This is a genomic window from Clostridium facile (assembly GCF_014297275.1).
GTDB lineage: Bacteria > Bacillota > Clostridia > Oscillospirales > Ruminococcaceae > Massilioclostridium > Massilioclostridium facile.
Genome location: NZ_JACOQK010000001.1, coordinates 288,358 through 346,028, shown reverse-complemented (window position 1 = coordinate 346,028; position 57,671 = coordinate 288,358). Strand labels below are relative to the sequence as shown.

The 57,671-nt window shown below is 37.8% G+C and carries 37 protein-coding genes, 1 pseudogene and 1 riboswitch (2 of these 39 only partly in view); of the genes and pseudogenes, 20 read left to right on the top strand and 18 right to left on the bottom strand.

Translation table 11 applies throughout. The annotated features are described in order from the left end of the window. Positions 1–2,041: the 3' portion of a glycosyl hydrolase gene (locus tag H8Z77_RS01310; RefSeq protein WP_286165630.1), read on the top strand. It extends 845 nt beyond the left edge of the window; only the last 2,041 of its 2,886 coding nucleotides appear in the window; its start codon lies beyond the left edge, outside the window; the stop codon is at positions 2,039–2,041. Between the two features lie 438 nt (positions 2,042–2,479). Here H8Z77_RS01310 and tnpA (H8Z77_RS01305) read toward each other — a convergent pair. The 4 genes and pseudogenes from tnpA (H8Z77_RS01305) to H8Z77_RS01290 form a co-directional block, all read right to left on the bottom strand. Next, positions 2,480–2,941 (bottom strand): annotated as a pseudogene (gene tnpA / locus H8Z77_RS01305) (IS200/IS605 family transposase). 156 nt (positions 2,942–3,097) lie between these two features. Beyond that, complete coding sequence (gene glmS / locus H8Z77_RS01300; protein WP_186995922.1) at positions 3,098–4,918, bottom strand: glutamine--fructose-6-phosphate transaminase (isomerizing); 1,821 nt, start codon at positions 4,916–4,918, stop codon at positions 3,098–3,100. 299 nt (positions 4,919–5,217) lie between these two features. Further along, on the bottom strand, positions 5,218–5,886 hold the full coding sequence (gene trmB / locus H8Z77_RS01295; RefSeq protein WP_186995921.1) for a tRNA (guanosine(46)-N7)-methyltransferase TrmB: 669 nt from the start codon (positions 5,884–5,886) through the stop codon (positions 5,218–5,220). A 13-nt stretch (positions 5,887–5,899) separates the two neighbouring features. Further along, positions 5,900–6,217 (bottom strand): cupin domain-containing protein, encoded by a 318-nt coding sequence (locus H8Z77_RS01290; RefSeq protein ID WP_186995920.1) that lies wholly within the window; start codon positions 6,215–6,217, stop codon positions 5,900–5,902. 214 nt (positions 6,218–6,431) lie between these two features. Between H8Z77_RS01290 and adhE the strand changes: the two genes are divergently transcribed. The 6 genes from adhE to H8Z77_RS01260 all read left to right on the top strand — a co-directional run bounded on the left by adhE (position 6,432) and on the right by H8Z77_RS01260 (position 15,431). Further along, on the top strand, positions 6,432–9,047 hold the full coding sequence (adhE, locus tag H8Z77_RS01285; protein ID WP_069989276.1) for a bifunctional acetaldehyde-CoA/alcohol dehydrogenase: 2,616 nt from the start codon (positions 6,432–6,434) through the stop codon (positions 9,045–9,047). A gap of 698 nt (positions 9,048–9,745) precedes the next feature. After that, positions 9,746–10,876 carry a tRNA guanosine(34) transglycosylase Tgt gene (gene tgt / locus H8Z77_RS01280; protein ID WP_186995919.1) on the top strand — a complete coding sequence of 377 codons (1,131 nt, stop codon included), beginning with the start codon at positions 9,746–9,748 and terminating at the stop codon, positions 10,874–10,876. Between the two features lie 79 nt (positions 10,877–10,955). Beyond that, positions 10,956–11,519 carry a manganese efflux pump MntP gene (locus tag H8Z77_RS01275; RefSeq protein ID WP_069989278.1) on the top strand — a complete coding sequence of 188 codons (564 nt, stop codon included), beginning with the start codon at positions 10,956–10,958 and terminating at the stop codon, positions 11,517–11,519. A gap of 415 nt (positions 11,520–11,934) precedes the next feature. Beyond that, complete coding sequence (gene pyrE / locus H8Z77_RS01270; protein WP_186995918.1) at positions 11,935–12,597, top strand: orotate phosphoribosyltransferase; 663 nt, start codon at positions 11,935–11,937, stop codon at positions 12,595–12,597. Positions 12,598–12,875: 278 nt separating this feature from the next. Further along, positions 12,876–14,138, top strand: a complete 1,263-nt coding sequence (locus H8Z77_RS01265; RefSeq protein ID WP_186995917.1) for an aspartate aminotransferase type Ic — start codon at positions 12,876–12,878, stop codon at positions 14,136–14,138. 216 nt (positions 14,139–14,354) lie between these two features. Continuing rightward, complete coding sequence (locus H8Z77_RS01260) at positions 14,355–15,431, top strand: zinc-ribbon domain-containing protein (RefSeq protein WP_186995916.1); 1,077 nt, start codon at positions 14,355–14,357, stop codon at positions 15,429–15,431. 212 nt (positions 15,432–15,643) lie between these two features. On the opposite strand, the gene H8Z77_RS01255 is transcribed toward H8Z77_RS01260, so the two are convergent. Then, positions 15,644–19,606, bottom strand: coding sequence for an alpha-L-rhamnosidase-related protein (locus H8Z77_RS01255; protein ID WP_186995915.1), 3,963 nt, complete (start codon positions 19,604–19,606; stop codon positions 15,644–15,646). A gap of 171 nt (positions 19,607–19,777) precedes the next feature. Between H8Z77_RS01255 and H8Z77_RS01250 the strand changes: the two genes are divergently transcribed. Beyond that, on the top strand, positions 19,778–20,836 hold the full coding sequence (locus H8Z77_RS01250; protein ID WP_186995914.1) for an AraC family transcriptional regulator: 1,059 nt from the start codon (positions 19,778–19,780) through the stop codon (positions 20,834–20,836). A 46-nt stretch (positions 20,837–20,882) separates the two neighbouring features. On the opposite strand, the gene H8Z77_RS01245 is transcribed toward H8Z77_RS01250, so the two are convergent. Continuing rightward, a complete protein-coding gene (locus H8Z77_RS01245) occupies positions 20,883–21,680 on the bottom strand; it encodes an AraC family transcriptional regulator (RefSeq protein ID WP_186995913.1) in 798 nt (265 codons plus the stop codon). Positions 21,681–22,064: 384 nt separating this feature from the next. Between H8Z77_RS01245 and H8Z77_RS01240 the strand changes: the two genes are divergently transcribed. Continuing rightward, positions 22,065–25,886 carry a glycosyl hydrolase gene (locus H8Z77_RS01240; RefSeq protein WP_286165362.1) on the top strand — a complete coding sequence of 1,274 codons (3,822 nt, stop codon included), beginning with the start codon at positions 22,065–22,067 and terminating at the stop codon, positions 25,884–25,886. Between the two features lie 74 nt (positions 25,887–25,960). Here H8Z77_RS01240 and H8Z77_RS01235 read toward each other — a convergent pair whose 3' ends face one another. Further along, on the bottom strand, positions 25,961–26,344 hold the full coding sequence (locus tag H8Z77_RS01235; RefSeq protein ID WP_186995912.1) for a helix-turn-helix transcriptional regulator: 384 nt from the start codon (positions 26,342–26,344) through the stop codon (positions 25,961–25,963). A 169-nt stretch (positions 26,345–26,513) separates the two neighbouring features. Beyond that, entirely contained in the window at positions 26,514–30,335 is a 3,822-nt protein-coding gene (locus H8Z77_RS01230) for a glycosyl hydrolase (protein WP_286165361.1), read from the bottom strand. A gap of 415 nt (positions 30,336–30,750) precedes the next feature. On the opposite strand from H8Z77_RS01230, the gene H8Z77_RS01225 reads away from it, so the two are divergent. Further along, on the top strand, positions 30,751–31,539 hold the full coding sequence (locus H8Z77_RS01225; RefSeq protein WP_186995911.1) for an AraC family transcriptional regulator: 789 nt from the start codon (positions 30,751–30,753) through the stop codon (positions 31,537–31,539). Positions 31,540–31,613: 74 nt separating this feature from the next. On the opposite strand, the gene H8Z77_RS01220 is transcribed toward H8Z77_RS01225, so the two are convergent. Beyond that, the gene (locus tag H8Z77_RS01220; RefSeq protein WP_186995910.1) at positions 31,614–36,650 is read right to left on the bottom strand and encodes a family 78 glycoside hydrolase catalytic domain; all 5,037 of its coding nucleotides are present in this window, start codon (positions 36,648–36,650) and stop codon (positions 31,614–31,616) included. 355 nt (positions 36,651–37,005) lie between these two features. Here H8Z77_RS01220 and H8Z77_RS01215 point away from each other — a divergent pair, with 355 nt between their 5' ends. Continuing rightward, positions 37,006–38,046 (top strand): AraC family transcriptional regulator, encoded by a 1,041-nt coding sequence (locus H8Z77_RS01215; protein WP_186995909.1) that lies wholly within the window; start codon positions 37,006–37,008, stop codon positions 38,044–38,046. 228 nt (positions 38,047–38,274) lie between these two features. Here H8Z77_RS01215 and H8Z77_RS01210 read toward each other — a convergent pair whose 3' ends face one another. The 5 genes from H8Z77_RS01210 to H8Z77_RS01190 form a co-directional block, all read right to left on the bottom strand. Then, positions 38,275–41,424, bottom strand: coding sequence for a glycosyl hydrolase (locus tag H8Z77_RS01210; protein WP_186995908.1), 3,150 nt, complete (start codon positions 41,422–41,424; stop codon positions 38,275–38,277). 79 nt (positions 41,425–41,503) lie between these two features. After that, the gene (locus H8Z77_RS11665; protein ID WP_186995907.1) at positions 41,504–41,716 is read right to left on the bottom strand and encodes a helix-turn-helix domain-containing protein; all 213 of its coding nucleotides are present in this window, start codon (positions 41,714–41,716) and stop codon (positions 41,504–41,506) included. Next, complete coding sequence (locus H8Z77_RS01200) at positions 41,644–42,549, bottom strand: cupin domain-containing protein (RefSeq protein ID WP_186995906.1); 906 nt, start codon at positions 42,547–42,549, stop codon at positions 41,644–41,646. Before H8Z77_RS01200 ends, H8Z77_RS11665 begins: the two co-directional genes overlap by 73 nt. A gap of 403 nt (positions 42,550–42,952) precedes the next feature. Continuing rightward, complete coding sequence (gene tnpA, locus H8Z77_RS01195) at positions 42,953–43,360, bottom strand: IS200/IS605 family transposase (RefSeq protein ID WP_186995905.1); 408 nt, start codon at positions 43,358–43,360, stop codon at positions 42,953–42,955. 183 nt (positions 43,361–43,543) lie between these two features. After that, complete coding sequence (locus H8Z77_RS01190) at positions 43,544–44,320, bottom strand: DeoR/GlpR family DNA-binding transcription regulator (RefSeq protein ID WP_186995904.1); 777 nt, start codon at positions 44,318–44,320, stop codon at positions 43,544–43,546. A gap of 394 nt (positions 44,321–44,714) precedes the next feature. Here H8Z77_RS01190 and spoIIID point away from each other — a divergent pair, with 394 nt between their 5' ends. Next, complete coding sequence (gene spoIIID, locus H8Z77_RS01185; RefSeq protein ID WP_069988344.1) at positions 44,715–44,963, top strand: sporulation transcriptional regulator SpoIIID; 249 nt, start codon at positions 44,715–44,717, stop codon at positions 44,961–44,963. A gap of 111 nt (positions 44,964–45,074) precedes the next feature. On the opposite strand, the gene H8Z77_RS01180 is transcribed toward spoIIID, so the two are convergent. Next, on the bottom strand, positions 45,075–46,424 hold the full coding sequence (locus H8Z77_RS01180; protein WP_186997073.1) for an MATE family efflux transporter: 1,350 nt from the start codon (positions 46,422–46,424) through the stop codon (positions 45,075–45,077). Between the two features lie 290 nt (positions 46,425–46,714). On the opposite strand from H8Z77_RS01180, the gene H8Z77_RS01175 reads away from it, so the two are divergent. The 4 genes from H8Z77_RS01175 (at position 46,715) to H8Z77_RS01160 (ending at position 49,866) form a co-directional block, all read left to right on the top strand. Next, entirely contained in the window at positions 46,715–47,533 is an 819-nt protein-coding gene (locus tag H8Z77_RS01175; RefSeq protein WP_366471719.1) for a M15 family metallopeptidase, read from the top strand. Positions 47,534–47,575: 42 nt separating this feature from the next. Then, positions 47,576–48,193: a GNAT family N-acetyltransferase gene (locus tag H8Z77_RS01170; protein ID WP_186995903.1), complete on the top strand. Its 618-nt coding sequence runs from the start codon at positions 47,576–47,578 to the stop codon at positions 48,191–48,193. Between the two features lie 332 nt (positions 48,194–48,525). Further along, positions 48,526–49,038, top strand: coding sequence for a ferritin (locus tag H8Z77_RS01165; RefSeq protein WP_069988343.1), 513 nt, complete (start codon positions 48,526–48,528; stop codon positions 49,036–49,038). Between the two features lie 36 nt (positions 49,039–49,074). Then, positions 49,075–49,866 (top strand): ZIP family metal transporter, encoded by a 792-nt coding sequence (locus H8Z77_RS01160; RefSeq protein ID WP_069988342.1) that lies wholly within the window; start codon positions 49,075–49,077, stop codon positions 49,864–49,866. A 64-nt stretch (positions 49,867–49,930) separates the two neighbouring features. On the opposite strand, the gene H8Z77_RS01155 is transcribed toward H8Z77_RS01160, so the two are convergent. Then, the gene (locus tag H8Z77_RS01155; RefSeq protein WP_186995902.1) at positions 49,931–51,412 is read right to left on the bottom strand and encodes an N-6 DNA methylase; all 1,482 of its coding nucleotides are present in this window, start codon (positions 51,410–51,412) and stop codon (positions 49,931–49,933) included. 201 nt (positions 51,413–51,613) lie between these two features. Between H8Z77_RS01155 and H8Z77_RS11525 the strand changes: the two genes are divergently transcribed. Together H8Z77_RS11525 and H8Z77_RS01145 are read left to right on the top strand one after the other, a co-directional pair. Further along, positions 51,614–52,255, top strand: coding sequence for a hypothetical protein (locus tag H8Z77_RS11525; RefSeq protein WP_069988340.1), 642 nt, complete (start codon positions 51,614–51,616; stop codon positions 52,253–52,255). Between the two features lie 84 nt (positions 52,256–52,339). Then, positions 52,340–53,305 carry an alpha/beta hydrolase gene (locus H8Z77_RS01145; protein ID WP_186995901.1) on the top strand — a complete coding sequence of 322 codons (966 nt, stop codon included), beginning with the start codon at positions 52,340–52,342 and terminating at the stop codon, positions 53,303–53,305. Between the two features lie 1,135 nt (positions 53,306–54,440). Here H8Z77_RS01145 and H8Z77_RS01140 read toward each other — a convergent pair. After that, positions 54,441–54,983, bottom strand: a complete 543-nt coding sequence (locus tag H8Z77_RS01140; protein ID WP_069988338.1) for a GNAT family N-acetyltransferase — start codon at positions 54,981–54,983, stop codon at positions 54,441–54,443. Positions 54,984–55,100: 117 nt separating this feature from the next. Then, the gene (gene trxB, locus H8Z77_RS01135) at positions 55,101–56,018 is read right to left on the bottom strand and encodes a thioredoxin-disulfide reductase (RefSeq protein WP_186995900.1); all 918 of its coding nucleotides are present in this window, start codon (positions 56,016–56,018) and stop codon (positions 55,101–55,103) included. A 379-nt stretch (positions 56,019–56,397) separates the two neighbouring features. Between trxB and nth the strand changes: the two genes are divergently transcribed. Both nth and H8Z77_RS01125 read left to right on the top strand, forming a co-directional pair. Next, positions 56,398–57,033 (top strand): endonuclease III, encoded by a 636-nt coding sequence (nth, locus tag H8Z77_RS01130; protein ID WP_069988336.1) that lies wholly within the window; start codon positions 56,398–56,400, stop codon positions 57,031–57,033. Between the two features lie 35 nt (positions 57,034–57,068). Continuing rightward, positions 57,069–57,168: riboswitch (TPP riboswitch) on the top strand. 39 nt (positions 57,169–57,207) lie between these two features. Then, a protein-coding gene (locus H8Z77_RS01125; RefSeq protein ID WP_207725988.1) for an energy-coupled thiamine transporter ThiT crosses the window boundary here: on the top strand, positions 57,208–57,671 show its 5' portion. The gene runs 154 nt beyond the window's last position; the window shows 464 of its 618 coding nt (coding positions 1–464); it begins with the start codon at positions 57,208–57,210; its stop codon lies off the right edge, out of view.

Here is a 57,671-nt window from a genome sequence, read left to right as displayed (position 1 = left end):
ATCCCTTGAATTTAACGGAGAGATTGAAAGTTTCCGCAGCCAAGCTGGTGGGGCGCATTTGTATGATAAAGTGTATTCCTCCGAAACCGCAGCAGTTACAGGTGGAAACTACTGGGATAACAATAACACCTATCGGCAACTGTTTTATACCCAATTTGCATCTGGAATTCAAAAGACAATGACACACGGTTATGCTGCTGCTTATGGTCCAGAAGAACACTGTTCCTGGCCTGGATTTGAAGGTATGTCGGATTTATTTGGAAACCGTTTTAACAAACGGCAGCCCGCTTCTACAGATTACAATGAACTTTGGGCTCATATTAACCGAATTCAAACTGTTTTACGCCAGGGTGTTCCACAGATGGATTTAGGAATTTTAAGGACGGATTATAATTTTGAGTGTTCCCTGATCCGTAGAGGATTCCGTAGTGGAGATCAATATTCCGAAGTAGTCAAAGAATACGCCAATAACGATATGAGAAACCAGACTGCATATTACTGGAAAGACCTAACATTACAAAATGCAGGGTATACTTATGATTATTTCTCTCCATATCTTTTACAAGATGAAGCGATTACCTGTAAAAATGGATTGGTTCAGGCAGATGGAGTCGCTTATCAGGCACTGTTAATCTATCAGGAAGAAATGCCGCTGGATAGCGCAAAAGTCTTACTGGATTGGGCCAAAAAAGGCATGCCGCTTGTGATTGTCACTGGTTCTACAGAAGAACGCACCCGTTATGATGTTACAAAATACAACAAAAGTGCTGCCATTACAACCGGCTCTTTGGATGGAAAAGATGGAGAGTTAGCAGAAGTTATGGCTCAGATAAAAGCTCAGCCAACCGTTGCTTGTGTTGATTCGGAAGCAAAAGCATACACAGCACTCCAGAATATGGGCATTCAACCACGCGCTGCCTTTGCAGAATCCAACCAAACCTTGTTAACCGCAATGAGAAAATCAGCAGAAGCCACCTATTTATATGTATATAATTATATGTATCAGGATACTGAAAGCTATCAAGGGCAGATTTCATTGGATGGAATTTACACCCCTTATTGTGTCAACACGTGGTCTGGGGAAGTAGATGAAATTGGAAATTATTCTTATCAGGATGGAAGGACAGTAATAGATATTGCCATCCAGCCTGGTGAAGTAATGGTGTTCGCATTAAATCCATATCAATCTTCCAACCCAGTAGTAGAAAAACAAAATGTAGAAAAAGTAACTGTAAAAAACGGAAATACCATTTTATATGTGCCTCAATCTGGAAAAACACAAATAACATATGCTGATAATACCACATATTCTACGGAAGTAACAGTACCGGAGGATATTCAGTTGGAAAATTGGAATTTAACTGTAGAATCCTGGACCCCTGGCGACAAGGTTACCCGAACAGAAGACAAAGGCTATGGCTATATTACCACAGAAGCAACTTATCATACCCAAAAAACAAATATTGAAGTGGGAACGACTGAGCTGCTTCCATGGAGTAAACTGGAACAGGTAGGTGAAACAGTATCCGGCGTAGGCAATTATACAAACACATTTTATCTGCCAGAAGACTGGGACAACGACAAACAGGCAATTGAATTTCGCGCGGATTCTTTTAATGGGGGCACTGCGGCAGTTTGGATTAACGGAACTCAAGTACCAATTGATATGAACACAGGTAAAGCAGATCTTTCGGGTTATGTAACAGCAGGTGATAATACAATTCAAGTACGGGTAACCTCCTCATTGCGGAATATTATGCTGGAATTAGGATATGCTGAAAAAGGAAACTGGAAACTTTTAGGGGAAAATGCGCTTTATCCAGATGAATACGGTATGGTAGGAAATACTTTTTTAAAATTATACACAAAGGTAGCATCACAAGATATTGATCACCCTATATCATCTGACGTTTCAGAAAATTCCCCTCCTATTCATGACAATGTAAATTCTCCTCAAACAGGAGATATTGCTCTAACAACGGCGTTGTCCATTGTTGCTTTGGCAGGAGCAGCGCTATTGTTTACCCACAGAAAAAAATAACTTATTATAACCTTTTTCTCTTTCTCTCAATATAAAATGATCCCATCCTTTCTAACATAAAAAGGATGGGATTTCTGTTTGTCATGACCTCCGGCTTATCCGGAGGCTTGATTGAGCCCTAGAAGGGCATTTTACTGGCGGGCATCTAAAGACGCACTACTGAACATTCTTTCACTGCTCCGCCGCCCGTAAACGGGCACTTATGCTTCTTTCCGAGCTTGATAAACTTGCTAGATTGCTTGTTAGTAGCTCGCTTCGCTTGATACTTGAATCGAAAGCTTTTTTACGAAGCACCTCCACCGGCATAGATGATGGTTTCCCTAATCAGTCATGACCACCCCTAAGAGGGGTGGCATGAACAAGGCCTAGAAGGCCTTAAAACAAGCCAGCGCCTAAATGACGCTGGCTTTCACTTTGTTCAAGCCACAAGTGGTATGATTACCTGCTACCCTTAAAAGGGTCACTATACTCTTTCCGACTCAAACTATCTTCGATTTGATCTTGTTTCTCCTGTTCTCGGATATACTTTTACACAGTCGATGTATTGATGCCAACTGTACTCACATAATATCCAGTTGCCCAGAAATTTCTATTTCCAAACTTGTATTTTAAGTTTGCATGTCTCTCAAAAATCATCATTGCGCTTTTCCCTTTGAGATACCCCATGAAACTGGACACACTCATTTTCGGTGGGATACTTACCAAGATGTGTACATGATCTGGCATCATATTCCCTTCTATGATTTCTACACCTTTCCATTTACACAAATCTTTAATGATTTCTCGTATATCTTTTCTTAACTGATTATAAATTACTTTTCTTCGATATTTCGGGGTAAACACGATATGGTACTTGCATATCCATTTTGTATGTGCTAAACTATTTGCCATGAGGAACATCCTTTCTGTTTTTTAGGTGGCTTGAACAATCACCATTATATCAGAAAGGATGTTCCTTTGCTTAAGTTTAAATCTCACCCGCATAGCGGAGGGTTTCTCGCTAAAGCACTAATGAAAACCCGCTCTGGCTTAAATCCAGAACGGGTTTATTGCTGTTTATTCTACTGTAACAGATTTTGCTAAGTTTCTTGGTTTATCCACATCACAGCCACGTAATACAGCGGTATAATAAGCAAAAAGCTGGAGTGGAACGGTAGTCAACAATGGCATCAAAATATCATCTACCAGAGGGATTCTCAGCTGATAGGAAGTAATATCCTTTTGCTCTGGAGCATCTTCCCGACAGATGAGTAATACTTTCGCCCCACGTGCCTTTACCTCTTTTACATTGCTGATCATTTTTTCATACAACGCCTGTTGGGTCGCAATGGCCACCACTGGGACTTCATCTGTAATCAACGAAATCGTTCCATGTTTCAGTTCACCAGCAGCGTAAGCCTCGCTGTGGATATAAGAGATTTCCTTTAATTTTAAGGAACCTTCCAATGACAAGGAATAATCCACACCACGTCCAATGAAGAACAGATCCCGTGCGTTTTGGAATTTACTTGCAAAGTATTGGCAATTGTCTGCCTGTTCTAAGACGGTCTCCAGTAAATCCGGAATTTCCATCAGTTTACCGCAAAAACTTCGTACTTCATTTTCGGATAATGTCCCTTTTAACTGGGAGAACTTCGCTGCCAGCAGATACATCACACTCAGCTGAACCATATAGGCTTTTGTGCTTGCCACAGCGATTTCTGGACCAGCCCAGGTATAGCAAACGCTATCTGCTTCCCTTGCAATGGAGGAACCAACTACGTTGACAATTGCTAATGTAGGAACCCCTTGTTGTTTGGCAAGCCTTAACGCTGCCAGAGTGTCTGCAGTTTCACCGGATTGTGAAATAATAACTACTAAATCATTTTTGCCTAAAATCGGATTGCGGTAACGGAACTCAGAAGCTACATCCACATCAACAGGAATACGTGCCATTTCTTCTATCACATACTTCCCTACCATGCCTGCGTGCATTGCGGTGCCACAAGCTACAATATGGATCCGCTCAATTGTTTTCAGCTGTTCATCCGATAAATTTTCCAATTGTAAATCAGGTAGCCCATCAATAATCCGTGGGGATACCGTATTGCGGAACGCAGAAGGTTGCTCATGGATTTCCTTAATCATAAAGTGAGGATAACCGCCTTTTTCAGCTGCCTCTACATCCCAATTCGCAGTGTGTAGTTCTTTTTGGATTTCTTCCCCATCAAGATCATAAACATGAACGCTATCCTGAGTTAAAACAGCAATTTCATTTTCATCCAGTAGATAATAATCTTTGGTGTATTTGATGATTGCAGGAACATCGGACGCAATGAAATTCTCCCCTTTACCAACTCCTACAATCAATGGGCTTTCTTTACGGATCGCGTAAATTGTCCCTGGATTATCCTTAAACATCACTCCCAAAGCGTAGGAGCCCTGAATCGCAGAAATTACCTTTTGTAGGGTTTCGATTGGATCACCACTGTAATAATAATCCAATAATTTTGCAACACTTTCAGTGTCTGTTTCGGAGAGGAAGCTATACCCTCTGTGTTCCAGCTTTTCCTTTAATTGTTGATAGTTCTCAATAATCCCATTATGGACAATAGTAACTCTTTCATTTCCGTGTGGATGGGAGTTTACATCAGATGGTTCCCCATGGGTTGCCCAACGGGTATGGCCAATCCCACAGTGTCCAGTAGGGCGGTGGGTTTCTTCCATTTTCTGTTCTAGGTTATCCAAACGACCTTTTGCTTTTTCAATTACGATTTTATGATTCTCAAATACAGCAATACCGGCGGAGTCATATCCCCGGTACTCCAATTTTCTTAATCCATCTATTAATACGTCAGTGGCATTCTGTTTGCCAACATATCCTACGATGCCGCACATAGTTGATCCATATCCTTTCTTATTTTAAAATAAAAGGCTGCCAGCTTTTTGTTACAGAAAAATTTGTTTTTTGTAACTGGCATAACGGTCCTTTTTATAAACCGGAAAGGTATCCGCCGAATATTTCGATTACCTTTCACCTCGTCACCTGAGTAGGCCTGGCGCTTTTGTTGCAGTATATTTTTCTATCCCCCTTTGATACTGCGAATGATCTATATTTATAGATAATTTATTATAACATATTTTATGTGGGAGTGGCTTATCTTTTTTTTAATTTTTTCCTAATTATAAAATTCAATTTACAATTGTGGTAAGTTTGTTTTACGGGCAAGTAAAAATTTCGTGGGAATCCCCTGCTCTGTAAATTTTATTTCATGTTCGGTAGTTAATAAATCCTCCGGGTAATCGCTATGGTGCAAATCCCTTGTTTGGTAAACAATTTCAAATCCAGCCTGTTCAAAATACTCAAAGGATTCCTCAAATAATTCGTCATCATCTGTTTTAAAATAAATTTCTCCATTATCCGCTAAAAACTCACGGTATTTTAAGAGCTGACGGGTATGGGTTAAGCGGCGTTTTTTATGGCGTTTTTTGCTCCAGGGATTGCAAAAATAAATATAAATCCGCTGAATGGCATCCTGTTGGTTTAATACTCCATCAATATATTCAATATTAAAAGAAGTCAATTTTAAATTCTCTACAGGAGTTTCTCCAAAAATTTGAGCAACATTCCGGCGGGCAACCCCTAAAATATCCATGCTAATATCCACTGCAAGATAATTGATATTTGGGTTTTGATAAGCCAACTCGGAGATAAATACCCCTTTTCCACATCCCAGTTCCAAGTGCAATGGTTGATTTTTGGAAAACAGCTGGTTCCATTTTCCCTTGCATTGCTCTGGCTGTTCAATAAAATAATCGCAAGCATAGAGTTCTGGGCGAGCCCAAGGTTTTGTCCGAATTCTCATAATTTCATCCTCTTTATTTCGTCAAATTTCCAAATACACAGAGCCAAATGCAATTTGGCTCTACTGAAGTTTCCGCAACACGGTGTTTCTGATGGGCGGGAATCAACAAACTGTCCCCTGGCTGCAAACAAATTTCATGGTCCTCAAACTGAATCACAGCGTTCCCTTGTAATACAGAAACCCATTCATCCTCTGTTTGATCGTACCAAAATCCACTGGGAGAACGATGTCCTTGCGAAACAATTTTTTCGATCCGAACACTTTTTGAACAAACCAGTTCTTCCACCTGTTCCTGTGGCAAAATTTCTTTTGGTGACGCAAACAAGTTCATTTTTTTCACCTCAAATTCCAGTCAAATAGCTGAAAAGCATTATAGCATATTTTCAGGATAAAAATCAATAATAGAGAAAAAAAGAAAAATTCAAATTATTTTTCAAAAACACATTGACAAAACTTTAACAATCAGGTATAATGTAGTCAAGAAATCGTTAAAACTTTAACAAACTTAGTTGGTATATCACTGTGATGAATAGGAGGTTCCCTATATGGCTACAAACAAAACAGTAACTATTGAAAAACAACCCTTAGATACATCCGCAATGATTGACAATCTGGTATCCAAGGCAAAAAACGCTTTAGAGGAGTTTATGTCCCTCAATCAACAACAAGTGGACCATATTGTCCACCAAATGGCTTTGGCTGGTTTGGATAACCATATGAAACTAGCTAAAATGGCTGTGGAAGAAACCAAACGAGGTGTTTGTGAAGATAAAATTATTAAAAACATGTTTGCTACCGAATATATCTGGCATAGTATTAAAGATGAAAAAACTGTTGGTATTATCAACGACAATGAACTGGAAGGCTATATGGAGGTTGCGGAACCAATCGGCGTTATTGCCGGAGTAACACCGGTAACGAACCCAACCTCTACCACAATGTTCAAGGCGTTAATTGCCATCAAGTCCCGTAACCCAATTATTTTTGGGTTCCATCCATCTGCTCAAAACTGTTCCGCCGAATCCGCACGCATTTTGAGAGATGCTGCAATCCAGGCAGGCGCCCCTGAAAACTGTATCCAATGGATCGACACCCCTTCCATTGAGGCAACTGGCTTACTAATGAACCATCCTGGGGTAAACATGATTTTGGCAACAGGGGGACCCGGTATGGTAAAAGCAGCCTATAGTGCCGGAAAACCAGCATTGGGAGTTGGTTCTGGTAATGTTCCAGCTTATATCAATAAAACCTGTGATGTTCCAGCTGCCGCCAACGATATCATGCTTTCTAAGACCTTTGATAATGGTATGATCTGTGCATCCGAACAGGCAGTGATCATAGACAAAGAAATTTCCGATGAATTCCGTAAAATTTTACAAGACAACAACTGCTATTTTGTAAAAGGAAAAGAATTAGAACAATTATCGGAATTCTGTTTCCCAAAAGAAAAAGGCTGTACATTAAATGGTACTATTGTAGGACAGTCCGCAGAATGGATCGCACAGCAGGCTGGATTCGAAGTACCAAAAGGAACAAAAATTCTAGTAGCTCCCATTGATGGCGTTGGAGAAGAATATCCACTTTCCAAAGAAAAGCTCTCCCCTGTCCTGGCTTATATCGAGGTAGACAGCGTAGAACAAGGGTTTGACCTCTCCAAACAGATGTTAATCCTAGGCGGTATGGGCCACTCCGCTTCCATCCACACCAAAGACAATGATATGGTTGCTGCTTTTGGTGAAAAAATGCAGGTAGGACGTATCCTGGTGAATTCCCCTTCCTCTCAAGGTGGTGTTGGTGATATCTACAATACCAATATGCCTTCTTTAACCTTAGGTTGTGGTTCTTTTGGACGGAATTCCACTACCCAAAATGTTTCCACCACCAACCTGATTAACATCAAGCGTGTTGCCAAAAGGAGAACAAATATGCAGTGGTTTAAAATCCCACCAAAAATTTATTTTGAGCATGATTCTATCCAATACCTGGAAAAAATGCCGGAAATCAGCCGTGCTTTCATTGTGACCGACCCAATGATGGTACAACTGGGGAATGTGGATAAAATTCTCCACTATTTGAGAAAACGGAAAAACTACTGCCATGCGGAAATTTTCTCCGATGTAGAGTCTGATCCATCCGTAGAAACCATTATGCGAGGTGTAGAAGCAATGAACCGCTTCCAGCCGGATGTGATTATCGCACTGGGTGGCGGTTCCGCAATGGACGCCGCAAAAGGCATGTGGCTGTTCTACGAACATCCTGACACTTCTTTTGATGGATTACGCTTGAAATTTATGGATATCCGGAAACGTGCGTTCCACTTCCCTAATCTGGGACAAAAAGCAAAAATGGTGGCGATTCCAACCACATCTGGAACCGGTTCCGAGGTAACTTCGTTCTCTGTAATTACCGATAAAAACAACAATATCAAATATCCTTTGGCGGATTACGAGTTGACCCCAGATGTGGCGATTATTGATCCACAGTTTGTGCAGACTTTACCAAAAGGTTTGATTGCCGACACCGGCATGGATGTTTTAACACATGCAATCGAAGCTTATGTATCCGTATTGGCTTCTGACTTTACCGATGGTTTGGCTTTACAGGCAATCAAATTGGTTTTCCAAAACCTGAAAAAATCCTATGAAGGAGATCCAATTGCACGGGAAAAAATGCACAATGCTTCCTGCATTGCGGGGATGGCATTTACCAACGCGTTCCTAGGATTGAACCACTCCATGGCGCACAAATTAGGTGGGGAATACCATATTCCACATGGCCGGGCAAACGCTATCCTGTTACCATGGGTAATTGAATACAATGCGCAAAAGCCAACCAAATTTGCGACCTGGCCAAAATATTCCGAATTTATTGCGGATCAACGGTATGCGGAAATCGCCCAAACCTTGGGCTTGCCAGCTGCTACTCCACAAGAAGGAGTGCACAGCCTGGTACAGGCAATCCGTCAACTCAATGCGGACTTGAACATCACCCCAACGATTCAAGGCTGCAATGTAGACGAAACCCTCTTTATGGCACACCTGGATGACCTCTCTGAAAAGGCACATGAGGACCAGTGCACCACCGCAAATCCACGTTACCCATTGATTTCGGAAATCAAAGACCTCTACCGTAGAGCATATTACGGAAAAGAAAAAGAATAGAAATTTTCCTTGTCCCTGTATCCGGCCCCAACGGTACAGGGACATTTTGTATCTATCATCAAAACCACCAATAAACTAGTGGTTTGCTTAGACATGGAACGCACTGGTTTATCCGTTACAGCGCAAGCGATGCAATAATATTGTTCATTCTCCTTCTAGGAGCCTAACTAGCCACACCTAATTCTAGATTTTCCCCCAAACTTCCAAAACCCTTGGTTAGATTCCTGACAAACTCTATTTCTTATTGGACTAGCAATATTTTATTGTAATTGTTAGCCAAGACCGCTTACCTACCTCTAATAGAACCAAAACTTTTATGACGTTTAAGCCACAATAAATTTTTTGTATCAACAAAGTATTATGCTACCAAAAAGTCTCCACTTTGTTCTGTTGCGGTATATCTAACTGTTACATTTATATCAGATATCTAAATTGCTTGTGTATTTTTAGTTACTTGAAGAACTACCAATTTTATAATATAACATGTTGCATAGATTGTTATACAAACCTCTTTTTTTACAATATTTCCAAAAACATATATCCATTTTTCCAACAAAATTCATGTGATTATCCATCTTCATCTTTTAAAACTTTCTGATTTTCTATTGAACTGAAACAATTCGTATATTATAATATAAAGATAACTTTATGAAAATAAAATGAATAACAATAAATTTGAGATTAGAAAGGGGCTATCCATGTTTCAACTATTAAAAAAGCAAGGAGAAGCGCGCCGGGGGACATTTACTACAGTACATGGTACTGTACAAACTCCCGCTTTTATGAATGTGGGAACAGCAGCTGCAATTAAAGGCGGTATTTCCTCCTATGACTTGGTAGATTTAAAATGCCAAGTAGAACTATGTAACACCTATCATTTACATATTCGCCCAGGAGACAAATTAATTAAAGAATTAGGTGGATTGCATCATTTTATGGGATGGAACGGACCAATTTTAACTGACAGTGGTGGATTTCAGGTATTTTCCCTTGCTTCTTTGCGGAAAATACAGGAAGAAGGGGTTTATTTCAGTTCTCATGTAGATGGGAAACGAATTTTTATGGGGCCAGAAGAAAGTATGCAAATCCAATCTAATCTGGGTTCCACCATCGCGATGGCATTTGATGAATGTATCGAGAACCCTTCCCCATATGAATACACCAAACATTCCTGTGACCGTACCGTCCGTTGGCTGCATCGATGCAAGGCGGAAATGGAACGGTTAAATTCTTTGTCAGATACCATTAATCCAAACCAGATGTTATTTGGTATCAACCAAGGCTGTATTTATGAGGACTTACGAGTACAGCATATGAAAGAGATTGTGGAATTGGATTTGGATGGTTACGCTATTGGTGGCTTGGCAGTTGGAGAAACCAAAGAGGAGATGTACCATATTATTAGTACTGTTACCCCATATATGCCATTGGAAAAACCTCGCTATTTAATGGGAGTAGGTAAACCAACCAATATTATCGAAGCGGTATCCCGTGGTGTGGATTTATTTGATTGTGTTATGCCAAGCCGAAATGCCCGCCATGGCCATCTGAATACTTGGAATGGCGTCATCAATTTAAACAATGCCAAATATGAAAAGGATGACACCCCAATTGATGAACACTGTGATTGTCCAACCTGCCGCCATTTTTCCAAAGCATATCTACGTCATCTGTTTAAGTCAAAAGAGATGTTATCCAACCGCTTAGCTGTTATGCACAATTTGTATTTTTATAATACATTAATGGAAAAGATTAGGGAAGCGATTGATACCGATACATTTGATACATTTAAAGAAAAATATGTTCCGATTTTAGATCGACGTATATAAATTTTTCCCCTTTCATAAATATGATGGTAGAATAAAATTCTGTAATAGTTTGGGGGTGCGCTGGTATTACCAGCACAACATGGGGTATTTTGAAATTATTTTAATTGGAATCGGATTGTCTATGGATGCGGTAGCAGTATCCATGACAAATGGAATGTGTTTAAAACAGATGCATGTCAAACATGCTTTTGTAACAGCTCTTGCTTTTGGACTATTCCAAGGCATTATGCCTTTAATTGGCTATTTTGCCGGTTCTGTATTTGCCGAAAAAGTGAATGCGATTGACCACTGGCTGGCTCTGATCCTACTTGGATTCATCGGTGGCAAAATGGTGTATGAGGCGGTAAAATCGGATGAAGATCACACAGTCTGTAAGGTATTAACCTTCCGGCTATTATTGGTGCAAGCAATCGCTACTAGTATTGACGCATTGGCAGTAGGAGTTAGTTTTGCAGCTTTAACAGTAAATATTATCAGTTCGGTTTGCATTATTGCTGCTACAACCTTTATTTTAAGTTTTATTGCCGTTTATATCGGTAAAAAGTTTGGAGATTTGTTAAAGCAAAAAGCTGAAATTGTAGGAGGCATTATCTTAATTCTAATCGGACTTAAAATTTTTGTAGAGCATATGTTTGGCATATAATGATAAGTCTAGTATTGGGAATACCTTTTGTAACTACTATTCTATTTCTCTAGTCAAACTAGAAATGCTGTCAAGCAAACTCTTTCTATTTTGTAATCTACCGCTTTTACCAAAAATCATCTACCTTACTGATAAGGATGAAAAGTTTAGGTGGAACAAAATAGTCTACTAATAAAGATAGGTAATAAAAATTATCTTTATTTTTTACATGATAGGCAAAGTTGCAACAAATATGAACAAAGCTTTATTTGAACTATATTCGTTATAGCGGATAAAATGATGGTCTCATTTTATTTTTTGGAGTAAGCCAATAAAACTAATTTGATTTTGTCCATCCAATATCCTATCAAAAAATAGTTGAACAATATCCAGTATTTATAGTATAATAGAAAAAAACGGCGGAAGGATGATAAAAATGTTGACACCTGCAAAAAAAGAGTTTATAGAATTTATGATGAGCGCTGATGTTTTGCGTTTTGGTAATTTTGTGACCAAGAGCGGAAGAAATACCCCCTATTTTGTGAATACAGGAAACTACAAAACTGGCGCACAGATTGCGACTTTAGGTAAATTTTATGCCACTTTGGTAAAAGAAACCTGCGGTAACCAGTTTGAAGCGATGTTTGGCCCAGCCTATAAAGGCATTCCATTGGCAACAGCTACAGCTGCATCATTGGCAAGGGATTATCAAATTGATAAACCATATTTCTTTAACCGAAAAGAGGTAAAAGACCATGGAGAAGGTGGCAGCATTGTTGGGTATAAACCTAAAGATGGTGACCGCATCATTATTATTGAAGATGTAATTACAGCAGGCACCGCAATCCGTGAAACTATGCCAATTTTAAAAGGGTGTGCAGATGTTACTGTAAATGATATGTTCATCTCGGTAAATCGCTGTGAAGTTGGACAAAATCCTGGTAAAACAGCGGTAATGGAGGTTATGGAAGAGTTCGGCATTCAAGTACATTCTATTGTAACAGTAAAAGATATCCATGATTATCTGGTTGAACAAGGGACAGATGCTGATATCCTCGCCCATATGGAACAATATATGGAGCAGTATTGTGTATTCTAAGAAAGAAGTATATAAACAAAAAACCTGTGAGAAATCCACAGGTTTTTTTATTTTTTGCAACTAAAACAGATAAATGATTCATTCAAGCTTTTATTTATTGTTTTTTATCCATTTTTACTCTGATATAATCGTCACAAAAAACCTGCACATAAACCAGGTTTGAAAAAACCTAAAATTCGTCATTTTAAGTTTGCAAGAATTTTATTTTGATCTTGCATTTTTTGAAATATATAGTATAATAATAAGGTAAACTATCATTTTTTGAAAGGTGGAGCATCATGGCTTCTTATGCAAGTTTGACAAAAGAACAATTAGCTACAGAAAAAGCAAATTTACAAAAACAATATAACGCTTTTAAAGAGTTAGGTGTAAAATTAGATATGTCCCGCGGAAAACCTAGCGTAGAACAAATTGCGCTTTCTATGGAGATGTTACGATGCTTAACACCGGAAGAAATTTTAAAAGCAGGTAACTATGGTATTTTAGATGGAATCCCTGCCGCAAAAAAATTCTTTGCGAACCTATTAGAAGTACAGCCAGAAAATATTATTGTTGGTGGAAACTCCAGTTTACAATTGATGTATGATACAATTGCTCGGGCAATGCAATTTGGCATTATGGGTAATCAGCCATGGTCCAAACAGGAAAAAGTAAAATTCCTATGTCCAGTGCCAGGGTATGACCGCCACTTTGCTATTACAGAGTTGATGAATATTGAAATGGTCAATATTCCTATGGACGAAAATGGCCCGGATATGGATCAAATAGAAAAACTAGTTAATACAGATGCTAGTGTAAAAGGAATTTGGTGTGTTCCTAAATATTCAAATCCTACTGGTATTACTTATTCCGATGATGTGGTACGCCGTTTTGCTGCGTTAAAGCCAGCGGCACCTGATTTCCGTATTTTCTGGGATAATGCCTATGTGGTTCACCATTTAAGTGATGAACATGACGAACTGTTAAATATCTTTGAGGAATGTAAAAAATATAACAATCAGGATATGGTTTATGAATTTTGTTCTACTTCAAAAATTACATTTCCAGGTGCAGGAGTAGCGGCAATGGCTGCAAGTGAGTCCAATATCAAATGGATTTTAAAATTAATGACAGTACAAATAATTGGATATGATAAATTAAATCAAATCCGTCATTGCAAATATTTAAAGAGCCAAGAATTTTTAACAGAACACATGAAAAAACACGCTGCTTCCATTAAACCAAAATTTGATATTGTTTTGGACTATTTGGATCGCGAGATCGCTCCATTGGAGATTGCACACTGGACCAAACCAAAGGGTGGCTATTTTGTTTCCTTTAATACAATGAATGGTTGTGCAAAACGTGTGGGTGAATTATGTAAACAAGCCGGTGTTACTTTAACAGGCGTTGGAGCAACTTTCCCATATGGAATTGACGTAAACGATTCCAATATTCGTATTGCACCAACGTTCCCACCAGTAGAAGAACTGGAACAAGCGATGCAGTTATTCTGTATCTGCGTAAAATTGGCAAGTGTAGAAAAATTAATGGAAGAATAATTTTCCATTGTAAAGCATAACATCATAATAATTCCCTCTATGTTAATCCAAATACATAGAGGGTTTTTATTATATTGCTTTTGCACAGAATATAATGGTACAGTTAGAAATATCGACAAAATATTCAAAAAAACAACAGGAGTTGTGATTTTGAATTGAAAAATATAGGGAAATATGATATGATATTATTGATAAATGAAGAAGGAGGAGTATGGTATGGAGGAAACCAAAAATCCAATATGCCCTATATGCCAAAAAGAAATTGGGGAGCAGGAAACCATAATTTGCCCAGGATGTGGTACCGTTTACCATAAAGAGTGTTGGGAAACCAGCCATGGATGCTGTATTGAAACATGTTCAGAATATCGAAAAAAACAGGAAACCACTGAACAGTCAGTAGAAGCATCTGTTGAAACAGAACCAGTAGAACAGGAATTGCCAACGGAGCAAACAGATTTAAAAGAACAGACAGAAATGGTTTCACCAAGTTTCTGTCAAAATTGTGGTTCTCCAATCCAAGAGAGCGAAAATTTTTGCTCCCTATGTGGGCATCCAGTGCAACCAATTTCAAACCAATTTAACCCAAATGCTGGAATACCTGTAGATGGTCAACCACAGCCTGATATGATACCAACAGACCCTAATTTTATCCCACCAGGAGTTCCCCCAATGGGAATGACACCGCAAAAGAAAAGCAAAAAGAAACTAGTTATTATCCTTTCTATCGTGTTAGCTATCCTCTTAATTGCTGGTGGAATTGCCGGATATTTTATTTATAGTTCTATCCAAGCAGAAAAAGAAAAACAGGAGGCAATCGCTCAATACAAAGAGGACGCTTATAGTTATTACAGCGCTATTGTAACAAACGCATACCAAGTTGGAATGTTAGGTTCAGATTATGTGGATTATTGGGATGCTTATATCGATGGTAAAACATATTATGAAGGGCACACAATTTATGACCCAGACAGTGCAATAGCAGCCGCAAGGGAAGATAATGCAGATGAGATCTCTGCTATTGAATCCACCGATGGTATTATTGACGACTTATATGATAATTTAAGTGGAGAACTTCCAGATCCAGAAGATGAGGAACTTCAAAAAATCCAACAGGTAGTAGAAGAAGCACAAACTTCTTATGATGAATTGTACAATACGGTTATCTATATTTCTGGAAGCTATATCACTTATATTTCTGATTTAAATCAGGATTTAAAAGATTTAAATAGTGTTGTAGAAGATATGAAATCCGTTATTCCAAATCCAAATGATACCTCTTCTAAAGAGGCATAAAAGTATATCAAATATGATCTTTCCAGTTTCTAAATGTGAAAGGAAACCAGATTTGATATCAAAATAGTTGTGAACAAATAAAACAGGCTCCGTTTTTAAAGCGGAGCCTGTTTTATTTCCTAAAATAGCCCCTAACCTGGTTTATTATCAGGTTAGGGGCTATTATGGAAAAGAAAGAGAATAGAAGAGATAAAATTTAAATGCTATCTGAATTATCTTTTTTTACATAATAACAGTGTTGCGGCTCCTGCTATTGTAAGTACTACAATTCCAACAATTGGAACACAATCACCTGTTTTTGCTGCATCTGCTTTTGGCATCGTAGATTCTTGTCCCATTTGGATACCATTGTTATCAGCAGATGACGTTTTATCTTCGATTTCTTCTATTGAAGTCAAACCTTCTATTGCGGTTTGTAGATTTGCTACTGCTATATCTACTTCTTCTTGGCTTGCGTTTTCATCCGCCATTACTTCATTCGCTTCCGCTATTGCTGTTTGTAATACTGCATAGCTTTCTTCTGTGTATGCGTTCGCATCTATCTTATTGGCTTCTGCAAGTACTTCTTCCAGGATGGATTTATCTGCTTTGTATCTCAGATTCAACATTGCGTTTAACAGGTTGTCCGCTGCTTCATTTACTTCTGTCTGCATAGCGTCTCCATCTTGGTATACTGCTTGTGCCGCTTCTAATGCTGCTGTAAATTCTGCTTTGCCTGTTTCTACATAACGGTCAAGTTCCGCGTTGATTCCGTTTGCTGCTTCGATTAAGGATGCCAATGTTGTTTTATCCCCTGCTACAAAGCCTAGTTTGTGAATTTCGTTCAACAGGGTTTTCCATGCTTGGTTAATTGTTTCCTGGGTTGCGTTATGATCTGCTGCTACTGTTTTTGCTTCTTCCAATGCTTTATCAAAGGATTTCTGTACCGATTCGATGGCATTATCATATTCTCCACTTGCTTTTGCATTTTCTGCATAGGTAATCACAGCATCCAAAATATCTTTATTTGTTTGGGATGCAGTAAAACTGTAAGTTCCTGCACCGGAAACTTCAAATACAGCATAATTTTTTTGATGTACTTGTTGTATTCCCTTGTATTCACCCCTGCTCGCTACTACTTGCTGACCTAATTCTATTGGAACCCAAATTTCAGCGTTGTTTCCAGGAGAAACCACAGTCATATTTAATCCATTTGCTGTTTTATGGATGGTTACATCAATATTGCCGATTTCGGACGGTACACGGGTATTGATGGATTCAAAGTTACCCATTTGAGGAACCACATGCCAGCTGGAATAGCCTGCTCCAGTTGGTTCTACACCTGCTGCATAACGGGACATAGCAATCATACTACCGCCGGACCAGCCATGGTTTTTGGTTCCACTGGCTCTATCCCATTGTTCCCACAATGTACTATCGGTAGAGGTGTTTACCATTTCCATCATACGTTTTTCCATCCGGTTCATAGCGTCAGTGTCGTATCCCATCAAATACAATGCCTGAATCACGTATTTTTCCATATAAATGCTGGCATTTTCATAAGCTGGTGTCGTTTCTGTCCCCATAAATAGATTCCGCATTGCGTTATAGCGGTTTTCTGGTACTAAACCAAACACCACTGCTAATGCATTGACACGTTCATCTACTAGATGAGTACCATTTTCCAATTCTTTAGGACTATACCAGTCAGTTGTATTCCAATTGGTAGCGTATGCCTGCAATTCTTCATTCCAGAATTTTTCAAAGTTCTGTTCAATACTAACTAAACGTTCATCTATCCATAATTTTTGTTCCTCAGTTGCTGGAACTCCTTCCAGGTCTGCCATTTTACGGACACTACTAGCAGAAATATACCACCACATAGTAGTGGCAATCCTGCTATCCTGGTTATCTCCCCAGTCGCTCCATCCTGTTAAACGGTTGTAAATCATTGTATTTGGATCCCTTGGTTTTACTGTTCCAATATAATCACCTTGGGTTTCCATATCATAATTCGTCAAATAGTTATATAGTGCCTGATAACAATCCACCAACACATCCTGGTCCCCAGTAAATTCATAATATGTCCATGCCGCATGGGCAGTACCTAATGATTGAATATCAATTTCCTGTTCATGGACACCAGGACGCACATTGCTCATGACATAATAAGTCCTACCATTGTATTCGTGTTCAAACTGAAAATCACAAATATTACGGATCGCTTTTTCACTCAAACTATTAACGGAAGGACCTAAAGAATAAAATGCTTCTTCAATTTCGTTGATTGCATCCCCGATGTATTGTCCTCTTTCCCGATCTGGGCAATCCATATAAGTATCCCGGATCGTAACGTATAGAGTTCTGGCCGCTTTTTTCCACAATTCATCATAAAAATTGTTTTCTGTACTTACTTGGTTTTCTGTCCAAGTATGTCCGCCAGTAAATTCTGTAACAGAAGGATCGTTTTCCTTGACAGAGCTGTCAAAATATCCGACAAAATCTGTAGTTTCCCCTGATGGAACATTATAACCGGTTTCTCGGAAACCAAACTCTTTTATTGTAACACCATCTGGAACCTCTATATATAAATAATCCCCGTTAATCCAGTTTTTTGCTTCATACTCCTGTGTGCCTGCTTTGGTAATATAAGTAATTCTCTCTTTGGATTGATCATAAGTATCACTGTATATTTTAATCTGTTTACCTGCTTCTGTTCCTTCATCCAAAATAATGTATGGAACCATCTGTGCATTGTATGGAAGCCTTGCTTCATATTTTTGCCCATCGTAACTGTAATAACTGTAAAACACCATTGTGGTAATTTCTAAACCATTGTTGATTTTTGCTGCTGGGAAAAATTCTGCATCTGATTCTTCACTGAAATCAGTTTGGTATACAATCCCAGTGGTGTCGCTAATCGTAAGCTGTTTCACTGTAACACAACTTCTTGCGTATCCCAATACTAAATATCCTTGATATCCAAAAGACATTTGATTGGAAGCAAGGTTTGCATCAATGGTTGCTACTGTTGTACCATTTAAAGATAATGTAGCCTGTTCCTCATTAGCAACATCTAATTTTAATTGGATAAGCTCTTTGTAGTTTTCTGGAGTAATCACATCTGAGATATCTACCGTTTGTACCGGTACGCCACTATGGGATATACTTAAATTGGCAGTATCTCCTCCATTTAAATAGTCCAAACAGTCAATCGTTGCCTCATAATAGTCCAAATCAGATTTTGCTCCAAATACAAAAGTAGCATTCGCTGCTTTTCCGTATGGCGTATTGTATGTGGTTAACTGTAAATCGGATTGGATCGAATAGGTATCCGATTGAACGCCAAGGTCGGAAATTGGTTTTACATTGGTTTGTGCAGCAAAACCATCCACTGGAGTTAGTTCCAATTCAGTTCTTCCATAATCTTTCCATTGTGGAATAGGCCGTTCTATTAGGTCATTCCAGGGTCCATCCCCTGCGTATCCAGGATCATTTTTATCTTCCCCAACTATTGTAGCACGGTTCCAACCATTTTCTTCAGATGGAATATAATCCGAAGCAGTCCAATCTATCGCTAAAGCTCCATCATAGATAGTACTGGATTCTGGAATATAATTTGCTGTCGCTTGTGCATCGTGGAGATTAGCGGGGTTTTTCATACTCCACCATTGTCCATCCCCGGTTTCCACTAACTTCCCAGTATTAGCATCAGTCAAATTGGAAGATACCAATAGCCCTCCGCTTCCGCTATCTAAAATATGGCCGGAATCATGACCCCAATACCATGTTTCAATGGCAATAGTATTTTTTCCGGTTACTAGATAATCCTTAATATCCACCGTATCGTAATAAGTATCATCCGGATTTGGGCCGCGTTTAACGCCACCCTCCCAAACGACTTCTTTTCCATTGACATACAGCCAATATTTTGAGTCCACTGCTATGTTCAATTCTGCCTGTTCTGGTATGGAATCCAACGTAAAATCACGACGGAAATCCATCCACACATCCTGTGCGGAAGCAAGCCCATTTTCATCTAAGTCCTCACTGCTCCATATCCAATGGGCATCTCCCCAATTGGTTGGAGTTTGTAGTTGATCCGCTTGTGCTGGAATGACCATTAGACTAGTTGTTACAACTGCTACTGCCAATAGTCCAGATAACAGCTGACGGAATCGTTTGTTTTTCTTCATCTGTTTTTCCTCCTATCAGATTTGATAATTCTATTTTACAGAAGAATATCAAAAAGAAAAATCCATAGAACTGCAAACCTATCTGAAAAAAGTTTGAAAAAATGCAAACTGTTGACGAGTGAAAAAACAACCTTTATAATAAAAGTAACCGAGAAAAAGGCTGTGAAATGTATGATGGAAAAAGATAATCTAATCAAACAACTCAAAGAGATTGTAAAACATGAACTAAATACTCAGGAGCAATTGCGCAACCGTTTAAAAAAACATCAATTACAACATCCTGTTCAACAATGGGATGGCCACGAGATAACCATTTACCAAACAGAAAATTTTTTTGAACCTGGGCAGGACATTGCAATTATTTTTGATAGTAAATATACGAAACCTTTGTTAGAAGATTTTTCTGTAAATGCTGAAATTCCCCTAATCGCTATCCCTGATTTTCCAATTACTCCTCCCTACCATACCCACGAATTTTTTGAATTTTTTTATGTGTACCAGGGGAAATGTTACTCTACAATCGAAGGGCAATATCGGGAATTTCAGCAGGGAGATATCTGTTTGTATAGCCTGCAATCCGTACACAATATTATCAAACCAGAAGAAACCGATATTATCTTTAATATCCTGATCCGCCCTTCTTTATTAAAAGAAACTTTTTTAACCATGTTGGCGGATAATAACCCTATTACCCACTTTTTTGTGGATTCTTTGCAGGATAAAGAGTTGGAAAATCCATATATGCTGTTCCATTGTGAACCAGGAAGTAGTATCGAATTTTATCTACAAAAAATGATTGTAGAATATTTTAGCAATAAATCTAATGAAGGGACACAAAAATATCTAAAAATCTTATTGTTAGGATTTTTAACCCAGCTTGCTGCTGAATATGGAAAGGAATTGGACCTGGAACAACTTGATTTAACCCAAATTCAGATTATGGAATATATTTCTAATCATTATGCAGATGGAACACTGGCAAAAATGGCAGAGTATTTTCACTATTCCCCTCGCAATATGATTTATTATCTTCACAAACATACCGGAAAAAAATTCTCCGAACTGCAAAAAGAAGCCCGTATTCAAGCAATGAAACGCTTACTTTCTACCACCAAAATGCCTGTCAGTAAGATTGCAGAGGAAGTAGGTTACAGCATAAAATTCGCATCCACTGTATTTAAACAGGAAATTGGCATGACGATGTCGCAATATCGAAAACAACACCAATAATAAACAGGAACTTGTCACATGGCAGGTTCCTGTTTTCTTATAAAGGCTATTGGTGGTTTTTCCGATACTGTGCTGGCGTGCAATGGAAATATTCTTTAAACGCCCGCTCAAAAGTACTTCTTTGGGAATATCCAACTAATTCTGGCAGATCATTCAGTGAAATATCCGTTTTGGAAAGATACTGACATGCATGGACGAGACGATAATTTTGCAAGGTTTCCCGGAAAGTTTTTCCTGTTTCCCTCTGGATAAAATTGCTGATAGTACGGGTGGAATAATGGAACTGTTCCGCTAATTCTTCCAAGGTAATGGTTTGATAGTGCTCGTTGATGTAGGAAAGCAAAGAAGTAATCGGTAAGTTATTCCGGTGCATTGGCACATGGGATAATCGATTGGTATAGCTGCGTGCCAAATCAGATAATAAACAAACCAAATAAGCGGATAATATATTTTGGCAAAAAACATCATTTTTCTGATACTCATATATCATTTGTATGATAATACTAGGGGCGATTGTTGTCTGTTCCCTTTTAAAGATAACATGTTTCTGGTTGCTGTTCGGATTGTACAAGGCATCCATAAAAAAGCCTGTAATTAAATCGTTATCATCTGCCATATTTAAAAAGGTTTGGTCAAATAAATTTTTGCGTATTAAAACATTAATCACTACGTCCCCATCATCCGGTGTTTTCATACAGTGTACCGCTTTTGGAGAATACAGCCCAATATCCCCTTGTTGAAATTCCACTGGAACATCGTCAATCGTGCTAATACATTTTCCGGAATATACATAAAACAACTCAAAAAACTCATGATTATGGGGAATATCTTGTCTTTTTATCATTTGATATTGAATATCCCACTTTCGAATTTGATCAACTGATACATGAATCAATTCATTTGGTAAAAAAAATTGTTCTCAGAAAAGGTAACATAATAATTTTTAAAGCATAGTGCAATAGTTTTTTGATCAATGTTGTTTAAATCAAACAAATGTATGTTGCTACAAGTGCTCTTATCTAGCTGAATATATTGTTTTACAATTATCGGTATTTGGTCCATGTTTCCTCCTCATTTTCCGAAAATGATATAAATTATTTGCTGATTAAGAAATATATTTTTGGTTGTAATTATTGTATAATACAAACAAAGACATGTCAACAGAAATCGTTTATAAACTACAAGCAATCCTGATCAGGTAATTTTTTATGAATGTGAGGGAAAATAAATGAAGAATATGGTTAAAAAAGGGGTTGCTATCTGCTTAGCTGCTCTAATGGTAGGCTCTACTACTTCTGTATTTGCAGTAGATTCTTCCAATTCAACAACAGAAAATTCCTTTTTACAAGAATTTAAGGACCCATCCGGCGAAAATCGTCCAAAGACGAGATGGTGGGTTCCAGGTTCCCATATGACAAAATCAGAAATTGAAACAGAAATCAAATCCATGTCTGAAGCTGGATTTGGCGGTGCAGAAATTGTACCAGTTTCTACTGGTGGAGAAGGTGGTGATTCCATTGATTGGGGCACAGACCAATGGAATGAAATGATTAAACATATGCTCCAAGTAGCTGGAAAATATGATTTTACTATTGATTTTACTATGACCCCGGCATGGCCTTTGGCTCTACCTACTATCAAAGATTTAGACGACCCAAACTCAGGGGCGCAAATGGAAGTGGACGCTAATCATGTGGATGGTATCACCAAAGAGAATCCATACAGCGGAAAAGTCCCTGTAGCTACAGAACTAGATGCTGGAACCCCTGTTCTATTGGCTGTTACCGTAGCAAAATATGTGGATAAGGAAAATCATATTTTAGATTACGATTCCGCTCAAACATTAAATATGGAAACCCAGGTTGTTCAAAACAGTGATGATCCAACCGACTATACAGTAAACTTTACTCCAGAAGATGATGGGGAATATGTATTATTTGGCTGGTGGCAACATCCTTCTGGAGAACAGAAATATGGGAACTATCAAGTAGACCATTTTGGAAAAGCAGGTTCCCAGGCAATTATTGATTACTGGGAAAATAATCTGTTACCATACTACGGAGAAGATTTTAAAAATGCCTCTGCTTTGTTTATTGATTCCCTAGAATTTACTACTCATCTTGATTGGACCTTGGGTCTTTTAGACGATTTTAAAGCATATAAAAATTATGATATCACTGCCTATTTACCAGCAGTTTATGATACCGATTCACAGGGCAATTATAGTGGAGAACCAAAACCAGACTTCCAATTTAATAAAAATAGCGATGCCCTACAAAATGATTATAAAGATACATTAACCCAGTTGTATATTGAAAACCATCTAAAACCATTATCCGAATTCTGTGAAAAACATGGGGTAGATCTCCGTTACCAGACTTCTTATGGAAAGAGTTTGGAACTACCGCAAACAGCAATGTATGTGGATATTCCGGAAACTGAAACATTATATGGTAAAGATATTATCGACTTTTATCGTTTACAATCCGGTGCAGTACATATGACGGATAAAGAGATTTATTCGATCGAAGCTTCTCCAGAACAAAATATTTCTATTGACTTAGGAAGTTTTGTTTACAATATGTTCCGTGGAAATGGTGAAGAAGGGGCTGGCAACTACCAGCAAACCTGGGATGACCAGATGTGGCATGTTCAACGGGCATTTGCAGGTGGGGTCAACCAGATTGTATTCCACGGTCATTCCTATAACGGACAATACGATGGAGAAGGTAATGAAAATGGTTATGTAGCGGGAACTCAATGGCCTGGATTTGAAGGATTTGGTGCAAATTCTTGGTCGAATAGTTGGGGTGACCGTATTCCAAGCTGGAAACATGCACAAAGTTATACCAATTATATTGCTCGTAATCAATATATATTGCGCCAAGGCGAATCAAAAGTAGATTTAGCAATTTATGCACAAAGATATTTTGAAAAAATTGATTTTTCAGGAGCGGAAAAGGTATACAAGGACGACGAATTGTTAACTCAAAGTGGCTATACCTATGATTTTGTTAGCCCATCTGCCTTATCCCTGGAAAATGCTGTTGTTTCCAACGGACGTTTGGATGAATCAGGTCCTGCTTACAAAGCAATCATCTTAGACCAGCAGGAAACCTTAACTGTAGACGCTGCCAACCAGTTGTTCAACTACGCCAAACAGGGCTTCCCTATCATTATTGTTGGAGACGCCCCTTCTCAGGATGCTTTCTGTGAAAATGCCGATATTGCTGGTATTGTATCTAAAATCATGGCTTGTGACTCTGTCGTTCAAGTGTCCGACACTGCTTCTGTCCCACAGGCATTGGAACAGTTAGGCGTTACACCGGATGTTTCTTACAGCCAACAGGATTATGTAATCAATGTCCATCGTCAAACAGATTCTACTGATTTTTATTACCTTTATAATTATGGCAATGCGAATAACTATCCAGCCGCGAAAGAGATTCAGCCTGTTACAACTGAAGTAACCTTACAAGGTTCTGGAATACCATATTTCCTCAATACCTGGACTGGTGAAGTTACCCCTGTAAGCCAATATACCCGCAATGGTAATAGTGTTACCATCCCTGTTACGATCGCTGGAAACGATTCCATTATGGTTGCATTGACCAATGAAGATTGGGGTCAGGAACATTCTACCTATGTAACCAAATCAAACCTGGATACAGAATTTGACGGACAAACTATATTGGCAAAATCATATGAAGCTGGTACAGAAACAGTTACCTTAAGTAATAACAAGAAGGTTTTAGTCGAGACAGAACAAGTTGCTGCCCCAATGGAACTTTCCAGCTGGAACCTGTCTGTAGAAAGCTGGAGTAAAGGGGATACCCCAACAGATACCAAGAAAACAACAATTGATGTTGGTACGGTAGACGGATTAAAACCATGGACAGAAATCTCTGGTTTAGAAAATGTATCTGGAATCGGAACCTATACAACCAGCTTTAACCTGGAACAAGGCTGGGAAGAAGGCATAGGAGCTATCATCAGTTTAGGGGATGTAGTGGATTCCTATCAAATTTATGTAAATGGAACACAGGTACCAGTAAGTCAGATTGACACTACTATTGATATTGGAAAATATCTAAAATCCGGAGAGAACACCATTACAGTAGAAGTTGCTTCCACTTTATTGAATGCAGTTTTAGTAGCAAATCCAACTGATACCAGAAAACCAGATGAATATGGAATGATGGGACCAGTTGTATTAACGCCATACCAAGTAACAGAAATTGAATTAGTGGACAAAGGGATTTTAAATTCTGTCATTGCTTATGCAGAAAATGCAAAGGCAAGTGGAGAATATGACAATGCTATTGAAAGCGTACAGAAATCCTTTGATAAAGCGTTGAAAGAAGCAAAAACAATAGCAGCAGATCATAATGCAACTCAGGAAACAATTAACCAAGCATGGAAAACCCTCTTGAACGAAATTCACAAATTAGGCTTTGTAGCAGGGGATAAAACAACATTGGCATCCTTAATCGAAGCAGCAAACGGAATCAATGCGGAACTTGACCGTTATGTAGAAACAGGCAAAGCAGAATTTACAGTAGCATTAGAAGCGGCACAGGCAGTATATGAAGATGGAGACGCTATGCAGGCAGAAGTAAATGAAGCAGCAGACAACTTGTTGAATACAATGCTGAACCTGAGATACAAAGCAGATAAATCCATCCTGGAAGAAGTACTTGCAGAAGCCAATAAGATAGATGCGAACGCATACACAGAAGAAAGCTATGCAACACTTCAAGCAGCAGTAGAAAAAGCGAATGAAGTAATGGCGGATGAAAACGCAAGCCAAGAAGAAGTAAATACAGCAGTAGCAAATGTACAGGCTGCCATGGATGGCTTAGTAGCAGTAGAAGGTGGAACAACAGAAACACCATCTACAAAACCAACAGAAGAAGGAGTACAGACAGGACAGGAAACGACGACAACCAAAGCGAATGCAGCAAAAACAGGAGACTTTGCCCCAATTGCAGGTATTGCAACAATAGCAATCGCTGGTATGACATTGATCCTTTCCAGAAAGAAAAAATAGTTTTATCTTCTCTTTCTCTTTTTAAATAAAAATAAGGGAATCCAATATGGATTCCCTTATTTTTTGCTACTATCTTATCCGTATGATTGGTGGTTTTTCCGATACTGTGCTGGCGTACAATGGAAATATTCTTTAAACGCCCGCTCAAAAGTACTTCTTTGGGAATATCCAACTAATTCTGGCAGATCATTCAGTGAAATATCCGTTTTGGAAAGATACTGACATGCATGGACGAGACGATAATTTTGCAAGGTTTCCCGAAATGTTCTACCCGTTTCCTTTAAAATAAAGTCGCTGATTGAACGTGAAGAATAGTGAAAATGTTCTGCCAGTTTTTCTAATGTAATTGTTTGATAGTGGACATTAATATAGGAAAGCAAGGAAGTAATCGGTAAGTTATTCCGGTGCATTGGCACGTGGGATAACCGGTTGGTATAGCTACGTGCCAAATCAGACAATAAACAAACTAAATAAAATAATGTTTCTTTAATTAAGATTGAACCTCACTCGCTTAGCAGGTGGTTTTTAGAGATCTCAGCTTGACTTGCTAAAACTTTAATATAATAAATAAGGGAATCCATATTGGATTCCCTTATTTTTATTTAAAAAGAGAAAGAGAAGATAAAACTATTTTTTCTTTCTGGAAAGGATCAATGTCATACCAGCGATTGCTATTGTTGCAATACCTGCAATTGGGGCAAAGTCTCCTGTTTTTGCTGCATTCGCTTTGGTTGTCGTCGTTTCCTGTCCTGTCTGTACTCCTTCTTCTGTTGGTTTTGTAGATGGTGTTTCTGTTGTTCCACCTTCTACTGCTACTAAGCCATCCATGGCAGCCTGTACATTTGCTACTGCTGTATTTACTTCTTCTTGGCTTGCGTTTTCATTTGCCATTACTTCATTCGCTTCCGCTATTGCTGTTTGTAATACTGCATAGCTTTCTTCTGTGTATGCGTTCGCATCTATCTTATTGGCTTCTGCAAGTACTTCTTCCAGGATGGATTTATCTGCTTTGTATCTCAGATTCAACATTGCTTTTAACAGGTTGTCCGCTGCTTCATTTACTTCTGTCTGCATAGCGTCCCCATCTTGGTATACTGCCTGTGCCGCTTCTAATGCTACTGTAAATTCTGCTTTGCCTGTTTCTACATAACGGTCAAGTTCCGTGTTGATTCCGTTTGCTGCTTCGATTAAGGATGCCAATGTTGTTTTATCCCCTGCTACAAAGCCTAATTTGTGAATTTCGTTCAAGAGGGTTTTCCATGCTTGGTTAATTGTTTCCTGAGTTGCATTATGATCTGCTGCTATTGTTTTTGCTTCTTTCAACGCTTTATCAAAGGATTTCTGTACGCTTTCAATAGCATTGTCATATTCTCCACTTGCCTTTGCATTTTCTGCATAAGCAATGACAGAATTTAAAATCCCTTTGTCCACTAATTCAATTTCTGTTACTTGGTATGGCGTTAATACAACTGGTCCCATCATTCCATATTCATCTGGTTTTCTGGTATCAGTTGGATTTGCTACTAAAACTGCATTCAATAAAGTGGAAGCAACTTCTACTGTAATGGTGTTCTCTCCGGATTTTAGATATTTTCCAATATCAATAGTAGTGTCAATCTGACTTACTGGTACCTGTGTTCCATTTACATAAATTTGATAGGAATCCACTACATCCCCTAAACTGATGATAGCTCCTATGCCTTCTTCCCAGCCTTGTTCCAGGTTAAAGCTGGTTGTATAGGTTCCGATTCCAGATACATTTTCTAAACCAGAGATTTCTGTCCATGGTTTTAATCCGTCTACCGTACCAACATCAATTGTTGTTTTCTTGGTATCTGTTGGGGTATCCCCTTTACTCCAGCTTTCTACAGACAGGTTCCAGCTGGAAAGTTCCATTGGGGCAGCAACTTGTTCTGTCTCGACTAAAACCTTCTTGTTATTACTTAAGGTAACTGTTTCTGTACCAGCTTCATATGATTTTGCCAATATAGTTTGTCCGTCAAATTCTGTATCCAGGTTTGATTTGGTTACATAGGTAGAATGTTCCTGACCCCAATCTTCATTGGTCAATGCAACCATAATGGAATCGTTTCCAGCGATCGTAACAGGGATGGTAACACTATTACCATTGCGGGTATATTGGCTTACAGGGGTAACTTCACCAGTCCAGGTATTGAGGAAATATGGTATTCCAGAACCTTGTAAGGTTACTTCAGTTGTAACAGGCTGAATCTCTTTCGCGGCTGGATAGTTATTCGCATTGCCATAATTATAAAGGTAATAAAAATCAGTAGAATCTGTTTGACGATGGACATTGATTACATAATCCTGTTGGCTGTAAGAAACATCCGGTGTAACGCCTAACTGTTCCAATGCCTGTGGGACAGAAGCAGTGTCGGACACTTGAACGACAGAGTCACAAGCCATGATTTTAGATACAATACCAGCAATATCGGCATTTTCACAGAAAGCATCCTGAGAAGGGGCGTCTCCAACAATAATGATAGGGAAGCCCTGTTTGGCGTAGTTGAACAACTGGTTGGCAGCGTCTACAGTTAAGGTTTCCTGCTGGTCTAAGATGATTGCTTTGTAAGCAGGACCTGATTCATCCAAACGTCCGTTGGAAACAACAGCATTTTCCAGGGATAAGGCAGATGGGCTAACAAAATCATAGGTATAGCCACTTTGAGTTAACAATTCGTCGTCCTTGTATACCTTTTCCGCTCCTGAAAAATCAATTTTTTCAAAATATCTTTGTGCATAAATTGCTAAATCTACTTTTGATTCGCCTTGGCGCAATATATATTGATTACGAGCAATATAATTGGTATAACTTTGTGCATGTTTCCAGCTTGGAATACGGTCACCCCAACTATTCGACCAAGAATTTGCACCAAATCCTTCAAATCCAGGCCATTGAGTTCCCGCTACATAACCATTTTCATTACCTTCTCCATCGTATTGTCCGTTATAGGAATGACCGTGGAATACAATCTGGTTGACCCCACCTGCAAATGCCCGTTGAACATGCCACATCTGGTCATCCCAGGTTTGCTGGTAGTTGCCAGCCCCTTCTTCACCATTTCCACGGAACATATTGTAAACAAAACTTCCTAAGTCAATAGAAATATTTTGTTCTGGAGAAGCTTCGATCGAATAAATCTCTTTATCCGTCATATGTACTGCACCGGATTGTAAACGATAAAAGTCGATAATATCTTTACCATATAATGTTTCAGTTTCCGGAATATCCACATACATTGCTGTTTGCGGTAGTTCCAAACTCTTTCCATAAGAAGTCTGGTAACGGAGATCTACCCCATGTTTTTCACAGAATTCGGATAATGGTTTTAGATGGTTTTCAATATACAACTGGGTTAATGTATCTTTATAATCATTTTGTAGGGCATCGCTATTTTTATTAAATTGGAAGTCTGGTTTTGGTTCTCCACTATAATTGCCCTGTGAATCGGTATCATAAACTGCTGGTAAATAGGCAGTGATATCATAATTTTTATATGCTTTAAAATCGTCTAAAAGACCCAAGGTCCAATCAAGATGAGTAGTAAATTCTAGGGAATCAATAAACAAAGCAGAGGCATTTTTAAAATCTTCTCCGTAGTATGGTAACAGATTATTTTCCCAGTAATCAATAATTGCCTGGGAACCTGCTTTTCCAAAATGGTCTACTTGATAGTTCCCATATTTCTGTTCTCCAGAAGGATGTTGCCACCAGCCAAATAATACATATTCCCCATCATCTTCTGGAGTAAAGTTTACTGTATAGTCGGTTGGATCATCACTGTTTTGAACAACCTGGGTTTCCATATTTAATGTTTGAGCGGAATCGTAATCTAAAATATGATTTTCCTTATCCACATATTTTGCTACGGTAACAGCCAATAGAACAGGGGTTCCAGCATCTAGTTCTGTAGCTACAGGGACTTTTCCGCTGTATGGATTCTCTTTGGTGATACCATCCACATGATTAGCGTCCACTTCCATTTGCGCCCCTGAGTTTGGGTCGTCTAAATCTTTGATAGTAGGTAGAGCCAAAGGCCATGCCGGGGTCATAGTAAAATCAATAGTAAAATCATATTTTCCAGCTACTTGGAGCATATGTTTAATCATTTCATTCCATTGGTCTGTGCCCCAATCAATGGAATCACCACCTTCTCCACCAGTAGAAACTGGTACAATTTCTGCACCGCCAAATCCAGCTTCAGACATGGATTTGATTTCTGTTTCAATTTCTGATTTTGTCATATGGGAACCTGGAACCCACCATCTCGTCTTTGGACGATTTTCGCCGGATGGGTCCTTAAATTCTTGTAAAAAGGAATTTTCTGTTGTTGAATTGGAAGAATCTACTGCAAATACAGAAGTAGTAGAGCCTACCATTAGAGCAGCTAAGCAGATAGCAACCCCTTTTTTAACCATATTCTTCATTTATTTTCCCTCACATTCATAAAAAATTACCTGATCAGGATTGCTTGTAGTTTATAAACGATTTCTGTTGACATGTCTTTGTTTGTATTATACAATAATTACAATCAGAAAGATATTTCTTAACCAGAAAACATTTATATCATTTTCGGAAATTTGAGGATAAAAAATGGAACAAATATTTAAAGAGGTAAGAGAATATATTGCACAAAACAAAAATGAATATGGACCACCAGTCAAATTTGATTTTTCTAAAATCGATTATGGCACTATTATGGAAAATTTTTTGCAAAAAAATAAAGTCCCCTATTTTATTTTTTCAGAAAAACAATATTTTTTGAAACATGAATTAATCCACATTAGTATAGATCAAATAACCAATAGGGATTTAAAATATAATTTGGCGGGACGGCAGAACATGGTTCATCAACATGAATTTTTTGAGCTATTTTATGTTTATTCTGGAAAATGCATTAGTACAATTGATGAAGTACCAGTGGAATTCCACCAAGGAGATATTGGTCTTTATTCTCCAAAGGCCATCCACAGTATGAGAACACCGGATGATGGAGATGTAGTCATCAATATTTTAATCCGGAAAAAATTATTTGAACAAACCTTTTTGAGTATGGTGGATAATAATGATTTAATTACTGGGTTCTTCATGGATGCCTTGTATAACCCAAATAGTAACCAGAAACACGTTGTTTTTAAAAAAGAACAGACTACCATTGCCCCAATGATTGTTATACAAATGTTGTATGAATACAAAAAGAATGATAGTTTTAGCCAGGATATATTGGCATCTTATTTTAGTTGCCTATTATCTGACCTGGCAAGAAGTTATACACATAAATTATCTCGTACCATAATGCGCCGAAACAATATTGATATTTCTATTCTGCTTACTTATATTAATGTCCACTATCAAACAATTACATTAGAAAAACTGGCAGAACATTTTCACTATTCTTCACGTTCAATCAGCGACTTTATTTTAAAGGAAACGGGTAGAACATTTCGGGAAACCTTGCAAAATTATCGTCTCGTCCATGCATGTCAGTATCTTTCCAAAACGGATATTTCACTGAATGATCTGCCAGAATTAGTTGGATATTCCCAAAGAAGTACTTTTGAGCGGGCGTTTAAAGAATATTTCCATTGTACGCCAGCACAGTATCGGAAAAACCACCAATCATACGGATAAGATAGTAGCAAAAAATAAGGGAATCCATATTGGATTCCCTTATTTTTATTTAAAAAGAGAAAGAGAAGATAAAACTATTTTTTCTTTCTGGAAAGGATCAATGTCATACCAGCGATTGCTATTGTTGCAATACCTGCAATTGGGGCAAAGTCTCCTGTTTTTGCTGCATTCGCTTTGGTTGTCGTCGTTTCCTGTCCTGTCTGTACTCCTTCTTCTGTTGGTTTTGTAGATGGTGTTTCTGTTGTTCCACCTTCTACTGCTACTAAGCCATCCATGGCAGCCTGTACATTTGCTACTGCTGTATTTACTTCTTCTTGGCTTGCGTTTTCATTTGCCATTACTTCATTCGCTTCCGCTATTGCTGTTTGTAATACTGCATAGCTTTCTTCTGTGTATGCGTTCGCATCTATCTTATTGGCTTCTGCAAGTACTTCTTCCAGGATGGATTTATCTGCTTTGTATCTCAGATTCAACATTGCTTTTAACAGGTTGTCCGCTGCTTCATTTACTTCTGTCTGCATAGCGTCCCCATCTTGGTATACTGCCTGTGCCGCTTCTAATGCTACTGTAAATTCTGCTTTGCCTGTTTCTACATAACGGTCAAGTTCCGTGTTGATTCCGTTTGCTGCTTCGATTAAGGATGCCAATGTTGTTTTATCCCCTGCTACAAAGCCTAATTTGTGAATTTCGTTCAAGAGGGTTTTCCATGCTTGGTTAATTGTTTCCTGAGTTGCATTATGATCTGCTGCTATTGTTTTTGCTTCTTTCAACGCTTTATCAAAGGATTTCTGTACGCTTTCAATAGCATTGTCATATTCTCCACTTGCTTTTGCGTTTTCCGCATAGGTAATCACTGCATCTAGGATTGTTTTATCTGTATCGGATGGTTCAGCATCCTCTGTTACATAGCCATCCGCAATCGAAGCTACTACTTTTCCATTCTGTACAGCAAAATCATATCCACCGGATACTAATTCAAACTGTGCTACTTCAATTCCATTATGTTCTGTCATTCCCACAAAAGTAACACCAGGAATTGCTGTAAAGCCTTCCATCTTATCAGCAGAAACTGGTAAATACAACGTAGAAGTTGTGTTTGCTGGAATTACTGCGTGATAAGTAGACAGTTGATTCTGGTCAGAAGTCCAGTTAGATTCAATCAGACCATAATAAGAATCGTATGACCCATTTACAGTATTAATTCTGTTTTGATCATTGTATTTTTCTCCAGTATCCAAAGTTGGTTGCAGGATAATGTGTTTAAATCCTGGATTTTCAATATCGGAATCAATTCCCACCATATATTGGTACATCCATTCCGCAACAGAACCGTAAGAAAAATGGTTAAATGAATTCATTTCTTGGTCACCAAATCCATTTTCAGGATCGTAAGAGTTCCAGCGTTCCCAAATCGTAGTTGCTCCTGCTTTTACTTCAAATAACCAGGATGGCATAGAATCATTCAATAACAAATCATAAGATACATCAGAGTATCCAATATCGGTTAAAACAGGTGTAATTACATTAGAACCTAAGAACCCTACCGACAACGTATTTTCACCATATTTGGCACGGATGCTACTTGGATCTGGATCTTCATTTTTAATGTTCTTCACCAGCAAACGAATTGCTTCGTTTTTCATTTCATCATCAGTATAATAGCCCAATTTTAACATCCACAACAATGCAGTTTGGGAATTATCCTCATATTTTCCACCTTTGTTTTGCATTACTGGGCTACCAGTTCCAGATTTAATCACCAATTTATCTGCTGGTTTGTTATCGGTTGCAAAACGTCCAATGGTAGTCCAATCGGTACCATTTGAAGAAACTTCAATCGTATAATCTTTTGGATAGTTTACACAAACACCTGTCTCCATGGATTTATCATAGTTACGGCAAGTAATACCAATCTGGTTAAAGGTTTGTTCCTGACCTAAATCAACTGTAACTGTAATTGGATTTCCAGTGAGAGTATTTCCACCGTTATTCACAGAAGAATAACCAGTTTCTGTGTTGCCATCGGTTAAATAAGCATTCCCCCAAGAAGTACCCCAATCAAAGGTGTTGGAAGCTTCTACTGATTTACCAAGAGCATAGTTCTCTCCACCATCTTTGGATACATTGAGTTCCATCATTTGTAGGCGGTATTCATTATCATCCGAAGTACCTGGTCCTGTTCTGGAAACAGTAAACCGTACATACTTAGCTGTAGTTTCATTAAAGGTATTGGTAATGATATTGCTAGTACCAGGATTATCTGTAGTTGGTTGTTCAAAAATAGTAGGATCTAATTGTGGCTCATCATTAAAAGAAACATGAGTATTTAAAAAGGTTTGTTTCAAATTTTCGAAACGTTCGCTATAATAGCTTTGTTTTTCAGCATCTCCTAAAATACCTGCCATTTGTTCCATTAACTGGGTAACATAACCATAATAGTAATCCGCGATTACTTCATATCCTGTTCCCTGGAATGCAAGCCAGTCACCAAAGCCATTTCTCTGGATAGCCGGTGCCTGATAGGCAGCTCTTTCATTATTTTTCAACCAATCCATATAGTGGTTCATTTCTTCCCAATTGGTTTCTAAAATAGAACGGTCACCTGTTTGCTGATACAGTATCCATGGATAAATCACCTGGATATCACTCCATCCAGAAGCCCAATGGTTAAACCATTCCCATTGGGAGGTAACCGCACCAGGATATCCTTGCTTCATTGTGAGTTCAGAAAGCATATCTTGATAACCAATCATAAAAGATGCGGCATCAAAATTGTAGATACCAGTTTGAGCAAATACTTGAGCATCCCCTGTCCAACCTTTTCTTTCATCACGTTGTGGGCAGTCAGTTGGGATGGTGAAGTAGTTGCTCAACTGTCCATATAAAGCGTTTAAGAATAGGCGGTTAACGTCTTCGTTATTAGTTGTAATATGTCCAGTTTGTTCACTAACCGAAGAAAGTGCTCTGGAACGCATGGAATAAATGGTTACATCCTCCGTTGCGGTAATTTGGACATACTGGTAACCGAAGAAAGACATCTTGGTCTGATAAGTTTCTATCGCATTGGTGGCAAAGGTATAATGTGCTTCTGAGCGTGCGGAACGCAAACTCTTGGTATATAAGGAACCTTTTGGACCATTTGCCTGGAAAGCTCCATTTCCCACAGAACTGCCGTCATTGAGCATTTCCGCAAACTTCATGCTTACAGTTGCTCCTGGAACAGACTGGAAGCTGATTTCAGGAATCGCAGTCATATTCTGTCCAATATTCACAATCATGGTCTGACCTTTTTTCAGGGTAATGCCATTTTCAAAAATTGGTTGTCCTTCTGGCACCTGTACAAAACCATTCTGATACAGTTCATCCTCAGAAAGTTGATATGCATAATAGTTATCTACTGCAATTTCCCCACCTTCGTATTGAGACTCAGCTGCTTCTCCTGTATACAAGGTAGCAGAAATTGGCTGATGCTCAAACGCATCTACAATTTGTCCAGAATCACCGCGGCTGGCAACAATTTGCCCAGGATATTCTGTTGTAGTAATGCCAGTTGTTTGCAAGAAAGAATTCTCTACACGGCCAGCATCGTAATCTGTTACAACATCTTTCCAACTTTGCCCATCATCTGAAACCTGGATGGAGTAAACCTTAGCGTAGTTTGGACAAACCCCGTTGGTAACAGAGGCAATACCAGTACGGCAATACAGTTTTAAACTTGCCAATTCAGTTGGTTGATCAAAGGTAAAATCCACTGTTAAAGGTGGATCTGAATGGAAGGATTCCAATCCTTCTGTTCCGAGGATAGCGGAAGTATAACCATAGTCTGTTTTAGTTCCATCGTCACCATCTGTCATATTGGCGACATTCCATTGATCCCCTACTTCCTGGTTGCTGCTCACTATTGCAAGCTTGCCTTTTACAACATTGTTGCCTGTAGTATCCAGGGCTTCCAGTTCCATAATCTGCAAACGGTTTTCTTTATCGTTGCTGGTTGCTGGGCCGGTTTCTGAAACTGAAAGGCGGAGGTGTTTGGTAGTTACAGGAGCAAATGTATTCGTGAGAATATGGCTATCTGTCTGTTCTTTAGAACCGGAAGAAAGCCAGTTACTATCATCGTAACCCACATTTTTATAATCTCCTAAAGCTGCTTCTTTACGAGCGTCATAATCTTCCCCATAAAAAACGCCGTTTACAGTAATCGGGCCATCCAATGTCCCTTTCCAATCCTCTGTATTGGTAACAATTTTTTTCTGTTGCTGGTTGCCATCTTTATCGGTATAATTGATTACCATCATGGCTTTTACTGCTGGCTGTCCAGAAGTGCTTCCCATAGCGCCATCGCCTTTTCCATCGTTCCAACCAGTGCCAGCCAAAATAGAAAGTGCGAATGGAGCATCATCGTTTAAATACGAGGTAACATCATAGGTTTCATATCCAATCGTGGTAGTCCCATTTCCATAACCAGGGTTCATATGGTGGTATGTAGTGGTTCCATCTTTATTTATTTTCCCTACTTGTTCTCCATTGATGTATGCTTCATACACACCAATCGCAGTAATATACAAACGGGCGGAGTCTACAGTACCATCCACTGTTTGCTCTGTGCGAAAAATAGGTGCTGCGGAACTTACTGGAAGTTGGATAAACTCTGCGGCATTCCAATCCTGTTCATTGGTAACACCTGTTTCAAAATAAGCTGGGTCAGAAACATATGTTTTACCTTGTTCGTCCCAAACAGTTACCACCCAATTGTAGCCTGTAGCGGCATCTAACGGTTCTCCGTTATAGAGAATCCCAGTAGAAACGCCATCGTCTACTTTACCGGTTGTCCAAATTGCTTTGGAGCTATCACTAGCTTTATAAAGGTTGATTTCATATGCAGCCTGTTGCTGACCAATCAGGTTGGATTCCATTCTCCAGCCAAAACGCAGGGAATCCGTATCAATCCCAATTGGATTTTCACGGTAGTTGGTGGTAGTATCCACAATGCTGGTTAGCGCAACACTGTAGTTGGCACCTGCTGCGTTTGCAACAGTTGGTACCGCAACCGTTGCCATTAAACAGGATGCAACAATGCATGCCGCCAACTTTTTTACAAATTTTGAGTTCAATTTCCTCTCCTCCATTTTTAAATATTTATAACCTTAGGTTTTTTAATTGATCTTAAATCCCCTATTGTTACCCTCCAAATACGCCCTTTATCAGCATAAAAACTATATACAAATAGTATGCTTTATCGTTCTATAGAAAAACAGGAGAAAAAGCCTTATTTTCTATAGAATTTTTTACTAAATTTGATATGAAAGATAAAGTATAATTTTACATAATTTCTTATTGAAATCTTATATTTTTTAGTATATCATAGTAATAAACAAATAGATATGTCGTATTTTTTCTATTTTTATGTTCTAATCAATACAAAACATAGCAATTTATTAAAACAGAAGAAAAGGAAACCATGTAAAAATGTACGATTGCTTAAAACAGGAAGTAGAACAGCTAATTGCTGCCATGAATCAAAACCCTACTCATATCCTGCGGTGGAGAAAACAAGAAGAAGAACTAAAAAAAACACCCGAACTTTATTTGGAACACAAAAATATTTATTCCGAAGAATTTGTATTCCAACCAGAAGAAGACATTATGGTGTACCCTGATTTTCCTTATACAGGCTATCCTGTAACTGACTTGGAAGAACAAAAAAAGTTTGAACAGACCTATTTCCATCGTCACGAATTTTTTGAGCTTTTTTATATTTATGAAGGAACATGCTATTGCTACTTTAACGAAAAAGAATATGTATTGGAAAAAGGTTCCGCATGGATTTTTAATACCCAATGTCGCCATGCAATTGTTGTCCCCAATGATGGAAGCCTGCTAGTTAATATCATTGTCCGTAAATCCACCTTTATCGCCACTATGCTAAACATCATCCAGCAAAACGACCTATTTTTAGAGTTTTTCTTGAACTCTATTTACAGTAACCAGGATCAGCCACGTTATATGAAGTTCAATATCCATCCTGGCGACATGGCTGAGTTTTATATCTTTAATATCATACGGGAGTATTACCAAAAATCAAGGTATAGTCAGAGCGCGATGAAGCTCTCTTTTTCATCGCTGTTAATCGAACTATCTAGGCTGTATTACGAAACTCACCACTTAATTAAAAATGATGTAAAACCGAATATTGTGGAGATTATTTCTTATATCAGTGACCATTTTTCAACTGTCACATTAAAATCTCTCTCTGAGCATTTTCATTATTCCACAGCATATCTTTCCCGCTGCATTTCCAACTACACAAATATGACTTTTTCAGAATATGTGAATCAATATAAAATGGATAAAGCACGCTATTTATTAAAAAACTCCGAGCTCCCTATTGATCAAATTGCCCATCTGCTGGGATATCATCAAAGAAGTTCCTTTGAAAAAGAATTTAAAAAACTGGCGGGTAAGACCCCAAGCCAATACCGTAAAATTTTTTCCGATACGTACCTATAAAAGCGGAAATTGCGGTGATTTAAGTGCCACAAAGGCGATTGTTCAACTCAAAATTATTTTCATACTAGCAAATATGACATACCAATCTACGTATTCTTGCGATATTTTCATGGTTTTTAAGTTTTAAGTAATCATAATTTTTGGATATCCCATCTAACTTATTTATCAAAATAAGTACAACAAAAATAAGGCTCAAAATTGAGCCTTATTTTTATTTAGAAAATGTTTTTATTTGCGTTTTTTGAAAACGGTAAGAATAGTTGTTCCAGCAATCCCTGCAAATACAACACCAAACAATACATTGGTATCGCCTGTTTGTGGAATAGAAGGATTAACCGGATTGGTTGGATCAACTGGATTTGGACTAATTGCCGGTTGAATTGCCACTACTTTATACGGGGAAATTGTAGTTGTACCAATAATCCCATATTCTTTTGGATCGCCATTTGTTCCAACAGCGTTCTGTAAAGAAGAAGCTACCACTACAGTCAAAGTATTTTCCCCTTCTTTTAAATAACCACCCAAATCAATTTCTTTGGTTACCTGGTTTGCGGCAGGCAATTTCTCTCCATTTAAATATACTTGAAAGGTTTCCCCAATTGCTTCAAAGGAAAGGGTTGCTCCATATCGCTCCACATTCTTCATGGTAAAGGTTGTAGTATAGGTCCCAATACCGGAAACATCTTTGCCTACTTCTGGAATCTCACTCCAAGCTACTGCCTCTGTCTGATCATGGTAGATGATATCTTTTGCAGTTACTGCCGCATCATTTGGATCTCCTGATGTCCAACTTTCTACCTGTAAATCCCATTCATGAATTGGAGTGGATGCAGGAACATCAGTACATTCTTCGCTATACAATTTTCCATCATTTGTTTGTACTGAATAACTTCCATTTTGCTCAATATGGGCAACTAAAACACCGTCCTGGTAAGTAACAGCGGTATTGCTATCTACAGCATGGACATCATATCCTGTTCCAAAAGCAGAACCAATCCCAAACAGAATGGCATCATTGCCCGCTAATGTAATTGTAGTTGTAACAGTAGAACCATCCGTGGTATAGTTTGCAAGTGGAAGAATTTCCCCTGTCCAAGTATCTAGGACAAATGGTGCTCCATCTCCTTGCATCGTTACGGTTACAGACCGTTCTTCTTCTGATGTATTATAGAAGAAATAAATTTCCCCATCTTCCATAGAACGATGGATTGGCAAAATAGAGGTATCCTGTTCCGCTTTGTCTGCGGATGGAACAACCCCCAATTGAGCCAAGGCGTTCCCTACCTTTTCAGTGGAGTCCACATGTATTACATTTTCTTTTTCCAGTAAAGTGTCCATCAATGCAGTAATCTCTGTATTATCCTCTGTATAAGAAGTAGAGATACATGGCAGCTGGTTCGCAAATACTAACGCAAGGCCATTATCTGCAAATTCCACCAATTTTTTCATGGCATCTACTGAGATAGCGGTTTCATTATCAATGACCATTGCCTTGTAAGCTGGTCCATTTTCATTTAAAACGCCATTTGTAACTTTGGCAGAATCCATTGTTAACAATCCTGGAGTAAATAGTTGATAAGAATATCCTTGCGCTGTAATAGAACTACCGTCATAGAAAGGTCCACCGCCCTGAGCATTTCCTAAGCTTTCATATACAGCTACATCAGTTTTTTGAACTCCCTGCTGCAACGCATATTGGGTACGACGAAGATTTCCAGATAATTCATCAATCTGAGTCCATTGTGGATCACGGGAACTCCAAGTACCAGAACAGGAATTTCCAAAAGCATTAAAACCTGGCCATTGGGACTCTGGAGAATACATATAACTATAACCATGGAATACCAATGAGTTGACGCCAGCGGAATAATCTTTGTACGCTGCTTTCATCATATCATCCCAAGCATATCCATAAGCTCCGCCTACGCTAAAGCTTGCACCAAATTCAGAAGTCAGCATAGAGGTGGTTCCTCCCATATCCCTGCCGGCTGCCAACATACTAAATCCGTCGAACTGGTCTGAAAATCCAATTGTTTCCCCTTCTGGAACAGTAACATTGGCAGCGCATAAGCCTGTATCAATACTGCCTCCATAAGTCTGGGTACGGAACCCCATGCCAAAGGTTTGTTCTGCCCATTCCTTGATGGTTGCGATATGCTGGTTTAAATAACAGCTCGCCCAGGAATCGATCATATCCGCGCGGATACGGTTGTATTTGTATTCTGCATCATTGGCAATAACAAATGGCGCAGTGGATTCCAAATCAATCCCAGTACTATTCCGTTCGGAAGAATGCCCATTGGATGGAATCCCTAGTGTATATGGTAGAACATCCATCATATCATAGCCACAATTCTGGTTGAAAGTATCTACTAAACTGGAAGTCCAAATATTTTTTGCACTATAGCTAAAATTGTCTTCAAAGAAATTCCCGCCTACTTCTTTTAGCAACTGGGTAATTTCATCATCCATAACATGTTCCTCAAAATATCGGATAAATTCTTCCACACCAGCGGTATTATACATATCCAAACAATAGCCAGTATATCCTGTATCCGGATTGTTATAAGTGCTGTATTTAATCGTTGCGCCGGTGGAATGCTCATAGACTTCCATCACTACGTATTGATCATCTGGAGCGGTAAAATGATATTTTCCATTTTCATCTGGTTCCAAACGGGTTAAGGTGCTGTCATCAACCGCATATTGCGTCCATGTGGTTGTGGTAATATTATCGCCATAACCAGATGTTTTACTGCATTCCTTGGTACTCTCAAATTTTGCGGCATATACACCCAACAAATTAACAGAAGCGTCACTCTGTGTGATTTCTACATAATCCCTCTGCAAATCCGTGTATTCCTGCCCCGCTTTTAATTCAGTTACTGAGTAAACAGCTTCTTTCATCACAGCGTCGCTTTCTAAGCCAACTTCATCCGAAGCGGCAGGCCAATGGGGTCCCATGGTAACATCTACTGTCATTCCATATTTTTTCGCAGATTTCAATACCTGGCGCAGGGTTTCTTTCCAATAAGAGCTCCCAAACAGGTAACTTTCAGTTCCATCTCCTTGTTCTAAAGTCTCGTATTCGCTATCGGTTAAGTGTTCATACACATTCGCTACTTCTACTGTACTATACCCCGCATCGGACAGTTCCTTCATTTCACGGTCAATCTCCTGCAATAGTTCAGGAGAGGACGCTGGATAACCGGATGGAATCCAATACCTTACCTTTAACATCGAATTTTCTTCTAATGGATTGGCAAATGTAGTGGCAAAATTGGACTGTTGTGCCGATACTGGTATCGTAGTAGAAATACAAGTAGCTACCATAGCAACAGACAACAAAGCCGCCAACATTTTACGTATGCGTTTCATTCTTTTTTTCCTCCTAAATTTAGAATATAGTAGCAATTATTTTTTGTTGCTATAATTTATTTTAGCAAAAACAACCAATTTATTTTAGTGGATTTTTTATGTTATTTTTGGCTTTTTTTAAGGTGTTGTTCTGTTTTCGATATTGGTTAGGAGAAACTCCATATTTTTGTTTAAATACACGGTAAAAATGGCTAACATCTGTATAGCCTACAAGTTCAACTACCTGGTCAATTGGCAATGAAGAATAGCCAAGATACCGGCAGGCGTATTGTAAGCGGATTTCCTGTAACAAGGTAGAAAATTTTTTTGGAATTGCTGTTGTATCAGTTTGGAAAGATAGCTTGGGGTATAATGAAAAAATTCCGCCATTGAAGACAATGTAGCTGTACTGTAATTTTGTTCCAAATATGTTTCAATCTGCACCATCAAATGGTAAGAATCCGTCTCACCTAATTCTCTATTCTGCTGCTTATGCATTCTGGAAAGTCTTGAGAATAATTCTGTTAATTTGGATTTAATAATACTTTGATAAAACTCCTGCTGACCAAAATATTCCTCAATCATACTATGGATTAAGGAGATCAAAACATTATCGCATTCAAAAAAGAGGTAAGGCTTTTGCTGCCGTACATTATATAGGGAATCCAGAAAAAACCGGCAGACTGGTTCAGATTCCGAAAACATCTGCAAAAAAATATTTTCTATTAATTCCCTCTTAATTAAAAAATTAAAGACAATATCTTGATGGTTCACAGTATCACAGCAGTGTTTTGCCTGGGGGGAAAGCAAAACAAGAGTATTTTCTGGCTGCTTAATGGTATATCCTTCTATTGTATTATGAAATGCCCCACGATAAACATAGCTCATCTCAAAAAAATCGTGGTTATGTGGATACTCGTTTTCTTTATGGTATTTCTTTTCTTCCCATGGACATCCATGCATCATAATAAAAATTGGACTTCCAAACACAAACCATTCTTCATCTGGTATGGTGCTGTAACCATATTTTTTGTTTTGTTCTTCTGCTCTTTTGCGATTGTCAATTCCTCTGTCCGCCATTATCTTCTGATATTCCTGGATTTGTTTTTGTGCTGCCTGTAAGTAATCGTTAATATCCTGTATCACCTTTTACTCTCCTCCTTCCTTCTTATCATATCATAGAAAGTAAATGGATGGTAGGAGGGTTGGTTTGTCCAAATTTTGTTGTTTTGTTGATAATATATTTCACAAATTTAGTGGTTCACCTATTTAGCTTATTTCGCATATTTTAAATAGGTCTTATTTTCTATCTACATAGCAAAACGACATGATAAAAAACCAGAATTCTTTTATTTATGTACACTTATGGAGTAAGATAATCAAAAGTACCCTGTTTCACAGGAATAAAAACGATTCCTATGGAACAGGGTTTTCTTATACAATAAATATCCCCCGGCATAGCCGGGGGTTTTACAGATGCGCCTGTAAGGCTCTGTTACTAGCAGCGCCCCCAGGCGCTTTTTACGTCCTGACACCTGCGAATGGATTGTTACTTGCTACCCGTAAACGGGTCCATGTATTCTTTCAATGTTAGTTGGTCATGTAATTGGTCTTCTTTCAGCTGATTTTGTATATACTCTGTTATCTTTTTATTATTCTTCCCTACTGTATCTACATAGTATCCCCTGCACCAAAAGCTTCGGTTTTTTCCTTTCAAATATCCCATGAATCCTGATACACTTTCTTTTGGTGGTATTTCTACCAGCATGTGTATATGATTTGGGCACACTTCCGCCTCTATTATCGTTATCCCTTTCCATTCGCACAATTCCCTTAATATTTTCCCCACTTCTACTCTGTGCTCTCCATAGAAAATTTGCCTTCTGTATTTTGGCGCAAAGACTATGTGATATTTGCAATTCCATGTTGTGTGTGCTAAACTTTTATTGTCATTCATCTCGAATGTCCTCCTTTTGGTTTTTTGTGCAGTTGTCAGGCCGCACTTATATTTTACCAAAAGGAGTTTTTTTTGCATACTCACCGCTAAAGCTTTTGGGAACCCCCGACACAGTCGGGTGGTTTCTTATACAAAAATAAAAAACTGCCTAATGTGAAATTTCACATTAGGCAGTTTTTTCATTTAATGATCATCTGCTGGATCGGGATAAATCAACTGGCAGCCATCCTGTTCAAACTGCTCCATATAATTCTGCGGAGGTTTTTGGTCAGTAATAATATAATCCAGTTTTTTAATATCACATGTCTTACTAAAAAACCGGTTTCCAAATTTGGTATGGTCACACAGTAAAACTTTGATTTCCGCTCGGTCTAACATTGCATCTTTATATCTAGACTGCCCTACAGTCGCCTCAGTAACACCATCTAACGTAAGGCCAGTACAGGAAATAAACGCAATATTGGCATAAAATCGAAAAATATCATCTATAGTATCGCTTCCTGTTGTGCTCCCAGATTGTACTTCTATTTTTCCAGATGGAAAAAAGATATCCCAATTTGTCTGTTGGGAAAGCAACAATGCACAATTTAAACCATTGGTAATCACAGTTAATCCACAAATATGTAACAAACTGGATGCAGCATAATAAACGGTACTGCTACAATCTAAAAATACAGTACTACAATCCTTTACTAAGGTTGCAGCTAACTCGCCAATTCTACGTTTTCCATATATATTTTTGTTTTGCCGGATCGAAGCAGCTGGCTCGTTGCTATCGCTTTCGTATAAAACAGCTCCCCCATGCACTCTCCTGATTAAATGGCATTTTTCTAGGGTCGATAAATCTCGACGTATGGTAGCAGGGCTAGCATATAGCAGTTCGCAAAGCTGTTGTACAGTAACCGCCTTTTTCTCTTGGATATAATCTAAAATTTGACGATAACGTTGTGTTAAGACCAATGAACTTCCTCCTTAAATTTATTCCCTCTCTTTTCATTAAAACGATCAATTTGTTATGTAGAAAATAGTACTCATGATACAAGACGGTTTATAGTTGTAAAATTGACATTCTCAATCAACTATCCTATTTTATCCTGATATGCCATTACATAATTAGATAAAACGGCCAATTATACTGGTTACATTCACTATTTTGTACCAATTCGTCCCAAACTTATATCCTTATTATATAATTTAATGTAATATTTGTCAAATAAAATCATAAAAATATTACACAAAATTACGCTAATATTTTTTGTTATCTTTTTTGAAAAGCAGCCCTTCCCTTGCATACTATTACAACTTTTTACATAAATATGAATAAATGCAAACTGACAGGAAAGGGTGAAACCATGTGAACATCAATACAGATGACAGATGCGTCCTGCTAGGAAGATATATCGCCGAACATCGGGCAACAGTACGCACAACGGCAAAAGTATTTGGAATCAGTAAAAGTACCGTACATAAAGATGTATCTGAAAATTTAAAAAAGGTAAATCCACAACTATATAAGCAAGTGAAAAAAATCCTAGAAATCAATAAACAGGAACGGCACATTCGAGGAGGCATAGCTACCCGTAAAAAATATAAGGGAGTTTAATAAAATACCCTACTATAAAAATTCTAATATTGTATTTTTTTGACAAAAAGGTCAAATCAATGAAAAAACAAAAACAGGTATCAGTTAAATCAATCTGATACCTGTTTTTTATTAAGATAAGCTGCTATTTTGTGATTCGTATTTCCGATAAGTACATCTTAATAAAATATAAGCTACAACTGTAGCGATACATTCCGATATTGGGAAAGAAATCCAGATTCCTAAAGGCCCTATCCATTGGGATAACAGAAATCCTAGTGGAATAATAATCACAAATTGACGTAATAACGAAATAGTAAGAGACTCTTTTCCTTTTCCCAAAGCTTCAAAAGTACCAGAATATACCACCCCAACAGAAGAAACAAGAAATCCAAGGCTGATTACTTGCAACGCAACCACACCATATTCGATTAGTTTTGAATCGGAATTAAAAATAGTTAAAATCTGTTGTGGAAAAGCCAATGCCCCTATTGTTCCAATCAGCATAATAACGGCAACAATCAACAAACTGTAATTGACGGTTTTCTTGACACGATGGATTTCTCCTGCGCCATAATTATAGCTAACAATTGGACGCATCCCCTGTACAACACCGCTAGCAGGCATATAAATAAACGTTTGCAATTTAAAATAAATCCCCAATACAGCAACATATACTTGGTTAAACTGCGCCAAAATCCCATTTAATATTCCCACCAAAACCGATGGCAATGCCAACATAATCGAAGAAGGAATCCCTACAAAATAAATCTGTTTTATAATCGCTTTGTCAAAACACAGATATTTTCTATGAATTTGCACACTAATTCTTTTCTTTTTATAAACTATAATATATAAAAAGAAAGCGCAAATTTGCCCAATAACAGTAGCAACTGCAGCACCAGCTACTTCCATTTTAAGCACAAAAATAAAAATTGGATCTAAAATAATATTGATAATACATCCACTTCCCATTAAAAGCATGGTAGTTGTCATATCCCCAATTGCCTGGAAAGTCTTTTCCATCGCAATTTGCAGTAATTGCCCAAAGGAGCAACATAATACAATATAGGTATACTGGCTTGCCCATTGCATAGTTTGGGCATCTTTTGTAAACATACTTAAAAATGGATGGGTAATCAATAAGCCAAAAATAACAAATAAGACACAATGGATTAGTGATAAAAACATTCCAATTGTCGCGGCCTTATTGGCATTCTCATATTTTTTCGCTCCCAGGTTTATCGCGATGGCTGAGTTAATCCCCACACCAATACCAACTGAGACAGAAAGTAGTGCATTTTGTAAAGGAAACGCCAGCGAAACAGCTGTTAAGGCATCCGTCCCTAGCTTTGCTACATAAATACTATCCACAATATTATACAATGATTGGATAAACATGGAGAGCATCATCGGAACTGCCATAGAAACTAACATTCGAAAAACAGGCTTTGTCCGCATAAATTCCTGTTTTGTATCCACCAAATCAACATCCTTTCTTCTATAACCACTCAATAAAAAAGCCATATGTTTCCCTGTATCTTCAGGCATACATATGGTCTTTTATAATAATATTACTATAAAGATTGAAAAAGGTCAAGTAATTGGTTATAATGATATAAATAAAAATTTATTTGGTATACTATAACATGTCTTATAAACCGTTACAGATTATTGATAAAAAGGCTACAGCTTGGTCAGTTTTCCGCAAAGAACCCGTTATATCCATCTGATATTATTATAATATGATAAAAGAGATAGGAGGAACCATCGTGAGTCAATATCCTAGCCGTCCCCCAAAGAAAAAGAAAAAAAATAATAGCTCTAAAATTTTTTGGCCTATTGCAATGGTCATTACTGTTTGCGTCGCCGTATATTTTATTGGGGCCAACTATCTAATTCATAATTTAGACCAAAAATTGGATATCCAAACATCCAGCCAGTCCTCCCAAAATGACCAATCATCCAAGACACAACAATCGGAATCCAATTCTACCAAAGATACCCAAGATTGGAAGCTGACTCTCGTAAACCAAAACAATTTAATTCCAGAAAACTATACAATAGAAGTAACCGAATTAAATAATGGACAAGCTATTGATAAACGCGCCTACCCTTATTTACAGGAAATGATGGACGATGCTCGAGCAGCGGGATTATCCCCTATCATCTGTTCTTCCTACCGCAGTATGGAAAAGCAAACCCGACTGTTTGACGAACAGGTAAAAGGCTTACAAAACCAAGGAAAAGATTATGTAGACGCAGTAGCGGAAGCGAAAACAGCTGTTGCCTATCCTGGCACCAGTGAACATCAATTGGGGTTAGCGGTAGATATTGTTTCAGAAGATTATCAATTATTGGATGAAAAGCAGGAAGAAACCCCAGAATATATCTGGCTATCCAAAAATTGCAGTAAATATGGGTTTATTGTCCGGTATCCAAACGGAAAAACTGATATTACAGGCGTTATTTATGAGCCATGGCACTTCCGTTATGTTGGAAAAGAAGCTGCACAGGAAATTATGAGCAAAGGAATCTGCTTAGAAGAATACTTGGAAGGTTCCTCTTCTTCCAGCTCAGCGAAAAGCTAACTATGCTCTGGTTTTAAACGAAAAATAAAAGAAGATGATTGCATGGAACTTGAAATTAGAAAACTGAGAAAAAAGGACGCTAAAAAAGCGATTGAATTTGCTATTGTGGGTATGCATTTTAATTGGTACATGGACAACAAATTATTACTAAATTTGTATGGACGATACTTTTGGTATTTAGAAGTGACCCGTGCCACACAGATCATTGCTGTATACGCAGGAGACCAATTAGCTGGGATATTGCTTGCGGAAATAAAAGGAGAACACAAAAAATACTCTTCATTTTGGAAATCGTGTTATATTAAGGCCTTCCATCTTTTACAAAATCTTTTTGTAAAAGGCGGTGTGGATGTTTATGATCAGGCAAATAAAGAAATGTTTTTGCAGTATTGCCATAATAACAATCCAGATGGTGAGATTATCTTCCTGGCGGCAAACCCGAACATAAAAGCCAAAGGTATTGGTAGCATTCTACTCGCTGAATTAGAACGCAGGGAAAAAGGGAAAAAATTATATTTATATACTGACAACGCCTGCACTTATCAATTTTATGAACACAGAGGATTTGAATGTGTTGGAAAAAAACAAATTGTGTTAAAATTAGGATACAAAAGGGTACCACTCCAATGTTTTTTATATAGTAAAACTATTGGTAAATAGTTGAAAAAGTAATACCTGTTTTTTAAGATTTAAAAGCTATAACAGGTGTTACTTTTTATTTAGGTATATATATTATAATTTCAATTTATATGATTTAGTAGAGAAATCAGCGTTTTAATGAAAATAAGTAAAATTTAAATTATCAATATCCAATATTTTATTCTATGTTTCTCTTTATGATAAAATAATGTAATTTATCCTTTTTAACATCAAAAATAGGAGCCATTATTGACATTGCTATATCATAGTGATATGATATGTTTAAGAGAAAAATTAGTTTTCCTCTTAGAATAATGATTTTATTTGAAAAATTAGAAAGAAGGCATTTGTTTATGTTAAACCAAAAAGTAGTAGCATTATTAAATGACCAGGTGAATAAAGAGTTTTTTTCCGCTTATTTGTACTTAGATTTTTCTAATTTTTATGAGGATAAAGGATTAGAAGGATTTGCTAATTGGTATAAAGTACAGGCACAAGAAGAAAGAGACCATGCCATGCTGTTTTATCAATACCTGCAGAATAACAACGAAAAGGTTCAATTAGAGGCAATTGCGAAGCCCGATCAAACTTTAGTTGAATTAATGGATCCATTAAAAGCAGGATTACAACATGAAGAATATGTAACAGGTTTAATTTACAATATATACGCTGCGGCGCAAGAGGTACATGATTTCCGCACCATGCAGTTTTTAGATTGGTTTATTAAAGAACAAGGCGAAGAAGAAACCAATGCCCATGATTTAATTACAAAAATGGATTTATTTGGAAATGATCCAAAAAGCCTTTATATGCTGGATAATGAATTAAAATCCCGTGTATACGCAGCGCCTTCCTTGGTATTATAAAAAAATTTTTGAAAGTATAATAGAAAAGAGGCGATTATGAATACTGCGATTACATGGGCTGCTATCGGCACAGGTTTTACCTTTTTAATGACAACATTAGGTTCGGCATTGGTATTTTTCTTTAAAAACGCAATTAATCCTAAAATACAACGGATTTTTCTTGGTTTTGCCGCTGGAGTAATGATAGCGGCATCTGTATGGAGTTTGTTAATACCCGCAATTGATCAAGCGGAAGCTTCGGGTGTTCCCGGCTGGCTACCTGCTGCTGGTGGTTTTATTTTAGGAATTGCCTTTTTAATGTTAATGGATACCTTGCTTCCTCATCTACATCCAGGCTCTGTTTCTCCAGAGGGGCATTCTTCTTCCTGGAAAAGAACCACCTTGTTGGTAATGGCAGTTACTTTACATAATATTCCAGAAGGAATGGCTGTTGGATTATCCTTTGCGTTAGCCGCACAAAATGATCCTTCCGCTTCCATTTCAGCAGCAATGGCCTTAGCCTTGGGAATTGGAATTCAAAATTTTCCAGAAGGCGCCGCCATTTCGTTACCGTTACGTCAGGAAGGAGTTTCTAGAATCAGGTCATTTGTATACGGAAGCCTATCCGGCATTGTAGAACCGATTTTCGGAATCTTAGTTGTGTTGGTAGCGGGATTTTTACAGCCTGTTATGCCTTGGTTATTAAGCTTTGCAGCCGGTGCAATGGTATATGTTGTTGTAGAAGAATTGATTCCCGAAGCGCATTTGGGAGAACACTCCAATGTTGGAACCCTAGGTGTTATGGGTGGATTCCTTGTGATGATGATTTTAGATGTTGCGTTGGGATAATAAATTTTAATAACAGAAAAACACCTTACTATTTTATCGTAAGGTGTTTTTTTATTACAAAAATTTATTCTGTAAGTTCTAACTGCCCTAACTCCTGTTCATAAAAGTGAATTTGCTCTAATAAAGTTTGATGTTGCGCCAAAAAATCTGCCTGTTGGGAAAGGGTTGGTAAATAAAAAATTTGATTTTGAATCATAGATTGGGTAATGTATTGTTGTCCTCCACCACGTCTTTTGTTTTGAAAATGGGCGGAGTACAATAACAAAAAAAGGAAATCCGGTATCACTTTTTCTCGGTCTGGTTCTACCCAAATGGCATTATTGGAAAGGAATCCTGGCTGCCAAGTCCAATACACGTTTCCACAAAAGTTCCCTACACGACCGATAACAATTCCGGTACTTTGCGGAATATTACAAGTATTTGTACTGCCATAGATCCCACCAGCGCCATAGCAGGGATATTTTCCATTTTTATGGTCAGTAGGACATAAATCCCCTGTTTTTAAATGGGCTAGTGATTTTCCCATTTCTTTGGTAGGCTGGATATACCCACAATAGAGCAACAATTCACATTCTAAAAGGCCATAGCCAGTTTGAATTAATTTTTTCAATTGGCCTTTTCTGGTGGAAACACACTTGGCAGTATTGAAGATACTGGTTTGACCGTAATGATCTTCGTATAAACGAGAATCCTGATTTTTTTGTAGTTCGCTCCATAATGCGTGTAAAGATTTTTTTCGGGATGGAATTTCCTCAAAGTCAAACGATTTTGAAGGGATATACTCTTCTGGGAGAAAACAATATTGGTGTTCTTCTAATTCTTGTTGTTCTAATTGCCAGTTTGGTTCCGAAGAACGATATAATTTGAGAAAACTGTTTATATTCTTTTTATTACGGAAATCGTATAACGAAATCTTCTTAGCTGGCGCTGTTTTGGAAAAATATAAAACAGAAGTAAAAATTTCAGAAGTAGAAAGGATTGATTTCGGCAATAAAATGATAGATTGCAAATGGTGATTTAACGAAATATTTTTTCTAAGCTGGATATTATCAGAAGATTGACGCCCTAAAAATCCGTTGGGGAGAAAAGCAGTACAGAATCCACCCTCTTTTAGACAATTTAACGCATGAGATAAAAACAGATTTTCCAAACGTTCTTTCTTTTTTTCAATATTAGAATAACCAAATGGAGGGTTTAACATAACGTAATCAAAAGTTTCTGTTACGCCTTGCATCCATTCTGTTAAAGGGATGTTTTTGATTTCCAGTTGATCCGATTTCATATTGCAACAAAAAATTGTTTCCGTTTTTGGATTCCAGCTTTCTATCCTCATCTCAGTACCTTGCTCTAACTGCCTCCAATAAAATGAAGTTTGGGCTATTATTTTGTTAGTTCCGTAGTATGGATTTAAAATCTCTTTTATCGGATTTAATGGAAATAGTAGTAATTCCGTAACCTGCTCAGGAATATTTCCACAGAGGGCGTTCTCTTTATGATTCTGCTCTAAATAAGATGCATAGATAGCGGATAAATAATTTAAGTTCAAGTGACTCACCTCTGTACGATCTCAAAATTTATATCTATATATATTATATCTTATGATTTTGTTAGAATCAATAAATATATCATTTTAAAGTTTATATAAAACATAAATGTCGTTTTTTGTAGATTTCGATTCAAATTAATGGTATAATATAAATAAATAAAAAATAAAAAGTTGAAAAATTATAAAAAGAAGGTGCTATCAATGAAAAGAAAGCAACATAGAATTATAGCCTTTATTTTGGCTTTTATCACGGTAATACTCATGGGATGTTCTAGCACATCATATCACAACGATTTAACAGAAAAACCTGTTATTTACCTTTATCCTGAGGATATAACAGAAGTATCCGTCCAGTTAGAATACAGCGGTGAGTTAACCTGTAGCTATCCTCAATATCAAAATGGCTGGAATGTAACTGCTTATCCGGATGGGAAACTCATAAATCATTCGGATAAAAAGGAGTATTCCTATCTGTTTTGGGAAGGCGTTGACCAAATCCAATATGATATGAGGAAAGGATTTGTGGTTAAAGGAGAAGATACCGCTAATTTTTTAAGGGAAAAATTGGAGTATATAGGACTGACTCCCTCAGAATACAACGAGTTTATTGTGTATTGGCTCCCTAAAATGCAGGATAACCCCTATAATCTGATTACATTTCAGGGGGAAACTTACACGGAAAACGCCAAACTGAATATTACACCAGAACCAGACAGTATACTAAGGGTTTTTATGGTGTATCAACCATTGGAAAATCCTATTTTAGTGGAGGAACCAATCTTGCAACCTATGAAAAGACAAGGATTTACAGTGGTAGAATGGGGCGGTACAAGGATAGCATAGAAGGGATTGAGTTCACACTTTTTCACATGAATTCGTATATCGGAATAGATTAAAACAAGATCTATTTTGGAAAGGTGTGACCATATGAACCGGCGTATACCATTAGAAAAAGCTGCTAAACAGATTTGCATAGAAAATTCCAATCCACCATTTATTTTCCAGCTTCCACCTGAACAAGGAAGAAAAATTTTGGATAAAGTACAGGATACCCCTATATATAAATTTCCTGCTCATATTACAAAACTGGAAGTAAATGCTGGATATTGGGGAAAAATTAACGTTTACCTTATTGTGCCTGAGGAACTTTTGGATCCCGCAAATGTCATTTTATATTTACATGGCGCTGGATGGGTATTTGGCAATCTACATACTCATGAAAAACTCGTGCGGGAATTAGCAGCACGAACCCGTTCAGTTGTTGTGTTTCCAGAATACAATCGAGCCCCTGAAGCGAAATATCCAATTGCCATAGAGCAATGCTATGCTACCTTATGCCAATTAACCCAAATTACGGAACAGGTTCATATCAAGATGAACCCTAATACACTGACTGTAGCTGGAGATAGCGCAGGAGGAAATTTAGCTATTGCTATGACAATCTTAGCAAAGCGACGGAACGGTCCAAAGATACAAAAACAACTATTGTATTACCCGGTGACAAATGCCCGTTTCGATACTAGTACATATCAAAAATTTGCCTGTGGCTATTATCTTTACCGTACTGGTATGAAATGGTTTTGGAACCAATACGCAAATTTTGAATCAGACCGAAAAGAAACTACAGCATCCCCTTTACGATCGACTATTGCGGAATTGAAAGGCCTTCCAACCGCAATGATAATCAATGGGGAAGCAGATGTTTTGCGGGATGATGGCGAAGGATATGCGAAAAAACTTCGGATTGCCGGAGTAGAGGTAACCTCCATTCGGATACAGGGTACGATTCATGACTTTGTGATGTTAAATGCCTTGGACCAGACTGATGCCTGTCGCACCGCAATGGATGCGTCTACTGCTTGGATTAATCGGAAAAATTGTGAAAACAATTGAATTATGATTCTTATCTTAAGCCTTTTTTGCAAATGGACAAAAAGGGCTTTATTTTATAAAAATCACCAATGATATCCAAGGAGGAGTTCCATAAAAATTCCCAATTTCACTATTGAGCATAGCAAGCTGTCCATAGTCTAATAATGGAAAATTTCCAGCAGAGCAACGCTTCCTCCTCACAAGACATGTAACACACCTTAGCAGTGGATAATTAAACCGTAAAAACTAAAAAATATAGCTGGATAGAATCGTCTATCAAAAATTGCTTGCACTTTTTAACATTTAAGATTATAATAAACAGAGATAAAATTTTTGATTAAATAAAGATTATTATATCCAATTTTAAACATCATTGCCAGTGCGAATGGTAAGTAACCATAAAAAATACGTATTGTTCGCACTAGCTATAACTTGTAGCTTTGTGACTAACAAGTCGATTTATTTAGGTTAAAAGGAAAGTGGAAATAATCAAGTTCGCACTATAATGGCTGTGAACCCCCGAAAATCAAGGGCGCATTCATGCCGCAGTTACAATACACACCCGCCAGGGTACGGAAAACTGAAGTAAGTAAAGCAAATATGAACCAAAGTGGTTACAATACACACCCGCCAGGGTACGGAAACACAGGGATAGCCAACAGCTTACTAGCGCAATGTTGTTACAATACACACCCGCCAGGGTACGGAAACTTAGCCATTTTTCCTGTCTCCCAAAATGAGAGCGAGTTACAATACACACCCGCCAGGGTGCAGTCTCATTAGATTAGAGATACACCATCTCGAAAAGAAGCTTTTTAACCCTTTTTATCTCCACATTAAAAAGCTACTGATAAGTTTAAGATTAAGCCTTCCATGGATGACAGATCACATTTTAGGCAGCAAAAAAGCTGGTATTACGATTTTGTAATGCCAGCTTTTTTGCGTTGTCCATATAGATAATTGTTATGCCACTCCACCTTATACAATAACCCAAAATCGAACATAGACCTTTTTCCTACAAAATATAAAGGTAAGCTAAATGAAATATTCCTAGATTTTTATCGTGTTTTTTTATTGTAGTATCAATAAATGATTGAAAGTAAGGAAAAGTAAATTTATCTTTTGCTATAAAATTATACCAAGAAATCAATTCATTTCATTCTTTCTTATTGATGTATTCTTCTTTTAATATTGAAAAACACAGGTGGTCTTTTATATCAGTTGGGGAAACTTGCTCTGCCATACGTAAATACCCCTCATAATAAAATCCAGATTTCTCTAAAACACGTTTTGAAGCAGGATTATCTGGATAACAATTGGCAGAAATCAAATCCAATCCCATGACCGAAAAGCCGTAGTATAATACAGCCAGTACACTTTCCGTCATATAACCATTGCCCCAGTAAGTCTTACTTAGGGAATATCCTATCATCCTACTGTTCGGAAAATTCCGGCTTATATCCGGAACCAACCCAATCGTACCAATCAATTTATTCTTTTCCGGAAAGATAATCCCCCATACTGATTCCTGGTTTAAAAAAATTTTTTTCATAATTTTATAGCTCTCTTTTTTGCTTTGATGGGGTAGCCATCCGGCTTTTGGTCCTACTTCCGGTTGACTGCAATATTCATAAAAATCATCCAAATCTCCCTTTACCATTGGACGCAACAACAATCTTTTTGTACGTAATACAGCCATTAATTTCTCCTTTTTCCATCATTGTTTCATGATACTATTAGCAATCTCTTTCTTATCATCCTATTTTTACTATACAAAACAAAAAGGCATAGTTTTGCACCATACCTTTCCGATTATTTAAAAAAATGAATGGCTAATGAAGTTTGCGCATCCAGTTGCTGCTACTGCTCCATCAGCTGCCGCAGTAACTAACTGACGTACTTTTTTGGTACGAGTATCCCCTGCCACAAAAACGCCTGGAATATTGGTCTTACAATCTTCCCCTGCCACAATATAGCCATACTTGTCCATCTCAACCCAGCGGGAAAACATTCCATTGTTTGGTTGAGAACCAATTGCTACAAATACACCTACTACTGAAAGGGTTTCTTCCTGCCCTTTATGGGAAATCATTACCTGCTGCACTTGATCCGTTCCCGAAATCTTTGTAACTTCATATTCTAGATGGAATACAATATTATTGGTATTTTGTGCTTGCTGTACATACATAGGGCTTGCTTTGAACTGTTTGCTACGATGGATTAAATGTACAGTACGGCAAAATTTCGATAAATATAGAGCATCCTCTAAAGCGGTATTGCCACCCCCTACGACACACACGTCCTGTCCCTGAAAAAAGTTTCCGTCACAAATAGCACAATAGGAAACCCCTCTACCTTTCCATTCTTCTTCTCCAGAACAACCTAAATCCCGGTGTTTTGCTCCGGTTGCAATAATAACTGTTTTCGCATAATAAGTTTGAGTACCAGCAGTAATCGTTTTTATTCTCCCCAATAAATTAAGGTCGGAAATCTCTTCATAAATAATTTTTGCCCCTAAATTAGTTGCATGTTGGTATAGTTGGTTTGCAAACTCATACCCAGATATTTTTTCAATTCCAGGATAGTTTACAATATCCGGTGTATTAATAATTTGTCCTCCGTGCATCTGGTTTTCAACCACTAAAACGGAAAGGCCTGCACGCACACCATAAATAGCGGCAGAAAGCCCCGCTGTACCTGCTCCAATAATCACAATATCATAGTTAGAATTCAAAGTATATTCACCTCAGTTACGATTGATGTTTTTATAAAAAGATGTAGTTTGTCCAACATGTTAACGACATACTAAAAAATTGTAGAAGCCAAATAGTATTCAAAGCACCTTGTTCAATGGTATCGTGTTCATATTATAACAGCTTTACCATACACTAGAATCGCTTATATAGAAAGACATAGATTTGTATGAAACAAATTGTTACTTTATATTATACTACAAACAAACAAAAACAATCAAGAAAAATTTTAACTAGCCTTATGATACCAATATTTTTGCAAAAATAATCATATTATGTCGATAAAAAATAACTTGTGTAACTTTTTTCATTATGGTATAATAAATAATAATAATTACTAGTTTAAAAGAAGGTGGACATATGACAAAAAAAGACCGTGCGTTAAAAGCAGTGGAATTATTAAAACAACGGTATCCAGACGCTATTTGTTCCTTAACATACCAGCATCCTTATCAGCTCTTATTAGCAACCCGGCTTTCTGCCCAATGCACCGATGCAAGAGTAAATATTGTAACAAAAGATTTATTTGAACAATATCCCACCATGGAATCCATTGCTCAAGCGGATGTAAATGATATTATAGCGATTGTCAAACCCTGCGGATTGGGAAATACAAAAGGAAAAGATTTGGTAGGAATTTGTCAAAAATTAATCAGCGATTATCATGGCGAATTGCCCGATTCTATTGAAGAACTTACAAAATTACCAGGGGTAGGAAGAAAAACGGCAAACCTAATTATGGGGGATGTTTTCCATAAACCTGCTGTTGTAACCGATACCCATCTAATCCGTATTTCCAATCGTTTGGGGCTAGTTTCAGTAAAAGAACCAAAAAAGGTAGAAATGGAACTACGCAAAATACTGCCACCAGAGGAAAGCAGTGATTTTTGCCACCGTACAGTATTATTTGGGCGGGATGTTTGTAAAGCACGGGGACCAAAATGTGAAGGCTGTGACTTAGCCGAAATTTGTAAATCTGCTGGGAAAACAGGTTAAACTTGACAAATCATCCAAAAAAAGATAAACTAATAATTAGAAATCGGGGGTGCCATAGGGCTGAGAAGGAACTATTTCCTAACCCTTATACCTGATCTGGGTCATGCCAGCGTAGGGAGTATTATGCTGTAAAAATTCCAGCCTTTCTGCGTATTTGTAGAAAGGCTATTTTTATTGTTTTTTAATACAGCAAAATCTGTTCCGATTTCAAAAAATCATATGAACAGGAGAATTACTATGAAAAAACTCTTTTCTGTCAAATTAACTGTTAAAAATATGGCTTATATGGCGCTACTTTTAGCAATGCAAGTAGTGCTAACCTATGTAGACAATGTTATTCCAGAAATGCCACAAGGCGGTTCCTGGATATCATTTGCAATCATTCCAATCTTTTTAACCAGTTATTTAATGGGGGTTGGCTATGGAGTTATCGTTGGTTGTTTAGGTGCCATAATGCAATTTATTTTAGGATTAGCAAAATATTTTGGCCCTTGGTCTGTATTGTTGGATTACTTGCTTCCATTAGCTGTTTGTGGCTTAGCTGCCCTTTTACCAAATATTAAATTAAAAAAACGGGAAATATGTATCGGAGTAGTATTATCAATGGTTTTAAAATTTTTAAGCCATTACCTTTCTGG

Bases quoted from the DNA above. Each gene is read 5' to 3' on its own strand.
- glmS (WP_186995922.1), bottom strand. From the start codon at position 4,918: ATGTGCGGCATCGTAGGATATGTTGGCAAACAGAATGCCACTGACGTA.
- trmB (WP_186995921.1), bottom strand. From the start codon at position 5,886: ATGAGAATTCGGACAAAACCTTGGGCTCGCCCAGAACTCTATGCTTGC.
- H8Z77_RS01290 (WP_186995920.1), bottom strand. From the start codon at position 6,217: ATGAACTTGTTTGCGTCACCAAAAGAAATTTTGCCACAGGAACAGGTG.
- adhE (WP_069989276.1), top strand. From the start codon at position 6,432: ATGGCTACAAACAAAACAGTAACTATTGAAAAACAACCCTTAGATACA.
- tgt (WP_186995919.1), top strand. From the start codon at position 9,746: ATGTTTCAACTATTAAAAAAGCAAGGAGAAGCGCGCCGGGGGACATTT.
- H8Z77_RS01275 (WP_069989278.1), top strand. From the start codon at position 10,956: ATGGGGTATTTTGAAATTATTTTAATTGGAATCGGATTGTCTATGGAT.
- pyrE (WP_186995918.1), top strand. From the start codon at position 11,935: ATGTTGACACCTGCAAAAAAAGAGTTTATAGAATTTATGATGAGCGCT.
- H8Z77_RS01265 (WP_186995917.1), top strand. From the start codon at position 12,876: ATGGCTTCTTATGCAAGTTTGACAAAAGAACAATTAGCTACAGAAAAA.
- H8Z77_RS01260 (WP_186995916.1), top strand. From the start codon at position 14,355: ATGGAGGAAACCAAAAATCCAATATGCCCTATATGCCAAAAAGAAATT.
- H8Z77_RS01255 (WP_186995915.1), bottom strand. From the start codon at position 19,606: ATGAAGAAAAACAAACGATTCCGTCAGCTGTTATCTGGACTATTGGCA.
- H8Z77_RS01250 (WP_186995914.1), top strand. From the start codon at position 19,778: ATGATGGAAAAAGATAATCTAATCAAACAACTCAAAGAGATTGTAAAA.
- H8Z77_RS01245 (WP_186995913.1), bottom strand. From the start codon at position 21,680: ATGATAAAAAGACAAGATATTCCCCATAATCATGAGTTTTTTGAGTTG.
- H8Z77_RS01240 (WP_286165362.1), top strand. From the start codon at position 22,065: ATGAAGAATATGGTTAAAAAAGGGGTTGCTATCTGCTTAGCTGCTCTA.
- H8Z77_RS01230 (WP_286165361.1), bottom strand. From the start codon at position 30,335: ATGAAGAATATGGTTAAAAAAGGGGTTGCTATCTGCTTAGCTGCTCTA.
- H8Z77_RS01225 (WP_186995911.1), top strand. From the start codon at position 30,751: ATGGTTCATCAACATGAATTTTTTGAGCTATTTTATGTTTATTCTGGA.
- H8Z77_RS01215 (WP_186995909.1), top strand. From the start codon at position 37,006: ATGTACGATTGCTTAAAACAGGAAGTAGAACAGCTAATTGCTGCCATG.
- H8Z77_RS01210 (WP_186995908.1), bottom strand. From the start codon at position 41,424: ATGAAACGCATACGTAAAATGTTGGCGGCTTTGTTGTCTGTTGCTATG.
- tnpA (WP_186995905.1), bottom strand. From the start codon at position 43,360: ATGAATGACAATAAAAGTTTAGCACACACAACATGGAATTGCAAATAT.
- H8Z77_RS01170 (WP_186995903.1), top strand. From the start codon at position 47,576: ATGGAACTTGAAATTAGAAAACTGAGAAAAAAGGACGCTAAAAAAGCG.
- H8Z77_RS01165 (WP_069988343.1), top strand. From the start codon at position 48,526: ATGTTAAACCAAAAAGTAGTAGCATTATTAAATGACCAGGTGAATAAA.
- H8Z77_RS01160 (WP_069988342.1), top strand. From the start codon at position 49,075: ATGAATACTGCGATTACATGGGCTGCTATCGGCACAGGTTTTACCTTT.
- H8Z77_RS11525 (WP_069988340.1), top strand. From the start codon at position 51,614: ATGAAAAGAAAGCAACATAGAATTATAGCCTTTATTTTGGCTTTTATC.
- H8Z77_RS01145 (WP_186995901.1), top strand. From the start codon at position 52,340: ATGAACCGGCGTATACCATTAGAAAAAGCTGCTAAACAGATTTGCATA.
- H8Z77_RS01140 (WP_069988338.1), bottom strand. From the start codon at position 54,983: ATGGCTGTATTACGTACAAAAAGATTGTTGTTGCGTCCAATGGTAAAG.
- nth (WP_069988336.1), top strand. From the start codon at position 56,398: ATGACAAAAAAAGACCGTGCGTTAAAAGCAGTGGAATTATTAAAACAA.